This is a genomic window from Bradyrhizobium jicamae (genome assembly GCF_001440395.1).
GTDB classification, from domain to species: Bacteria; Pseudomonadota; Alphaproteobacteria; order Rhizobiales; family Xanthobacteraceae; genus Bradyrhizobium; species Bradyrhizobium jicamae.
In genome coordinates, this window is record NZ_LLXZ01000191.1 from 55792 (window position 1) to 112241 (window position 56450).

A 56450-nucleotide genomic window follows, 5' to 3' on the forward strand; every position below is an offset into this window, starting at 1 on the left:
ACGGCATTCCGTTCGGCATCACGCTGCTGGCGCCCGCGGGGCGCGACGCGCAGCTCGCCAGTATCGGGCGGGTGTTTCATGCCGACACCAAACTGGCGATGGGGGCCAGGAGTGCGATGCAGCCCGCGCTCGCCGCGTTGCCCGTCGGCGCAAGTGGTGACGAAATCATCATCGCCGTGGTCGGAGCACATCTCTCGGGCATGGCGCTCAACGGCGAACTGCAGGCGCTCGGCGCCCGCCTGCTCGAGGCGACCACGACCGCGCCGGATTACAAGCTCTACGCGCTCGACACGGTGCCGCCAAAACCCGGCATGCTGCGCGTGGATGCGGACGCGGGACATTCGATCAAGCTGGAACTCTGGGCATTGTCGGCGGCAGCGTTCGGCAAATTCGTCGCCGCGATCCCGCCGCCGCTCGGGATCGGCACAGTGCGGCTGGCTGATGGCAGAGGCGTGAAGGGATTTGTGGTCGAGCCCATCGCAACCGACGGCGCGCGCGATATTTCAGCATACGGCGGCTGGCGGGCGTTCATGGCGGAGAAAGCGACGGTGTAGCCGTCACTTCGTAGGGTGGGCAAAGCGAAGCGTGCCCACCATCCCATGCAAAGGTGGAAGATGGTGGGCACGGCGCTTGCGCGCCTTTGCCCACCCTACGGTTTTGCGCCTACACCGACACCGCGTAAATCTCGTACTCTCCGCGCACCAGCTCGATATGCGCGCGCATCGCGGCCGCGGCGCCCGCCTTGTCGCCGCGCATGATCGCAACCACGACGCGGTCGTGCTCGGCGTGCGATTTGGCGAGACGCCCGAGGTTGCGGAACTGGGCGCGGCGGAACGGCTGAACCCGCACCCGGGTCGCCAATGCCATCTCGGCGATGTAGCCGTTCTGCGAGCCGGCATAGATCGCGTTGTGGAAGCGCTCATTGACTGCGTGAAAACGCTCGGGATTGCCGGCATGGCTCAGCACGCGCAATTCCTCGTGGATCGCTTCCAGCTTCTGGCGATCTCCCGGCGGCATCCGCTCGGCGGCGAGCCCCGCGCACAGCGCTTCCAGCTCCGCCATCGCCTCGAACATTTCCGTTAAACGGTCCAGCGACGGCTGCGCCACCACGGCGCCGCGATGGGCGCGCGCCTCGACCAGGCCGCTCGCCACCAATTGCCGCAGTGCTTCGCGCACCGGCGTGCGCGATACGGAAAAGCGCCGCGCGATGTCGGTCTCGTCGAGCCCCGATCCCGGCGGCAGCACGCCGCGCACGATCTCGTCGGCGAGTTGCAGCCGCAGTTCTTCCGCGCGCGTGACCTTGTCCCGTAGCGGCGAAGGCCGATCGACGCGGCGGACCGCTGTCTCCGGCTGGGCGACGGCCTGCGATCCACGTGCCGGAAGATCATCAAGGCTCATTGCTATTGCCCTTTCGGCTCGTCGATGACGCTGACATGCGCCGCGACGATCTTCCATCCTTCCGGAAACCGGACCCAGGTCTGCATCTGCCGACCTACTCTGCCCGGCGTGCTTTCGCGGTAGAACAGCGTCGAGGCGACGGCGGTATCGCGGCCATAGGTCGTGATGACAGTCTTGTCGGTTTTGCGCATCAGCCCGACCGGCGAACGCGCGGCGCGGAAGGCCATGATCTGCTCGTAGCCGTAGAGGTTTTCACCGATGCCATAGCGCAGCGTGCGGGGATCGTTGCGGAACAGCTCGTCGAGCACGGCGACGTCGTTAGACACCAGCGCCTTCTCGTAACGCTGGAACTGCGCGGTCACCTCGGCGAGCACGTCCGAAAGATCGATGTCCATCGTTACAATCCTCTCGGGATCGGCGCAGTGGCGACGCCGGCGCGCTCCAGCGCATGCGCAACGCGCAGCGCGATATCTTCCCGCCAGGGAGCGGCGATGATCTGCACGCCAATCGGCATCGGCACCAGCGGAACCGGCACCGCGACCACGGGCAGGCCGATGAACGAAATCGGCTGGGTGTGGATGCCGATATTGGCGCGCACCGGCAGCTCGACGCCGTCGAGCACGAAGTTCACCTGGCCCAGTTTCGGCGCGATGCAGGGCGTGGCGGGCGCGATGATCACATCCACCGACTTGAACAGCTCCAGCACCTTGGCGCGATACCAGCGGCGGAATTTCTGCGCACGATCGACCAGCGGCGCCGGCACCATCGCGCCGGCGATCAGGCGATCGCGCACCGCCGGATCGAAATCGTTCGGCCGCTTGCGCAGCCGGTCGAGATGCAGCGAAGCGCCCTCGGTGGTGGTGATCACGTAGGCCGCGGCGCGGGCGCGCGCGGCTTCGGGGATTTCGACCGTTTGCGTCGCGTTCAGGGCCCTGGCGACGCGCGCCACGGCCTCGACGGCTTCCGGAAAGACGTTCTTCTGAAAATATCCGCCGGCTACTGCGACCCGCAGGCCGTCGATGCCCTGGGCCAGCAGCGGCGTTACCGGCTCGACCGGCCGCGTCGTGCACGCCGCGTCATCGGCGTCCGGTCCCTGCATCGCGTCATAGGCCAGCGCGAGATCGCTGACGCTGCGCGCGAGCGGGCCGAGATGATCCAGGCTTGCGACAAAGGGAAACGAGCGGGCGCGCGACAGCCGGCCGTAGGTCGGCTTCAGACCAAAGGCGCCGCAGAACGACGACGGCACACGGATCGAGCCATTGGTATCCGACCCCAGCGCGATCGGAACAAGGCCGCCGCCGACCGCGCTGCCCGAGCCACCCGACGAGCCGCCGGTCATCCGCGTCGGATCATGCGGATTGCGCGACGGGCCGTCATGCACGTTCTCGCCGGTGAAGTCATAGGCGTATTCGCCCATGTTGAGCGCGCCGACCAGCACCGCGCCCTGCGCCTCCATGCGCTCGATCAGAGTGGCATCGCGCGTCGAGGGGGCGAGGTCGCGGTTGATCTTCGAACCGGCGCGGGTGGCAAGACCTTTCACGTCGAACAGGTTCTTCACCGCGAACGGCACGCCGGCCAGCGGGCCGACCTTTTCGCCGGCCGCGATCGCGACATCGACCGCGCGGGCTTTTGCGCGCGCGCGCTCGGCGGTGACGTCCGTGAACGAGTTCAGCACGGAATCATGTTTGGCGATCCGCGCTAGCGCCGCCTCGGTCGCATCTAGCGCGGAAAGCTTGCCGTCCGTTACGGCCTGCGCGATTTGTTGGGCCGACAGCCCATCGGTGCTTACGGTCATGGTGCTATCAGGCCGTGTAGACACTGGCCGGCTCGGTTTCATCCGGCAGCGGGAATTCATCGACCAGCCGCGCCAGCCTCAGCGACACTTCGAGATTGGCGCGCACCGCCGGCCGCCAGGCCTCTTCGACCGGGAGCGCCAGCGCTTTCGCAACGGCATTGATGTAATCGTCCAGGGGTTCGGCAGCCATTTTGCTCGTACTCAACTTTCTAGTGAACCGGCAACGGCGGATGCGGGATCGCCGTCAGCAACTCCTTGGTGTAGGCATCCTTGGGATCGCCGAGCACGCTTTCGGATGAGCCCTGCTCGACGATTCGCCCCGCACGCATCACGATGACACGATCGCATAGCAAACGCACGACATTCAGGTCATGCGACACGAACAAATAGCTCATGCCCATCGATTGCTTGAGGTCCTGCAGCAGATTGAGCACGACGGCCTGCACGGAGACATCGAGCGCCGCCGTCGGCTCGTCGAGGATCACGAGTTTGGGGTGCAGCGCAATCGCGCGCGCGATGCCGACGCGGGCCTTCTGGCCGCCGGATAGCTGGTGCGGGAAACGATCGAGCAGATCGACGGGAAGACCGACCAGTTCGGCAAGCTTTTCGCAGCGGGCGCGCAGTGCGTCGCGTCCCCTGATATCGCCGAGTTGCATAATGGGATCGGCGATCGCGCGCGCCGCGGTGAAGCGCGGGTTGAGGCTGTCGGTCGGGTCCTGGAACACCATCTGGATGCTTTTGCGCAGCGGCAGCCGCGCAAAGGCTTGCGGCATGATGGCGCCGATCTCCTCGCCGTCGAACGCGATGCGGCCGGAGGTCTGGTCGAGAAGCCGCATCACCATCATCGAGGTGGTCGATTTGCCGCAGCCGGATTCGCCGACGAGGCCAACACTCTCGCCATGGCCGACCGTGAAGCTGATGCCGTCGACGGCACGGAATATTTCGGCTTCCACCGGTGGCCTGCGGGAGAACAGTTTTGTGAGAACGGCGCTGGCGCCCTGGCGGGGATATTCCTTGACGAGCTTTTCGACGAGCAGAAGGGGCGATTTGTTCTCGTCGCCCCTGGGCTTGACCCGGGGGTCCATCGCTTCTGAGGAAGAGCCGTTCGAAGATTGATGGATGGCCGGCTCAAGCCCGGCCATGACGGATGGAGGCGGCGGTGCTTGCGCGCCTTCGTCCTCTGGCAACAGATCCCGCAACGACACACCGACCCTCGGCGTTGCACGCATCAGCTTCCTGGTATAGGCGTGCTGGGGATTGGCAAAAATGTCCGCCGACTTTGCCGTCTCCACCACCCGGCCCTTCTCCATCACCACCACGCGGTCGCAATAGGCGGCGGCGAGGCCGAGATCGTGCGTGATCAGGATGGTCGACATGTGGCGGCGCTTTGTCAGTTCCACGATCAGATCCATCACCGCCTTCTGCGTGGTGACGTCGAGCCCCGTGGTCGGCTCGTCCGCGATCAGGAGCTGCGGATTGCAGGCCAGCGCCAGCGCGATCACGACGCGCTGACACATGCCGCCGGACAGTTCGAACGGATAGGCGTGATAGCGCTCGCGGGGGCGGGCGATCTTGACCTGCTCCAGCGCCTCGATCGCCTTCTCGCCGCGGTCACTTGCCGCGCTCTGCACATGCTGGCGCAGCACGTCTTCGATCTGGTCGCCGACCTTGCGGATCGGATTGAGCGCGGCGCGCGGGTTCTGAAAGATCATCGAGATTTCGCGGCCGCGCAGATCGCGCATCTCGTTCTCGGTCGCGGCCTTGACGTCGATGCCGGAAAACATCACCGAGCCCTCGGCGATCCTGCCGGCACGGTCGAGGATGCGCATCACCGCATACGAGGTCACCGACTTGCCGGAGCCGGACTCGCCGACGATGCCGAGCGTCTCGCCCTTGGCGACGGAAATGTTGACGTGCTGCACGGCCTTGACGATGCCGCGCCGGGTCGAGAACTCGACGGTGAGGTCGTGGACGTCGAGAAGGGGCTGGGCCGTCATGACAGCCTCCGCAAAAATATCGAAAACAACCCCATGCAAAGTAGAACGGTCAGCATTCCTGTCCCGTTTCCTTCCCGTATGCGACCAGGACGGGCAAAGCCTGAATCAGCCATCACGTCCTCCGCTGCGGGTCGACAATGTCGCGCAGACCGTCGCCGAGCAGGTTGAAGCAGAACACCGCGATCATCAGCGCAAGCCCCGGGAACAGCGCGATCCACCATTCGCCCGACACCATGAAGGTCGCGCCTTCCGCAACCATGATGCCCCATTCCGCCGTCGGCGGCCGCACGCCAAGACCGATGAAGGAGAGGCCGGCGGCGTTGAGGATCGCGTAGCCCATGGTCAGCGACATCTGCACGATCATGATCGGCATGATGTTGGGCAGGATGTGCACCAGGAGAATGCGCAGCTCCCCATTGCCCGACAACCGCGCCGCCTGCACGAAACCGGCGTTGCGGCGCACGTTCGCCTCGGCACGCGCCACGCGGGCGTAAAGCGGAAAGTTCACGATCGCGGTGGCGATGATGATGTTCTGCACGGTATTGCCCAGCGCCGCGACGATGCCCATCGCCAGCACGAACAGCGGAAACGCCATGATGGTGTCGGCGATGCGCCCGACGATGCGGTCGGTCCAGCCACCGAAATAGCCGGCGGCGATGCCGGCGAGCCCGCCCATCAGGAACACCAGCGCCACCGAGGCAACCGCGATGAAGGTATCGAGCCGTGTGGCGACGACGACGCGGCTGAAGATGTCACGGCCCAACTGGTCGGTGCCGAACCAGTGCGCCGCCGAGGGCGGTTTCAGCGCCGCTGATGTATCGCTGGCGAGCGGATCGTAGGGCACGATGTAGGGCCCGAAGATCGCGGCGAACAGGATGACGACCAGCAGGCCGAAGGCAAAGGCGGTGACGCGGTTTTCGCCGAGCACATAGCGGGTGTGCTCGAACATCGCAGCCACGCCCGAAGTGCGTGCGGGAGTGACGGGTTCAACGGCAGGCAGAACGGCACTCATCTTCCAACCTCACCCTTCCAGCCGCACGCGCGGATCGATCACGCCGTAGAGAATGTCGATGAAGAGATTGAGCAGCACGTACATGACAGCCATGGTCAGCACGAAACCCTGCACCGGCGCGAAGTCCGACGAGATCAAGGCTTCCACCGCGTAGGAACCGATGCCGGGCCAGGCAAACACCTTCTCGACCAGCACATTGGCGCCGAGCAGAAACGAGAACACCATGCTGAGCGTGGTGATGACCGGCAGCATCGCGTTGCGAAACGCATAGGTGACGATCACGGTCGAGGGCGAAAGCCCGCTGGCGCGCGCGGTGCGGACGAAATCGGAGGCCAGCACCGCCAGCATCGAGGCGCGCGTCATGCGCGCGATCGGCGCCAGCGAGAAGATCGCCAGCGTCGCCGCCGGCAGGATCAACTGGCTCAGTGCGGAACGAAACGCTTCGAGGTCGCGCGCAATCAAGGTGTCGATCAGATAGAAGCCCGTCACATGCGTCGGCGCGCTGTAGAACACGTCGAGCCGGCCGAGCGGCGCCGGTGACCAGCCGAGCCTGAAATAGAAGAGATAGACCAGCACCAGCCCCGTAAAGAACACCGGCAGCGACACGCCCGCCGTCGTGGTGACGCGGCAGAGATGGTCGATCCAGGAGCCGGGGCGGGTCGCAGCCAGCACGCCGAGCGGGATCGCGATCGTGACCGAGACGATGAGGCCGAGCAGCGTCAGTTCGGCGGAGGCCGGCAGGCGGTTGCGGATTTCAGTTGCGACCGGCTGTCCCGTGGTCAGCGACGTCCCGAAATCGCCATGCGCGAGATCATTGGTGTAGCGGAAGAACTGCTCGATCAGCGGCTTGTCGAAGCCGAGTTTCTTGCGGATCTGCTCGATCGCTTCCTTGCTCGCCGCGGGTCCGGCGAAATAGGCGGCGGGATCCCCGGGGAGCGCGCGGGTCAGGAGGAAGGTGACGATCACGACCCCGATCAGCGACGGGATCGCAAACATCAGCCGCTTGCCGATCATGGTCAGCATGGCGCTCGCCTCTTATGCTTTCACGAGCGCGCGGTAATCCAGACGGCGGTGGAACCAGTACTGATAGCCGGAGACGTTCTTCTGCATCGCGACGTTGACGTAGGGCTGATACAGCGGGATGCGCGGGATGTCCTTGAAGGCGAGGTCGACGAAACCCTTCACGTCGGTATCGTACTTCGCGGTATTGCCGATCGCGGCTGCGTCGACAGCGCCGGCGATGTACTCGTCCATCGCCTTTGACTGGTAGCTCATGGTGTTGAAGATCGAGTTCTTGCCGTCGTAGCACCAGATGAAGAAGTATTCGGGATAGTCGAGCCAGCCGGAGAACACGTTGGTATAGAGCGGCAGCACCTTCTTGTTCAGCTCGGTGCGCCAGTTGGCGCCCGGGATCTTGTTGATGGTGGTCTTGATGCCGATCTGCGCCAGAGACTCCTGCACCAGCACGCAGAGCGGCTCGTTGACGCCGGCAAAGCCGAGGTCGAACGACAGCGTGGTCTCGAAACCGTTGGGATGGCCGGCCTCGGCCAGCAATGCCTTGGCCTTGGCGATATCGGTGACGTATTTGGTCGGCTGCGGCCACGCCACCTCGGTCGCCTTGTCGGCGGCTGCGCCGAACATCGGCTTGGCGAGGCCGAACAGCACCGCATCCATGATCTTCTGGTAGGGGATCGCGCAGGCGACGGCCTCGCGTACTTTGGGGTTGTCAAACGGCGCGATCTTGACGTTCATGCCGATATACTGGACGCCGTTGGAGTACGGCACCGAGACGATATTGAGCTTGCCGCTGTCCTTCAGCTCGACGAAATCCTTGTTCGGCAGATCATAGGAGATGTCGGCATCGCCGCGCTCCAGGAGCGCGCGGCGGTTACCCGCCTGCGGCACCATGCGCCAGATCACGCGCTTGACCTTCGGCAAAGGACCGCCGGCCCACTCGTCGTTGCGCTCCATGACGACTTCGGTGCCCGCCGTCCATTTCGTCACCTTGTAGGCGCCGGAGCCCGCGGTCTGCTGCTTGGTGTATTCGAGGCCCCACGGATCCTTCTCGCTGGCGTTCTTCTTCACCAGCTCGGAATTGACGACGCAGGGCACGATGACAGCAAGATCGGGGAGGGTCAGGCGGTCCTTCTTGGCGAAATCGATCCGCACCGTGTTGTCGTCGACGATGACGAACTGCTCGGTCTTGGTCAGCGAGCCCGCGCCCATCTGGAACGTCGGGAAGCCGCCGACGCTGACGGCGCGATCGAGCGACCATTTGACATCCTTGGCCGTAACCGGCGCGCCGTCATGGAATTTGGCGTTCTTCTTCAGCTTGAAGGTCACCGACATGTCGCCGACCTTCATGTCCTCGGCGAGCTCGGGCTTGAACTTGTCGCGGTCGTAATACGGCACGCCGCCGGGACCGCTCTTCATCTCGTGGCTGATCAGGCGGTCGTAGCAATTCCACGACACCTCATAGCCGGGCACGTTGGTGCCGACGCCGTGAATGTCGAGATTGTTGGGGCCGCTCTCCGAGACGATCAGCAGCGTTTCCGACCGCGCCTGCGCCTTGGCGGAAGACCAGATCGCCGGCGCCGGCGTGAGCGCGCTGGCCGCCGCCAGCCCCGACACGGATTTGAGGAAATCGCGACGCTTCATGGGTGATGCTCCAACGCCTGAGGGGAAACGGCCTGAAGCTGGAATCGCAAGGTTTGTGCCAACCCTTAAGGAAAGCTTTCTCCTACCCTAACCGATTGATATGGCTTGGAATTCAGAACCAAATGGACGCCATGCCGGGATGCGACATCCTGTCGAATTGCATACAAAGCGGTAGATTTGCCCACAAAATATGCAGAAAATTTGAGCGCTCTATTGCTGTGCGGCCTCAGATCGGCCAGAGCAGGTCCTGCAATTCATGGAGATCGGTGGCCTTCTGTTGCCAGCCCTCGATGCAGAAGTGCCTGAGCGGATCGCTGGCGCGGTGCAGCAGCATCAGCGCCATCAGCCGCCGCTTCAGGTCGGGCGTGACATCCGCAGCCGAATATCCGAAGCCCTCGAACAGGCTCCGCACCCGCCGCGGCATGCCTGCGGTCATGAAGGCGCTTGGACCCAGCAGGTCGTACTCACCCCTCCCCGTCATCACGTCGCCGAAATCGAACAATCCTGCGAGGTGCCAACCTGCAGTGCCGCGGCTCAGCAGAAAATTCTCCGGGATGTATTCGCCGGTCAGGATCACCGGCGACCCGTCCAGCGCCGTCAACGCGACCGCATCGCGCAGAAGGTCGTCGAAGCCATCCAGAAATTTTTGCGGCAATCCGAGCCGCGCGTGCCGGGCGCGACATCCGTCGATCTGCCGGCGCATGAAGACGTTCCAGCCAGGCTCGATCTGCCCCAGCGGCCCGACAGGGGCGCGCTGTACCTCGGCGATGGTCTCGCCGATCTCGGCCAGCACGCGCTCCTTGTCCGCTTCCGGCAGTGACGGCCAGACATCCGCGCCCAGCTCGCCTGACAGCCGCGTGAAGACAAGGTATGGCCATCCGTCGCGCTCCCCTTCGACGACGATTTCGGGGATCGCCAACCGAATTCGCCCCTGAAGCTGCGCCAGCGCGCCACGTTCCGAGACGAACTGGTCGCGAAGAAGCGGCGGGAAGATCTTCAGGATGAGGTTTTCGTCGAGGGCAAGGACGAGATTGGTGCCGGTGGCGAATACGTGCGGCGCGGTGCACGCGAGGCCGTGACCGCGGGCGATATCGTGCGCGATCGGCAGCCATTGCGCCGCATCGGCGCGCCAGGGGCTGAAGGATTCGTAGTCGGTGAATGCCGGCAGGGATGCGGTCATGGTGATGCTGAACGTATCAGTCGTCATTGCGAGCGGAGCGAAGCAATCCATGCCTCAACGCGGGGATAGATGGATTGCTTCGCTGCGCTCGCAATGACGGGGAGTTCACTGCACCGGATTTGCACGCTCGAACTGGCGCAGCAGGCGGTTGCCGCGCTCGACGGCGAGATCGAGGGCCGCCTGCGCGGACTGCTTGCCGTTGAAAACCTGCTCGAGTTCTTCGTCGATCACGCTGCGGATCAGCACAAAGGAACCGAGCCGGATTCCTTTCGAGTTCTCGGTCGGCGACTTCAGGGTCATCTGCTCGATCCCGATCGCCGCACCGGGATTGCGATCGTAGAAGCCCTGTGCGCGCGTAAGGTCGAAGGCGGCGCGGGTGATCGGCAGATAGCCGGTGTGCTGGTGCCAGGCGGCCTGCACCTCGGGCTTCGAGAGATAGGCGAAGAACCGCGCGACGCCGGCATATTCGGCGCGCGGCCGGTCGCGCAGCACCCATAGCGTGGCGCCGCCGATGATGGAGTTTTGCGGGGCGCCGGCGATTTCAGGCCGGTGCGGAATCATGCCGTAGCCGACCTCGAACCTGGAATTGGCCTTGATGTCCGCGCGCGTTCCGGACGAGCCGATGAAGATGGCGCATTCGCCCTTCTGGAAGCGCGGCTCGGCCGATTGCCCGCGGCCGCTATACTCGAAAGCTTTCGTCGCCTGCCATTCCGCCAGTTGCGCGATGTGCCGCACCACGTTCGGATTGTTGAAGGTCAATTCGGCGTCGAGACCGCCAAAGCCATTGCCCTTGCTGGCCAGCGGCAGATTGTGGAAGGCGGAAAAATTCTCGACATGGACCCAGGAGGGCCAGGACGTGGTGAGCCCGCAAGCCGAGCCCGCCGCGCGCAGGCGCTTCGCCGCCGCGCCGACCTCGGCCCATGTCTTCGGCGCCACCCCCGGATCGAGGCCCGCGGCGCGGAACTGATCCTTGTTGTAGTAAAGGATCGGCGTCGAGACATTGAACGGAAACGAGAGCATGTTGCCCGCGACATCAGAATAATAACCGGTCACGACAGGCAGATACGCTTCCGGCGCGAACGGCTCCGACTGGTCGCGCATCAGTTCGAACACCGGATAGATCGCGCCCTTGGCCGCCATCATGGTGGCGGTGGCGATCTCGTTGACCTGAACGATGGCGGGCTGGCTGCGTGAGCGGAAGGCGAAGATCGCCGCCGTCACCGTCTCGGTGTAGTTGCCCTTGTAGGTCGGCACGATCCGGTAGTCGGACTGCGACGCATTGAAATCGGCTGCCAGCTTTTCGACATGCTTGCCGAGCTCCCCCGACATCGCGTGCCACCACATGATCTCGGTGGCCGCCCGGGCCGGAGACGCCAGCGCCATGACGGCGAGCGCCGCGAATTGCAAGAATCTCAAGGCCAGTTTCACCGGTGATTACCTCGCTCCGCCGCGTCAGCGACGTGCCTGTTCCCTGCCCCCTCATAAATCCCTGCAATCGCGGTTTCAATCCGCCGACAACGCCGCAACGCACAATTCAAGATTGTAACGAATTTCTCAGGATAACCCCAGGCTACCCCGCGCCGGCCGCGTCACCAATAGCCAAGCATCGGCAAATTCTGCTAAAATTGCGTTGAACCTTTTTTCGCCGCTGCAGACTCCTTCTCTAAGGGGATTTGTCGCCTGTGTACCGCCGCCGCGCCAACCTTTCGCGGGTCTTCGTGCTTGTTGTCGCGCTGTTGCTTACGGCGGTCTCAACGGGCGCGCTTGCGCGCGAGTCTGGCACCGCCGATCTCCGGGGCGAGTTACATCGCACCGACGGGTTCCCGTCCCGTCTGTCAGGCGCAGAAAGCGCCCCCCTCGAACGGACCCGCACCGGCGCACCCAATCTCTACCGTACCAACGTTGCATTGATCGGGACGATGGTGCCGCTATTGGTCGGGCCCCTTCGCAAGACGGAGCGAATTTGACCGACGCACCGCAACAGCCACGAACATCGGAACGGCCGGCGAGCTTCGCCGCGCGCGGCCGGTTTCACGTGGTCCAGTGGCTGCGCGCAGTCCCGATCCGCTGGCGCATTCTCTCGATTGCAGCCTTGAACTCGGCCGTCGTCGTGGTGCTCGCGGTCCTGATCTGGAACGGCGCCAACGTGCTGGGTTCGGCCTGGGACGATGTCCGGCAGGTGCGGGAGTCCGACAAGATCCTGGCGCATCTGGAGAGTGAAACCAGCCGGCTGCAGAATCTGATCCATCGCTACATCAACCAGCCGAGCCCCGAGCTGTTCGCCGAGATCCTGCTGCTGCGCGAGGCCGTGCTCGGCACGCTCACCACGCGCGCATCGAACGACCGGATTCTTTCGGGATCGGTCGAGCGGCTCGAACAGGTCACCGACCGCTTCCTCAACGGCTTCGGCGAATTGCGCGCGGTGCAGGCCACCATCACCAAGACCTATGAGCAGCAGGTGCTGGGGCCGGCCAGGGAAATGGCCGGGCTCTATTCGGTCATCGAGGGTGCGACCGGGCATCGCGACGCGCAGATCTGGCCGTCGCTCGGAAGATCGCGTGAAGCGTTTACGGCGCTATTGGTCGCCGCCAACGCCTACTATTTGTCGCCGGGCTCGGCCTCCGCCGAAGACGCCCGCAGGCATACCGAGACGATCGAGAAGACCATCCCCGTGATGATCGACCTCGCCGACAATGATCTGCAGCGCATGGCGTTGTCGCGGCTGCAGGCCCGGACGGTGGCATTGCGCCAGGGCATGGCCAAGCTGACCGAGCAACTCACTGTCAGGACCGAGCTGCTGCGCAATACCATCGACGCCAGCCAGGCCGACGCCATCGCCGTCATCGACGAATTGTCGGTCAAGATGCGCCAGCGCGAGCAGAAGGCGCAGGAGACCTTCGACAAGACGCTGTCCGGCATCTCGCGCCGGGTGCTGTCGATCGCCGTGATGTTCCTCGGCATCATCCTCTCCGCCGGGGTGCTGATCGCGCTCTCGATTCGTTTGCCGCTGCAGCAGATCCTGGCCGCGATGCATGCCATCACGTCGGGCAATTACGATCGCCGCGTGCAGGGCACCACCGCGCGAGACGAAGTCGGCGCGATGGCCCGCGCTGTGGACGTCTTCCGCGAAAACGCCATCGCCAAGCGCGAGACCGAGGACGAGCTGCGCGCCTCGAAGGAGCGAGCCGAGAGCGCGCTGCTCGAGCTCAACACCGCGCAGCAGAACCTGATCGACGCCGAACGGCTGGCCGCGCTCGGCGGGCTGGTCGCCGGCGTCGCCCATGAGGTGAACAACCCGATCGGCATCAGCCTGACGGTGGCGTCGAGCTTTGCGCGGCGGGCTGACATGTTCGAGGCTGAATTGCGCAGCGGGCCGCTCCGGCGCTCCAAGCTCGACGATTTCATCAAGAGTTCGCGCGATGCAGCCCAGCAACTGGTCGCGAACCTGCACCGCGCTGCCGAGCTGATTCAGTCATTCAAGCAGGTGGCGGTGGACCGCTCACATGCCGAGCGTCGGCAGTTCAATCTCAGCGAAGCCACCGACCAGATCGTCGCGAGCCTGCGGCCGGTATTGAAGAAGGCGGCGATCACGCTGTCGGTCGACGTGCCGGAAGGCCTCGTGATCGACGGCTATCCCGGCTCCTACGGCCAGATTTTAACCAATCTTTTCCTTAACGCCGCCAACCATGCCTTTGCAGGCGGCCGCTCCGGCGCAATCTCGATCTCGGCGCGGGCGCGCGGCAGCGACGATGTCGAGATCATCTTTGCCGACAACGGGGCTGGAATGACGCCGGACGTGCAAAGGCAGGCATTCGACCCCTTCTTTACGACGCGCCGCAACGAAGGCGGCACCGGACTGGGCTTGCATATCGTCTATAATCTTGTCACTCAACAGCTCGGCGGCCGGATGATGCTGGAGTCAAGGCTGGGACAAGGCACCACATTCCGCATTATCATGCCGAAAACCGCCAAGGGCGGATCGACAAGTACAGACCAGACAGCAGCCGACGGAACTTCGCAATGGCCGAACAGGACGATGTCCTCCACCTGATCGACGATACCGGGGCCGCTCCGGAGGACTCGTCCGCCCGCAAATGGAAGATCGCCGTCATCGACGACGATGCCGCCGTGCATGAGGGCACCCGCTTTGCGCTGAGCGACTACAGCCTCAACGGCGCGACGCTGGAGATCCTCTCGGCCTATTCCGCGGCCGAAGGCCGCACCTTGATGCGCGACAATCCCGATGTCGCGGCCGTGCTGCTCGATGTCATCATGGAGACCGACGTCGCGGGGTTGGAGCTCGTGGAATACATCCGCAACGAGATCAAGAACGAGACCGTCCGCATCATCCTGCGCACCGGCCAGCCCGGACAGGCGCCCGAGCGCCGCGTCATCGTCCAGTACGATATCAACGACTACAAGGCCAAGACCGAGCTGACGGCCGACAAGCTGTTCACCTCGCTGACCGCGGCGCTGCGCAGCTACCAGCAGCTCGAGCGCATGGTGCAGACCCGGCGCGGGCTTGAAATCATCATCGACGCCGCCTCGACGCTCTACGACTTCAAATCGATGCAGCGGCTGGCGGAAGGCGTGCTGACCCAGCTCGCCTCGCTGCTCAATGTCGACTGCGCTGGCATCCTGGTGCTGCGCGACGACGGCGTCGCGAGCAGCGAATTCTCGGTGCTGGCGGGCTCGGGTTGCTACAGCCGCTTCATCGGCACCACCAGCTCGAAAGCGCTCGATCCGGACTTGCGGGCGATGGTGGAAGCCGCCTTCCAGCGCCGCAAGAACGAATTCGCCGACCACCGCAGCGTGCTTTATCTGCGCACCGGAAGCGGCCGCGAGGTGGTGGTGCTGCTGCAGGCCGAGCGCCAGCTTTCCGACACCGACCGTGCGCTGGTCGAGATTTTCTCCAGCCGGCTGTCGATCGCGTTCGACAACGTGATCCTCTACCGGCAACTGCACGAGGCCAATACCCAGCTCGAGGACCGCGTCGCCCAGCGCACCCGCGCGCTGATGCAGGCCAACCGCAGGCTGTCGGCGCAGTGGCTGCGGCTGCAACGTGCCAACGGCTTCAAGAATGAAATTCTCGGCACCGTCGCGCATGATTTGAAGAACCCGCTCGGCGTGATCCTCGGCCGCACCGAGATGCTGACCGAGCTGATCGGCGCCGGCTCGCCCAAGGAGAACGTCAACGCGCAGGTCGAGCACATCAGGGACGCCACCAAGCGCCTGACCTCGATGGTCGATCATCTGATCTCGGATGCGATGGCTGATGCCTTCGACATCACCATCCGCCGCGAGCCGGTCGATATTGCGGCGCTCGTGACCGAGGTTACCGATTCCAACCTGCCTTCGGCGGTCAACAAGCAGCAGGCCATCACGGTGTCGGCGCCGCCGAATGTCGTGACCATGTGCGACACCGACCGGATCCGCGAGGCGATCGACAACCTGGTCAGCAACGCCATCAAATACTCGCCGATCGGCGGCAGGATCTTGGTGACCGTCACCCATGAGAGCGGCGACACGGTGATCCGGATCGCCGACCAGGGCGCCGGCCTTTCGCCGGAGGATCTCGGCCGGCTGTTCGGGCGTTTTCAGCGTCTATCGGCCAAGCCGACGGCCGGGGAAAGTTCGACCGGCCTTGGACTATCGATCGTCAAACGTATCATCGACATGCATGGCGGCCATGTGACCGCGGAAAGCGCCGGTCCCGGACAGGGATCGACGTTTACGGTTAGACTACCCGCGACAGAGACGACATGACCCAGAGCCCGCACATCTTCATCGTCGACGACGAGGCACCGGCCCGCGAGATGGTCGGCGATTACCTCAAGATGCACGGTTTCGGCGTCACGCTGTGCGACGGCGGCAAGAGCCTGCGCAAGGAGATCGAGACCAACACACCCGATCTCGTCGTGCTCGACCTCAACATGCCCGAGGAAGACGGGCTTTCGATCATTCGCGACCTCAAGAGCAAGATCAACGTTCCCGTCATCATGCTGACGGCGACCGCGAGCCCGATCGACCGCGTCGTCGGTCTCGAGCTCGGCGCCGATGACTACATCGCAAAGCCCTGCGAGCTGCGCGAGCTGATGGCACGCATCCGCTCGGTGCTTCGCCGCAGCACGCCGGCCAAGACGGCCGCCGCCGCCGAGGCTGCTCCGGCGAAGGCGGAGAAAGAGCAATTGGTGCGGTTCGGCACCAAATGGCTCGACCTCGAAGCCCAGGCGCTGCGCGACGACGAAGGCAACGAGCATCCGCTGACGGCCTCCGAATTCGGACTGCTGAAGGTGTTCGCGGCGAATCCGAAGCGCGTGTTGTCGCGCGAGCGGCTTTTGGAGTTGGCCAATGCGCGCGACGCCGAAGCGTTCGATCGGGCCGTCGACCTGCGCATCATGCGCATCCGCCGCAAGATCGAGATCGATCCGACCAAGCCCGCCGTGATCCGCACGATTCGTGGCGGCGGCTATCTGTTCTCGCCGACCGGCGAGAAGGGTTAGCGGCTTCATGCTTCCTTCACCCGCCCCTTGAGGGGGCGGGTCGTCTCGCATGGCGCGAAGCGCGATGCGAGACGGGGTGGGGTGACAGTCTCTCAACACGGGCACTGTCAGACGTGGAGAGACCGCCACCCCACCTCGGTTCGCATTCCATGCGAACCGATCCTCCCCCTCCAGGGGAGGATGGCGCCCGCCCGGAACAAATCCGCATCTGAAATCTTCCAATTTTCCGCATATTGAAATTACTGGCGTTTTTGGCCCGAATGTTTCGTCGCAGGCCCCACGACGAAACAATTCTCCGCTGCACGAAACCATTTTTCCCTTGTGGTGCAGACATCCCGAAACCGAGCCTAATTAACAATTCTCCTAACGAAACGCCGCCCGGCGTCGGAATTGGGAGCCTGTCATGTCGAACGTTATCGCCATCAACGCCGCAGCCAAGAAGTCGATTGCCGCCGCCCGCGCGACATCCGACGAGATGCTGCTGCAGAGTATTGCCAAGGGCGACCGTACGTCGATGCATGTGCTTTACTCCCGCCATAACGTCCGGGTTTACCGCTTCGTGCTGCGCATGGTGCGCGACACCACGATGGCGGAAGACCTGGTCAGCCAGGTGTTCCTCGACGTGTGGCGGACCGCCGCCCAGTTCGAGGGCCGCTCGCAGGTTTCGACGTGGCTGCTGTCGATCGCCCGCTTCAAGGCGCTGACCGCGCTGCGCCAGCGCAAGCATGAGGACATCGAGCAGGAAGACGTGCTCGAGATCGCCGACGAGGCCGACACGCCGGAAGCTTCGCTCGACCGCAGCAACACCAGCGCGATCCTGCGCGCCTGCGTTGCCAAGCTGTCGCCGGCGCATCGCGAGATCATCAATTTGGTCTATTACCACGAGAAGTCGGTGGAAGAGGCCGGCGCGATCATCGGCATTCCCCAGAGCACGGTGAAGACCCGGATGTTCTATGCCCGCAAACAATTGGCCGAGTTGCTTAAGGGCGCCGGCGTCGGCAGCCTCGCGGCGTAAACCAACGTTATTTCAACAGCTTAGGTTGCCGCCGGGGACGAGAAAACGGGTCGGTTTCGACGGACAAAGATTACCTCCGACGAAACAAATGAAACAAATCACGACATTACCCGGAAAAACTCACCCCCTATACCTGACACCAACGCAACGCCAACGCCGAACAGGAGAGCGAACATGCTGAAGCCGTCCTTCCGCTTTTTCATCGTCCCGCTCGGTGCCGTCGCAACGCTCGCCACGCTTTCGGCTCAGAACGTCACGCCCCGCGCCCAGCGCGACAGCGGTTCGACGTTCGTGCGGGAGCAGGTGGTCGATTGCGGCACCAGGAGTCCCAAGGAGATCTGTGTGATCTCCTACGACAGCGAGACCCCTCGCTGAACTTCCGTCACCTTCCAAGTCCGAGACCCCCAAGCTCTGGACCTCCCAAGTGACCTCCAACGACCCGGCCGGGATGCCCCCCAGCCGGGTCGCTCTGTATTTGGGACTCAAGAATTCGCGTTCGCGACACGAAAAAGACGCAACCTGACCGCGAATTTCGATCGTGATTGGCTGGCGCAATCTTGCTTGATCCGCGCGCTTTGCCGCTTGACGTGACCACGCCGGTTATGATGCTTGCCGCCGGCGATGGACGCTGTGTCAAACGAGAATGAAGTCAGACTGCGCAAGGGCACGACGCTCAACGAGCGGCTCGTTCTGGCAGGCATTGCCGTAATTTTGTGTTTGATCGCCCTGCCCGGCCTCGCTCACCTTGCAAACGACCAATGGCTCGGCATCGCCGCCCTCTTTGCGTTGCTGTTCGGGTGTCTTCTGCTGGCTGCCGCGCTGTTTGATCGCAACGTCGTATGGATCATCACGCCAGGCGAAATCCTGATCGGCGAACAACGTCCGTTCGGGAAGCTGCACCGAAGATTGATCAGGGACGATGAAATATCGAGAATGCGCCTGCGAAAGAGCCTCGGCAAATCCGTGGAGTTCACGCTCGTCATCGAAACCCAATCGGAAGATACGCTCACCTCACCCCCGCTGCCCGATATCACCCAGGTACGGAAAACCACCGCGCAGATTGCACGGCTGCTTCAGTTGCCCGCTCCCGAACTGGCAGAAAATCCGTTCGACGCCGCCAATGCCGCGATACGGTTGGGCAGGCCGATCGGTCCGAAACGCCTCCGGGCATACCGGGCTCTCATCGTGCTGCTTGCCTGCTCGCTGAGCCTTCCATTCATCTATGCGCTCTGGAGCGGCAAATTGTCCGCGCTTGGAATCGCCGTCTGGTCGCTCGGCGCGATCCTGGCCTTCGTGCTGATCAGATATCTCTATCGGACCAGTGCATTCTGGATTGTCCGCGACGGCGTCCTCAGGTTTGAACGGCTGTCTTTGAAGGGCACGACAGACACGGATACGGTCAGGGGTGACGAAGTCGCGCGCATCGACATCGAAAGCGGCGGCCGGCGGGGCAGCCACTACATCATCGCGATCCGGCTCCGCACCGGCAAGAAGATCCGCAGTCCGGTGCTGGTCGGCAAGGATCAGACCCGCGCCGTGCGCGCCGAGATCATCCGGCGACTGGAATTGAACTGATCGGCGAGCGGACAGGCTTGCAGCCCTGTTCCGCGCGGCATGCAGGCATACACGCCGGTATAGTGTCATCGTCGCATCGGGCGTGATAGGGTACACGCGTGGTTCGGACGCAATTTCGAAAAACTGCAGTTCCTTTTTCGAAGAAGATCGCTCCGTGCGAAACTGCGACAGGTGGTGCCGATGTTCGAAGGCTGGGATGCGGTCGTATTGGCCCGGGCGCAGTTTGCTTTCACGATGTCGTTCCACATCATCTTTCCCGCCTTCTCGATCGGGCTTGCCAGTTATCTCGCCGTGCTCGAAGCGCTGTGGCTTGCGACCGGGCGCGAGGTCTACATCAACCTGTTCCAGTACTGGCTGAAGATCTTTGCCGTCGCCTTCGCCATGGGCGTGGTGTCGGGCATCGTGATGTCCTACCAGTTCGGCACCAACTGGTCGACCTTCTCCGACAAGGTCGGCCCGGTGATCGGGCCGCTGATGGCCTATGAGGTGCTGACCGCGTTCTTCCTCGAAGCGGGCTTCCTCGGCGTGATGCTGTTCGGGCTGAAACGCGTCGGTCCACGACTGCATTTTCTGGCGACGCTGATGGTGGCGATCGGCACGCTGATTTCGGCGTTCTGGATTCTCTCCGCCAATTCCTGGATGCAGACGCCGACCGGCCACACCGTCAATGCCGACGGACAGTTCATCGCGGCCGACTGGCTCAAGGTGATCTTCAATCCGTCGTTCCCCTACCGCCTCGTGCACATGGTGCTGGCGGCATATCTGACCACCGCGCTGGTGGTCGGCGCAGTCGGCGCCTGGCACCTGCTGCGCGACCGCCACCTCGCCGGCCCGCGGGTGATGTTTTCGATGGCGATGTGGATGGCCACCCTGGTGGCGCCGATCCAGATTTTCGCCGGCGACCAGCACGGCCTCAACACGCTGGAGCATCAGCCGGTGAAGATCATGGCGATGGAAGGCCATTTCGAGAGTCACAAGCATGGTGCGCCGCTGATCCTGTTCGGCCTGCCCAACCAGGCCGCCGGCCGCGTCGATTATGCGATCGAGGTGCCGAAACTGGGCTCGGTGATTCTCAAGCATTCGCCGGATGCGCCGATGGCCGGGCTCGACACCGTGCCGCGCGAGAACTGGCCGCCGGTAGCGATCACGTTCTGGTCGTTCCGGATCATGGTCGGCATGGGACTGCTGATGCTGGCGCTCGGCATGTTCAGCCTGCTGATGCGGCTGCGCGGCACGCTGTACGATAGCCGACTGCTGCACATGTTCGCGGTCGCGATGGCGCCGGCGGGCTTCATCGCCGTGCTCGCGGGCTGGATCACCACCGAGGTCGGACGCCAGCCGTTCACGGTCTACGGATTGTTGCGCACGGTTGACTCGGCCTCGCCGCTGGCAGCACCCGCGGTCGCCTCCTCGCTGATCGCCTTCATCATCGTCTATTTCGTGGTGTTCACGGCCGGCATGATCTATCTGCTGCGGCTGATGGCGGCGCCGCCGCATCCGGGCGAAGAAGGACCGTCGCACGAGGCGCCGATCCGCACCGCCGGCATCACCCCGGCCGCCGGCGCCGCAGTCGAGGGAGCCGCCCAATGATTGCGATCGACCTCGCCATTGTCTGGGCCTTCATCATCGCCTTTGCCGTGTTCGTCTATGTCGTGATGGACGGCTTCGATCTCGGCCTCGGCATCCTGTTTCCGCTCTTCCCCGAGAAACACGATCGCGACGTCATCATGAACACCGTCGCCCCGGTGTGGGACGGCAACGAAACCTGGCTGGTGCTCGGCGGCGGCGGCCTGATGGCGGCGTTTCCGCTCGCCTATGCCGTGCTAATGCCGGCGCTCTATACGCCGATGATCGTGATGCTGCTGGGCCTCGTGTTCCGCGGCGTCGCCTTCGAATTCCGCTGGCGCACGACCAAGGAACGCAACAAGTGGGACGTCGCGTTTTTCGGCGGATCGATTCTGGCGACGCTGGCGCAAGGCATCGCGCTCGGCGCCATCCTGCAGGGCGTGCATGTCGAGGGACGGCAGTACGCCGGCGGCTGGTGGGACTGGCTGACGCCGTTCAGCATTCTGACCGGCGTGGCGCTGGTGATCGGTTATGCGCTGCTCGGCGCAACGTGGCTCGTCATGAAGACCGAAGGCGAATTGCGCGACCGCGCCTACCATCTGAGCTGGGTATTCCTGCTGGCGATGCTGGGCGCCATCGCAGCCGTCAGCCTGGCGACGCCGTTCCTGCACGTACAGTACACGGAGCGCTGGTTCGCGTGGCCGAACGTCCTCCTGACCGCGCAGGTGCCGATCGCGGTGGCCGTCATCACTGCACTCCTGCTGCGCAGCCTCGCCAAAAAATATGACTACCAGCCGTTCTTTCTGACGCTGGCGTTGTTCGCTCTGTCCTATGCCGGCCTTGGCATCAGCATGTTTCCCTACATCGTTCCGCAGAGCATCACGATCTGGCAGGCGGCCGCGCCAACAAACAGCCAGATCTTCATGCTGTTCGGCGTCGCCGGGCTGATCCCGCTGATCCTCGGCTACACCGCCTGGGCCTATTGGGTATTCCGCGGCAAGGTCAAACCCGGGAGCGGCTACCATTGACCCAGATCAAGCCAGGCCAGCGCCCATTGACGCAGCGTTTGCTATGGTTCGTGGCCCTGTGGCTTGGCGGCGTCGGCACCGTGATGCTGATTTCGTATGTGCTGCGGCTGTGGATCGCACCGAAATAGGGCAGCCCGAGATCCCATGAATATGGCGACTTGCGGAAATTCAAGATATTTCAGTGGGATGTCCGCCGCATTCGCCCTAAACTTGCCATCAAGCTAGCCCTGAGTTTTGATGGTTCCTCTTGATTTGGCCAACGCGCCGCTAGGAGAATTCTGCGATGAAAAAATTTCGGCACCTGATCTGGATGCTGGTCGCTAGCAGCGGTCTGATCCTCTCGGCCTCGCAGAGCCAGGCACAATTGCGCCAGCCCGATGTCGGCGACCAGCCTGGACTGATCGCGGACGACTCCGTCGAGCTCGAACCGCAGTTCAGGAAGACGGCGGTGTTCTACCGCACCAACGAAGCGCCGGGCACCATCATCGTCGTCACGGCCGAGCGGCATCTCTATCTGATCCAGGGCAACGGCCGCGCGCTGCGCTATGGCATCGGTGTCGGCCGCGAGGGATTCCAGTGGCAAGGACTCCAGAACATCACGCGCAAGGCGGAGTGGCCGGACTGGACGCCGCCGCCGGAGATGATCGCGCGCCAGCCCTATCTGCCGCGCTTCATGGCGGGCGGCCCCGGCAATCCGCTCGGCGCGCGCGCGATGTATCTCGGCACCACCGTCTACCGCATTCACGGCACCAATCGGCCCGACACGATCGGCACCGCCGTCTCCTCCGGCTGCTTCCGGCTTGTCAACGCCGACGTCGCCGATCTCTATGAGCGCGTTCCCGTCGGCACCAAGGTGATCATCCGACAGAAGCCCGAGCTTTAATTCCTCCGCTGTCTCTCCAGACGATCCATTTCCTCCCTGAAAATTGGCGAGTTGAACAATGCTGAAGACATTTCGAGGCGGCCTCCTGATCGGGCTGGCGGTCGCAATCGCAGTCGCGGCCGCTGCAATCACGTATGAACGTTACGACACCAAGACGCTGAAGCGGACGATCAAGCGCGGCGAAGTGCTGTGCGGCGTCAACAAGGGCCTGCCCGGCTTCTCGATCCCCGACGACAAGGGCGACTGGACCGGCTTCGACGTCGATTTCTGCCGCGCGGTTGCCGCGGCGATCTTCGACGATCCCAAGAAGGCGAAATTCATGCCGCTCGACGCCAACGAGCGCTTCAAGGAATTGCAGAGCCGCAAGGTCGACATCCTCTCGCGCAACACGACCTGGAGCATGTCGCGCGAGAGCAACTATGCGCTCTACTTCCCGGCGGTCGCCTATTATGACGGCCAGGGCTTCATGCTGCCGCGCTCGCGCAACATCGATTCCGCGCTGGACCTCAACAACAGCAAGGTCTGCGTGCAGGAGGGGACGACCAACCTGCTCAACGTCGCCGACCATTTCCGCGCCAACAACATGAAGTACACGGAAGTGAAGCTCCCCAAGCTGGAGGACGTGCTCAAGGCCTATGAAGGTGGCAAGTGCGACACCTTCTCCGCCGACATCTCCCAGCTCTACGCGCTGCGCCTCAATTTGATCCAGCCGAGCGACCACGTCATTTTGCCCGACGTCATCTCCAAGGAGCCGCTCGCGCCCGTGGTGCGCCAGCGCGACGACGACTGGATGATGATCGTGAAGTGGACGCTGTATGCGATGATCAACGCCGAGGAGCTCGGCATCACCTCGAAGAACATCGATGAGGCGCTGAAGTCGAAGAAGCCCGACGTGATGCGGCTGGTCGGCACCGAAGGCGCCTATGGCGAAGACCTCGGACTCCCCAAGGACTGGGCCGCCCGCATCATCCGCCATGTCGGCAATTACGGCGAGGTCTACGAGCGCAATGTCGGCGAAGGATCGAAACTGAAGATCCCGCGCGGCCTGAATTCGCTGTGGAGCAACGGCGGCATCCAGTACGCGCCGCCGATACGGTAGGTTTCTCACCCGCCCCTTGAGGGGGCGGGTCGGCTCGCGTGGCGCGTAGCGCCATGGGAGACGGGGCGGGGTGACAGACTATCCACGCATGCACTGTTAGACGTGGAGAAACCTTCACCCCACCTCGGTTCGCATTACATGCGAACCGATCCACGAGCGAGCTTCGCTCGTCTCGGACCCCTCCAGGGGAGGATAAGATTGCTCCGCGTTGCCTCCATCGTCCTCAATAACTCTTCATCCGCGCCAGCTGGTCGGCGTGGTAGTTGCTGTCGCCGAACAATTCCTGGCACACCCGGGCACGCTTCATGAAGAAGCCGATGTCGAACTGGTCGGTCATGCCCATGCCGCCGTGCATCTGCACGCCTTCCTGCACCGCCAGCGTTGCCGTGGTGCCGGCGCGGGCCTTGGCGACCGCGATCGCAGCGCCCGCATGATCGAAATCGCCATCCAGCGTCTGCAGCGCCTTCAGCACCGCCGAGCGGGTGATCTCGATGTCGATATAGAGCTGGGCGGCGCGGTGCTGCAGCGCCTGGAATTCGCCGATCAGCTTGCCGAACTGCTTGCGCTCTTTCAGGTAGGTCACGGTGCGGCCGAACACCTCTTCGCTCAGGCCCACCATTTCGGAAGCGACCGCACCGCGGCCGATGTTGAGCACGCCGTCCAGCAGTACGCCGCCCTGATCGACCTCGCCGAGCACCTGATCGGCATTGACCTCGACATTGCTGAATTCGATTCTGGCGGCGTTATGCGCATCGACCATCACCGTGCGTTCGACCGCGACGCCCTTGGCTTTGGGATCGACCAGAAACAGCGTCAGCCCGTTGCGGTCGCCGGCCGCGCCGCCGGTTCGTGCTGCAACGATGAGAAGGTCGGCAGTGTGGCCGTCGACCACCAGCGCCTTGGCGCCACTGAGCTTGAAACCGTTGCCGGAGCGCACCGCCTGCAAACCTATCTGCAGCGGACGATGTTTTGTGCCCTCATCGACCGCAAGCGCGGCCAGCAGCGAGCCGTCGGCAATCTTCGGCAGATGCACCGATTTCTGCGCCTCGCTGCCGCCGCGTGACAGTGCCGACGCCGCCAGCACCGCCGTCGACAAAAATGGCGACGGCATCAAGGTGCGGCCGATCTCCTCCATCACCACGCCGGCCTCGACATAGCCGAGCCCGCTGCCGCCGAAATTTTCCGGCACCAGCAATCCCGAAAAGCCCATCTCGGCGAACGCCTTCCAGAGGTCGCGGGAGAAACCCGTTTCATCCTTGCCGTCGCGCAACTGGCGCAGATGCGCCACCGGCGCCTTGTCGCTGATGAGGCCGCGCGCGCTGTCGCGCAGCATGGATTGTTCTTCGGTGAGGACGAGTGGCATTTTAATCCGATCTAACTGTACGAATAACTTTTGGGGTTCGTCATTCCGGGGCGCGTCAAAGACGCGAACTACGATGCGCAATTGCGCATCTGAGAATCTCGAGGTTCCGGGTTCGACGCTTCGCGTCGCCCCGGAACGACGGGAAGAGGCTCACGCCCCCGGCAGATCGAGGATGCGCTTGGCGACGATGCCGAGCATCACCTCCGAGGTGCCGCCTTCGATCGAGTTGGCCTTGGTGCGCAGCCAGGCGCGCGGGCGGGCGCCGCCTCTGGAGCGGTCGCTTTCCCATTCCAGCGCATCGATGCCGCCGGCCGACATCAGGATTTCGTGGCGGCGCTTGTTGAGCTCGGTGCCGTAATATTTCATCGCCGAGGAAAACGCCGGATGCGACTGCCCGGCCTTCGCCAGATCGATCGCCCGCTCGGCCACGGCCGCGAATGCCGCCTCGTCGATGTCGAACGTCGCGATCTGACCGCGCAGCATCGCATCGTCGAGCCGGCCGGAATCATCGCTACCGACGGAATCGGCGGCGACCTGCCCGAGCGGACGGCCAATGCCGCGCTCGCCCGTGCCCGAGATCATCGCGCGCTCATGCTGCAGCAGATATTTCGCGACATCCCAGCCGCGGTTGACGGTGCCGACCACATGCGATTTCGGCACGCGCACATTGTCGAAGAAGGTTTCGCAGAATGGGGAATAGCCGGAGATCAGGAGAATCGGCTTGGTCGATACGCCCTTCGAGGCCATGTCGAACAGGATGAAACTGATGCCGTCATGCTTCTTCACCGCGGGGTCGGTGCGCACCAGGCAGAAGATCCAGTCGGCGTAGTTGGCATACGACGTCCAGATCTTCTGGCCGTTGATGAGGTAGTCGTCGCCGTCGCTCTCGGCGCGGGTCTGCAGCGAGGCGAGGTCCGATCCGGCGTTCGGCTCGGAATAGCCCTGGCACCAGCGGATCAGGCCGGCGGCGATTTTCGGCAGATGCTCCTTCTTCTGCGCCTCGTTGCCGTACTTCAACAGCGCGGGGCCGAGCATCCAGATGCCGAAGCTCGACAGCGGCGCACGCGCGCCCATCGCCGCCATCTCCTCGCGCAGCACCTTGTGCTCGGCGCGGTCGAGCCCGCCGCCGCCATATTCCTTCGGCCAATCCGGCACGGTCCAGCCCTTGTCGCGCATCCGCTCGAACCAGACGCGCTGCGGCTCCGATGTGAATTTTGCGTTGCGCCCGCCCCAATAGGTGTCGCTCTCCGAGGTCATCGGACGGCGCATCTCCGGCGGGCAATTGGCCTCCAGCCAGGCGCGGGTTTCACGGCGGAATGTTTCCAGGTCGGACATATCAGGCGTTTCCATGTGGGAATGTTTGGAGGTGACCTTAGCCGTCACATCGCGGAATTCAATATATGTCTGATGTCAGCCCATGCAGCGCTGACGGTGGTCACAATGCCCGATCAGGTGTATTCGCAGAGCTGTAACGCTTGAAAAACAAGAGGAAACGGGCATGCGGTTGAAGTTGCTTTCGCCTGGCGAAATGAACGCCGACCAGAAAGAAACCTACGATGAGGCGATATCAGGAAAGCGCGGCGCCCCGCCGGCGCCGATGATGGCCTGGCTCAACAGCCCGGACATGGCGCGGCACGCCACGCGGCTCGGCGAGCAGCTGCGTTTCAACACGATATTTCCCGCAAAGCTTTCCGAGATCGCGATCCTCGTTACCGCCCGGCACTGGACCTCGCATTACGAATGGTTTGCGCACAAGCGGCTGGCGCTGAAGGGCGGCATGGATCCGAAGATCATCGAGGACATCCGCGACCGCCGCACGCCAACCTTCGACGATCCCAAGGGCCAGATGATCTACGACCTCGCCAAGTCACTGCATGAGGGCAAGGGCGTGTCGCAGGCGCTGTATGACGAGGCCGTAAAGGTGCTCACCGAGCGCGGGATCGTCGAGGTGATCGGGCTGTGCGGTTACTACACGATGGTGTCGATGACGCTGAATACGTTCGAGTTCGGATTGCCGGAGGGCGAGGTATCCGATCTTGCGTGATCTTTCTTCCCCCTCTCCCCGTTCTTCACGGGGTCGAGAAGAGCGAAGCTCGCTCTTAGAGGGTCGGGGTGAGGGGCTCTCTCCGCGAATTGTGATCCCACGATAGACCTGTACCCCCTCACCCGGACTTTCCGCTTCGCGTAAAGTCCGACCCCTCCCCGCAAGCGGGGCGAGGTTTAGGATCGCGAGCGGAGGCTACATGCACGAAAATCCACCCATCATTGCCGGCACCCGGATCGGGCATGTGCATCTCAAGGTCGCCGATCTAGACCGCGCGCTCGGCTTCTATTGCGACGTACTCGGCTTCGAGGTGATGCAGCGGATGGGTTCGGGGGCCGCGTTCATTTCGGCCGGCGGCTATCACCATCACATCGGCCTCAACACCTGGGAAAGCAAAGGCGGCCATCCGCCAGCGCCCGGCACCACCGGACTGTTTCATACCGCCATTCTCTATCCCAGCCGCCCGGCGCTGGCGGATGCGCTCCATCGCGTGATCCAGGCCGGAATCGAGCTGGATGGCGCCAGCGATCACGGCGTCAGCGAGGCGCTGTACTTGCGCGATCCCGATCAGAACGGCGTCGAGCTCTATCGCGACCGGCCGAAGGAGGAATGGCCGCACGCGCCGGACGGCTCGCTCGCGATGTTCACGAAGCGGCTGGATCTGGAGGATCTGCTGCGGCAGCGGGAGGTCTAGTCCCGTAGCCCGGATGAGCGAAGCGAAATCCGGGAAAACCTTATCCGCTGGGGAGACTGTTCCCGGATGTCGCTTCGCTCATCCGGGCTACGATTTCTTTGCGTGGCCTCTAATCATGATCAAAACGGCCGCGGTCAGCTCGACGCCGATGCAGGCGTAGAACGGCAGCGTGTAACTTCCCGACAGATCGCGCAATAGCCCCACCACACCCGGCCCGAACGCGTAGGTGATCTGGTTGATCGCCGTGATCAGGCTGATCAGCACGCCGAACGAGCGCGGATCGAACTCGCGCTGCACGATCAAGGCCGGCAGCGTGATCAGATTGCCGACAGAAAAGCCGAACAGCGCGCAGGCAGCGATCAACGCATAATCATTGTGCACATTGATGACGATGAGCAGCGCGACCGCCTGGCTCACGAACGAGAGCGAGGACGCCAGCCGCTGGTTCATGCGGTCGATCACGAAGGAAAACAGCACGCGGCCGACCACCGCCATCGCCGTCAACAGCGCCATCGCGACCGTGGCGCGCTGCCGCCCGATCACCGAATCCAGGAAAGCGATCAGGTGCACGATGAAGCCGACCTGCGCGAACAGCACCAGCGCGAACGCGATCGATACCGAGAGGAAGCCGATATCGCGAAACGCCCGCGCGCGAATTTGCGTCGGCGACGGCGCGTCCGCGGCATCGACCGCGCCCGCGTCGAGGTGGAGCGGCGGCCGTCCGACCAGCAGCAGGATCACCGGAACCATCAGCGCGACCATCACCACGGCCGAGACGGTCATCGCGCCGGAAAAACCGAAATAGCCGATCGCAGCCACCAATAGCGGCACGCCGACGATGCCGCCAAAGCTCGCGCCGTTCAGCGCCAGGCTGATCGCCATGCCGCGCTTGTCGTCGAACCACAGGCCGAGCGTATTGGTGATGATGGCAAGGCTGGTGCCCGCCCAGCCGAACGCCAGCACGGCATTGGCAAGGTAAAGCTGCCAGGGCTCGCGCACCTGACCGATCGAGATCGCCGCCGCGGCCATCGCGAGTGTCCCCGCGATCAGGCAGTTGCGCGCACCGAACGCCTTGATGGCCTCGCTGACGAAGGCGACCAGCGCCGCGCCGAACAGATAGAAGAACGTGGTACCGGACGAGATCAGCGACGCCGGCCAGCCGTGCAGCCGCTGTAGCTCGGCGACGTAGACGCTCTGGCCATAGAAGCCGAGTCCCCAGCCGAATGTTGCGAGCAGGAAACAGACGAGGACGATGCGCCAGCCGTCGTAACGGATGGAGGTTTCGTCGATGGAGGTGTAGTTGCGAGCGTCCAAGGGATGTCTCTTCGTTGCGATCGCGTCATTGCCGCGACTGTCCGGCACATGTCGGCAACAGCGAACAAGGCTGCAAGGACCATCAATTCGACGCCGACCGAACTGTCAGCAGGTGGCAACAATAGCGTTTTCGAGCGAAGTGGATTCCGGTTCGCATGAAGAAAACGCGTCAAACAATAGCTCTATCCCGCCGGCTTCGACGGATCGTAGAAGAAGCGCTCGCGCCAGACCTTGTCGCCGCGCCATTCCTGCAGCGCGACCTCGTCGAACCGCCCGGTCTTGCCGGACTGGAACACGAACTCGAACACCCAGTGGATCGCGACACGATCGCCCTCGACGATCGAGGTCACGCAGGTCGAGGTCACGCTCTTGACCCGCTCCAGCACCGCGCGCTCATGCGCCACCAGGACGTCGCGGCCGATTCGCGGCGGCGCCTCGTTCTCCTGCATGCTGGCATCCTCGGTATAGAACCGCTCGATCGCCCCGGCGTGATCACCGGAGACGACGGCTGCAATGAACTCATCAAGACGGGCACGCGTCGGCATGGAAGGCCTCCGGTAATTGAGTGTGAACTAGATGCCCGGACCGGGAATTCCGTCCGCCGGCCGCAATTTAGCCCGCCGTTTTGCAAATGACGCAAGCGCCAGGACAACAAGGCCGAGCAGCACCGGCGGGAACACCACCATGTTGACCATGGACCAGCCGTAATGCGCCAGCAACTGGCCGGACGAGAACGACCCCAGCGCCATCATCCCGAACACCAGAAAATCGTTGAAGGCCTGCACCTTGTTGCGTTCCTGCGACCGATGCGTCTCCAGCACCATCGCCGACGCGCCGATAAACGCAAAGTTCCAGCCCACGCCGAGCACGATCAGTGTCGCCCAGAAATGCATCGCGGTGATGCCGGCAAGGCCGATGCCCGCCGCCGCCGCTTCCAGCAGCAGGCCGACCGCAACGATTTTCGGCGCGCCGAAGCGCGCGATCAGCGAGCCCGTGAAGAAGCTCGGCCCGTACATCGCCACGATGTGCCACTGAATGCCGAAATTGGAATCGCTGACGGTGAGCCCGCACATCTTCATGGCGAGCGGCGCCGAGGTCATCACGAGGTTCATCATGGGATAAGCGATCACCCCGCACAGGGCGGCGGCGATGAAGCGCGGCTGCCGCGCGATCTCGAATAGCGGCCGACCACCGTGCATATCCGATGGCGCCGGCTTCGGTGCATCGACGCCTGCGAGCACCGCCATCGCCACCAGCGCGACAAACGCTTGCACCACGAAACTGAACGCAAACAGATAGGGCGGCCAGATATCCATGGTCCACTGCACGAGTTGCGGACCGAGCACGCCGGCGAATACGCCGCCCGCCATCACCCAGGACAGGGCTTTGGGACGGAACGCAACGCTGGCGCCGTCGGCGGCGGCAAAGCGATAGGACTGCGACACCGCCCCATAGAGCCCGCCGAGAAAGGTCGCGCAGCAAAACAGCCAGAATGACGCGTGCAAGATCGCGAACGCGCCGAGGGCGCCGGTCAACACGCCGCAGAAGGTACCGATGATGAAGGCGACACGGCGGCCATAGGCGCGCGAGATCGCACCCGTCGGCAGCGTGCCGGCGGCGAGCCCGAGCACATACATCGAGAGCGGCACGGTGGCGAGCGAGATATCAGGCGCCAGCGTCGCGCCGACGATCGAGCCGGTGGCGAAGATGACGGCCGAATTGGCGCCGGTCAGCGCCTGCGCCGCGGCGAGCCGCAGCACATTGGCGCGTGCGCGTGCGTCATTGGTTATCTCTTCGGTGACAGTCGTATCCAGCATCGGCCTTCCCGCCCGGCACCCCCGGGCAGGGAGCCTCATTGATTTGCGCGGCACTATGAAGACGTGAGGGGACGCAATCAACCGCCGCAAACGGGCGCGCGCTATGCGGAGTGCGCGCATTGGCACCTCACGGAGAACTGATTACACCAAGGTCGCCTCGATCGTGCCTATTGCGATACACGCAGCCGGCATTTCTGGAGTTCAAGCCATGAAGATCGACGACAGGCCGACCGTCGCCGCGCCCGACGATGATCCCTATCTCTGGCTCGAGGACATCGAAGGCGAGCGCGCGCTCGATTTCGTCGACCGGCAAAGCCGGCTGACGCTGGACACTTTCGGCAGCCGGCAATTCGCGGCAGATCGCGATGCGCTTGCGGCGATCTATGACCGCTCGGACAATATTCCCTACATCACGCGCCGCGGCGGGTTCGTTTACAATCTCTGGAAGGATGCCAAAAATCCGCGCGGCCTCTGGCGGCGCACGACGCTTGCGGACTTCCGCAACGCGGAGCCGGACTGGGAAACGCTGCTGGACATCGACCGCCTCGCCACTGAAGAGGACAAGGATTGGCTGCTCAACTGGACTGAGCCGCGGCCAGGCAACGACCCGCGCGTGATCGTCGGTCTTTCCCGAGGCGGCAGCGACGCGGTGGTGCTGCGGGAATTCGATCTGGATGCGAAGGCCTTCGTCGCAGACGGATTCGCCTTGCCGGAAGCCAAGACCGGCGTCCAATGGGCCGATGCCGACACGCTCCTGCTTTCGAGCTCGCTCGGCGAGGGCATGGCAACGACCTCAGGTTATGCGAGAACAGTCCGGCTGTGGCGCCGAGGCGAACCCGTGGAACAAGCGCCGGTGCTGTTCGACGTGCCGGCCGATCGGATGGGCGCGTATTGCGGCGTTGACGACACCGCGCCGACGCCGCGGGTGTGGTTCATCGATCGGATCGATTTCTTCAACCAGAAGCTCTGGCTCGGCACCGAGGCCGGTCCACAGACGAAACTAGACCTGCCGACCGACGTCTGGCTGGAAACGCATCGGGACTGGCTGGCCGTGAAGCTGCGTAGCGCCTGGACGGTCGCGGGCAAGACCTATGCGCCGGACAGCGTGCTTGGCATCCCGCTGTCGGCCTTTCTGGCCGGCGATCGCAGCTTCACCATCGTGTTCGAGCCAGGGACGCGGCGGGCGCTGCAGGGATTTTTCTGGACGGCCGGCAAGCTCGTATTGTCCGTTCTCGACGAACTGCAGCCGGTGTTCGAAATCTGCACGCCATCGGCAGACGGCTGGACGCGCGAGAAACTGCGGGGCCTTCCGGAGATCGGCGTGGTCGATGTCTGGCGCCTCGACCGTCACGAGGCCGAAAGCAACGGCGAGCTGCTCGCCAATGTGCAGGACCCGCTGACGCCGCCTTCGCTGATGCTGATCGAGGGCGTCGCCGCGCCAGCGCTGTTGAAGCAGGCGCCGAAGACGTTTTCCGCCGACGGGTTCGTGACCACCCGCCACGAGGCGATCTCGGTGGACGGCGAGCGCATTCCCTATGTGCAGACCGGTCCCGCCACAGCGACCGGCGATGCGCCGGTCTATATGAGCGCCTATGGCGGCTTCGGCCTCGCGGTGAGACCCTATTACAGCTCCGCGCTCGGCAAGCTCTGGCTGGAGCGCGGCGGCACCACGGTGCAGGCCAATATCCGCGGCGGCGGCGAGTTCGGCACGCGCTGGCACGATGCCGGCCGTTACGCCGGAAAGCGGCTGGCGCATGATGATTTCGCAGCCGTTGCCGCGGACCTCGTCAAACGCGGCGTGACGCGCGCCAACCGCATTGCCGCCGAAGGCGGATCGAACGGCGGCATCCTGATCACCAACATGCTGGTGCGATACCCTGAAAGGTTCGGCGCGCTGTTCTGCACGATCCCCCTGGTCGACATGCGCCGCTACACCAAACTACTCGCGGGCGCGAGTTGGATCGCGGAATATGGCGATCCCGACAAGCCCGCGGAGTGGGAGTGGCTGAAGACCTATTCCGCCTATCACACCGCAACAGCGGGCCAGAACTATCCGCCGATCCTGATCGCCACCACGCGTCGCGACGACCGCGTGCATCCCGGCCACGCCCGCAAGATGGCGGCCAAGCTGCAGGCCATGGGATATGAAGCGTATTTCTACGAGCCGGCAGCCGGCGGTCACGGCTACGGCAAGGACAATCGCGAACGCGCCGGCTTCATCGCGCTCGGATACGCGTTTCTGAGAAACAAGATCGGCTGGGGCGATGGCGCCGTGTAGCTCATAGGCGCCGGTCTGCAGGATGGGCAAAGGCGCGCTTGCGCCGTGCCCACCATCAGCACTCCGCTCGGAATGGTGGGCACGCTTACGCTTTGCCCGCCCTACAACGATGCCATGCGTATTACGCTCCGCCAATCCGCCACACGAATGGAGGGAAAAATGGACGCGCAAGCCGAACTCCGCATCATACGTGCGGCCTACGCCAAACAGATCCTTGCCGCGGCAGGCGTTGTCGATGTGCGCCTGGCACGGGCGTTTGCGGCCATTCCGCGTGAGGACTTTCTCGGTCCCGGTCCGTGGCTGGTGCTACGGTGGCTCCGCAACTATGTGCCGACACCCGACGCCGATCCCGTCTATCTCTATACCGACGATCTGGTCGCGCTGGTGCCCGAGCGGAACGTCAACAACGGGCAGCCGTCGCTGCACGCCCATCTCATTCACCAGGCCGCCCCCGCCGCAGGCGAGCATGTGGTGCATGTTGGAACGGGTACGGGCTATTACACCGCCATCCTCGCGCATCTCGTCGGACCATCCGGGCGCGTGACAGCAATCGAGTATGACGGGGCTCTTGCCGCGCGCACGAGAGCCAGCCTGGCGCCCTTTGCGAATGTCACCGTGATCGAGGGCGACGGCACGCAGGTGCCATTCGATGCCGCCGATGTCATCTATGTCAATGCCGGCTGCACGCAGCCAGCGAAACGCTGGCTCGATGGCCTTGCCGATGGCGGCCGCCTGATCATGCCGATGACGTCGGATCAGGGATTTGGCGGCATTGCGCCGGAGCGCATCGCGAGCGCCGGCGCCGTGTTCCGAATTGAGCGAAGAGCTGCGGATTATCTTGCGCAGTGGATTTCGCCTGTTGCGATCTTTCCCTGCGCCGGCGGCCGAGACGAGGAATCCGAACGGGCGCTCGCGGAAGCCTTTGCTCGTGGCGATGTTCAGAAGATCACGCGGCTGTACCGCGACCAGGACATTCCCGACGAGCGCTGCTGGCTTCGCGGATCGGGATGGTGCCTCGCCTATCACTGAGGCGCAGCAGGGTGGGCAAAGGCGCGCTTCGCTTTGCCCACCGTCAGCGCTCCGCTCGGAATGGTGGGCACGCTTGCGCTTTGCCCACCCTGCACTGCGGCGGCACTACTTCCGCCTAAACGCCAGGATCATGTTGTTGGCCGGCATCTGCACGGCTTCGATCAATGCGAGGCCCGTGCCCGCGGCGAGCTTCTCGATATCGACGATATCGCGCACGCCCCATTCCGCGTCCTGCTCGCGCAGGCTGGTGTCGAACACGGCGTTGCTCATCGCGGTATGCTTGCCGTCGCGCTTGAACGGGCCATAGAGAAACAATCGCCCATCACTCCGCAGATAGCGGCCTGCGCCGGCGAACAACCCCTCGGCCACGCGCCAGGGCGCGATGTGGATGACGTTGGCGCAGAACGCGGCGAGCAATTCGCCCGGCCCGCTGCCGTCTTGCATCTGCGGACACCAGGCGGGATCGGAGAGATCGACCCGCAGCGGCGGGCGGATGTTCGGCAACGCGGTATACGCGCGCCATGCTTCGATGCTCGCGATATGCCGCTCGTTGAGATCGCTCGGCCACCAGATGATGTCGGGCGTGTGGGTTGCGAAATGCACCACGTGCTGGCCGGTGCCGCTGCCGGCCTCCAGCACGTCGCCGGATTTTCCGGCGAGGAATTTCTGCAGCACCGCCCAGATCGGCGCATGGTTACGGTGGAATGCCGCCGCATCCAGCCTGCCGTCGGGTTCGACCGGCCGGCCATCCTTGCCGAACTCAACCACAAACTCAGCCATCAATTCGGTCCTGCAAAAAAGTGGCGCGGCGTCACTTCAGATCGCCGCAGAAAATTTCCTTTAACGTCCCAAGCAGACGCAATGTGCGCGGGTCGGCGACGCGATAATGCAGCGTCTGCGAGGTGCGGCGGAATTCCACCAGGCCATCGGCGCGCAGTTTCGCCAGATGCTGCGACAGCGCCGACTGGCTCAGCTTCACGACGCCGACCAGTTCGCCCACCGTCATCTCGCCGCGCACGGCAAGAAAGCAAAGGATCAGCAGGCGTTTTTCATTGGCCAGCATTTTGAGGAGCTGCGCCGCCTCGCCAGCCTGCTTCGCCAGCGTCTTCAGCGCCGCCTCATCGTCGGCACCGGCCGCGAAGGCGGTCTCTTGCTCGGTCGTTTGCTCAGTCGCCTGCTCAGTCTCTTGGGCGGCCGTGGCGGCTGCTCTCATCACTGCAAATCCGGTATCGTTTCCGTGTCCGCGAAGCACAGATATCACAATAGCGCGCCATCAGTTCTTTAGCATTGACTAAATTAGTAAATGCCGATACCCGTTCCAAAAAGCAAAAAATGATGCGGCGATGCGGCCGCAAGGGGAAGAAAACGTGCGGCCAGACCCGTTGCGCAGTAAAGCTGTTCTCTCTGATCCCGCCGCCCCGGATGCAACGATGGGCCGCCGCAGCTTCCTCGGCCTCGGTGCAGCCCTGACCGGCAGCCTCGCCCTCGGCGGCAAACCGGCCATCGCCAACCCCGCCCAGGAATCTCCCCCCGCCGACGCCCCATGGTCTCAATCGATCGGCGCGGGCGTGGTCGATCGGCCCTACGGCCGTCCTGCGGATTCCGAAGCCTCCGTCATCCGGCGCAACGTGCCCTGGCTCACCGCCGGCACGGAATCGTCGGTGAGCTTTTCGCCGCTGCAGGAGTTGCACGGCATCATCACGCCCAATGGATTATTCTTCGAGCGCCACCATGCGGGTTGGCCCAGCATCGATCCGGCGCAGCACAAGCTCATGATCCACGGTCTCGTCGAGCGGCCGCTGCTTCTCACGATGAAGGACATCCTGCGCTTTCCGCAGACGACGCGCGTCCATTTCATCGAGTGCCCGGCCAATGGCGGCATGAACTGGCGCGCCGCGCAGATGAACTCGCTGCAGTTCAGCCACGGCATGGTCAGTTGCGCGGAGTGGACCGGCGTCAGGTTGTCGACGCTATTGGAAGAGGTCGGCGTCAAGAAGGAAGCGAAGTGGGCGATGGTCGAAGGCGCCGACGGCGCGCATATGAACCGCAGCCTGCCGCTCGATAAATGTCTCGACGATTGCCTCGTGGTCTATGCGCAGAACGGCGAGGCGCTGCGGCCCGAACAGGGCTATCCGCTGCGGCTGGTGGTGCCGGGCTGGGAAGGCAACGTCAACATCAAGTGGCTGCGGCGGATCAAGCTCGGCGAAAAGCCGTGGCACAGCCGCGAAGAGACCTCGAAATACACCGATCTGATGCCTGATGGCATGTCGCGCGGCTTCACCTGGCTGATGGACGCGAAATCGGTGGTCACCTTTCCGTGCCCGGAAAAACCGCTCGATGGGCCCGGCCTCTATGAGATCAGGGGATTGGCCTGGACCGGCAACGGCAAGGTGAAACGTGTCGACGTCTCCACGGATGGCGGCGTCAACTGGCAGGCCGCGCGGCTGCACGAGCCGATACTATCGAAGGCGCTGACGAAATTCACGCTACCTTGGCGCTGGGACGGCCGTCCCGCGCTGGTCGCATCCCGCGTCGTCGACGAGACCGGTTACGTGCAGCCCACGATTGCACAACTGCGCGCGCAACGCGGTTCGAACTCGATCTACCACAATAATTCGATCCAGACCTGGCAGGTCAAACCGGACGGAAGCGTGTTCAATGTACAGCTCGCGTAAGATTGGCCTGCTGCTCGTCGCTGTCGTGCTTGCGGCCGCCTGCGCGCGCGCAAGCGCTGCGGAGCCCGGCCATTTCGGCTACGGCAGCGTGGCGACGCCGGCGCAGATCGCCGGATGGGACATCGACGCGCGCGGCGAGGACGGAACAGGCCTGCCGCCCGGCAAGGGCACGGTCGACAGGGGCGCCGACGTCTATGCCGAGCAATGCGCCGCCTGTCATGGAACCTTTGGCGAAGGCGAAGGCCGCTTTCCGAAGCTGGTCGGCGGCGTTGGATCGCTCCGGGACGAGCGCCCGGAGCCGACGGTGGGCAGCTACTGGCCGTTCGCGCCGACCCTATGGGACTATATTAACCGCGCCATGCCGATGCCCGCGCCGCACACATTGTCATCGGATGACGTTTATGCTTTGACCGCCTATATTCTGAGCCTCAACGACCTCGTTCCCGCTGAATTCGTTGCCGATCGCAACAGCTTGCCGAAAGTCAAAATGCGCAATCGCGACAATTTCATCTGGACCGACCCGCGCCCGGATACAACGGCCAAGCCTTGCATGAACGCCTGCGTGAACGCCGCCGATGTCAGGATCGCGTCGACGGCCGAAGGCAGGAATCTGACGCCGCGCACGACCGGGCCGCTCGACACGATGCAACCGAAATAGAATACGGAAACGCCTGTGACCGATCATTTCCCGATGAAATCCGCAAGGCTTCCTGCGTTAAGGCTTCCTGCGTTAAAGCTTCCTGCATTCGCGCTGGCACTGACAATCGGCGCGTTCGCATCCGCAGGCTCCGCGCAGGCGCAGTCCGCGGTCGACGAAGGCCGCAAGCTCGCCTTCGACCGCAGCAAGGGCAATTGCCTGACCTGTCATGTCATCAAGGGCGGCGACCTCCCCGGCACCATCGGGCCCGAGCTGGTCGACATCAAGAGCAAGTATCCCAAGCGCGAGGAACTCGTCGCCATTCTCCATGACGAAACCGAGCGTAATCCGCTGACGGTGATGCCGCCGTTCGGACGGAATCGAATTCTGACCGAAAAGGAAATCAACGCGGTGGTGGATTTCCTGCAGACGCTGTGACGCAAGACCGAGAAATCAGGGCTGTGACGTGCGCACGCACGCATGAGGAGACGAGATATGAGTGACGTCGAATTTTCGGCCACGCGCCGGCTGATCCTGCAGGGTGCAGGCGCAGTCGCGCTGATCGGCCTCGGCAATCTTCCCTTCCTGACATCCGCGCTTGCCGCGGCCAACGACAAATATCCGGAAGAGGCGTTCAAGCAGAAAAGCGACGCCGACGTCATCAAGACGCTCTACGGCAAGACCGCTGAGCCCTCGGACAAGGTGAAGATGGACGCGCCTGAAATCGCCGAGAACGGCGCCGTGGTGCCGATATCGGTCTCTACGACGCTGACGGACGTCACCTCGGTCGCGTTCCTCGTCAGCGAGAATCCGAACGTGCTGATCGCAAAATATAACATTCCGGCCGGCACGCTGCCGAACGTCGCCAACCGCATCAAGATGGCCAAGACCAGCAACGTGACCGTACTGGTGGAAGCCGGCGGCAAACTCTACAGCGCCTCCAAGGAAGTCAAAGTCACCGTTGGCGGCTGCGGCGGTTAAGGCATCGAGGGAGAACTCACATGGCATCCACCATTCGCGTGCGCGCCACTTCGAGCGGCGAGACCACCGAGGTGCAGGCGCTGATCCAGCATCCAATGGATTCCGGCTTCGTGAAGAACGCCAAGGGCGAGACCATTCCGCCGCACTTCATCCAGCAGCTTACCTTCGAGCATGACGGCAAGAACGTCTTCACCGCCGACTGGGGCGGCGGCATTTCCAAGGACCCCTACGTCAAGTTCACCTTCAAGGGCGGCAAGAAGGGCGATGAGCTGAAGATAGGCTGGGTCGACAACAAGGGCGCGACCGACACTACCACGGCGAAGATCCAATGAAGCTGCGATCCGCGATCTATCTGGCTTCCGCCGCGCTTTCGCTTGCGCTGTTGACGCTTGCAAGCACGCTGCCCTCTGATGCCGCCGATAAGGTCGATCCCGTCGCCGACGCCAAGGCGTTCAAGAAGTTCTTCACCGACAAATTCCCGAAGGTGAAGCTGGAAGACTTCGTCAACGGTCCCTATTCGATGAATGAGGACCTGTACAAGCAATGGCAGGACAAGGAGCAGTTTCCGCCTTACGAGTTCTCGCTCGAAATGGGCAAGGAAATGTTCTCCAAGCCGTTCAAGAACGGCAAGACCTATGCCGATTGCTTCGAGAATGGCGGCATCGGCGTCCGCCAGAACTATCCTTACTTCGACGCGAAGGAAGGCAAGGTCATCACGCTTGAGCTGGCGCTGAACCGCTGCCGCGAAGCCAATGGCGAAGCGCCCTATTCCTATGTCAGGGACGAAATGGCGGCGCTGACCGCCTACATGGCCTTCACCTCGCGCGGCAAGCCGATGGATATCAAGATCCCGGACGATCCGCGCGCGCTCGCGGCCTACGAAAACGGTAAGGAATATTTCTACACGCGGCGCGGCCAGCTCAACTTCTCCTGCGCCACCTGCCATGTGCAGAGCCCGGGCGAGCGCATCCGCGCCGAAATCCTGGCGCCCGCGCTCGGCATCGTCAACGCGATGCCGATCTATCGTTCGGAATGGAGCGGCATGGGCACCACCAGCCGGCGCTTCACCACCTGCAACAGCCAGATCCGCGGCGTGCCGCTGAGCCCGCAGGACGACGAATACCGCAACGTCGAATACTACCTGTCCTATGTCAGCAACGGACTACCGATATCGGGTCCGGGAGCGCGGCCATGAGGAACTTGATGCCAAAATCCGCATTGGTCCTGATACTGGTCGCGGCCGGCGCGATATCCGCGTCCGCCGCAGGTTCCGAGGACGATTTCAAGACGGCCTATGCTGCAGCCGAAGCCGCCAACAAGGAAGCCGGCAAGCTCCGCAATCAATGGACCACCACGGCGAATACGCTGGCGGCGGCGAAGAAGGCGGCCGATGCCGGCGATTTCGACAAGGCTACCGCGTCGGCCAAGGAAGCCGAGGCCCTGGCCAAGGCTTCGATCTTCCAGGCCACCAGCGAGAAGACCCGCTGGCGAGAGATGGAAATTCGCTAGAGCATGATCCGGACCCGGAGGGCCACGTTAGTGCAAAGTGGAAGCCGGCTTTCCGCCAAGATCATGCTCCACACATAGACGCCGTTACGACGCGCGGAGACCTGCATGACCATCCGCCGCCGCGATTTCCTGACGCTCGCGGGCGCCGCTACTCTTTCCAGCAGCCTGCCGCGGCTGGCGCGCGGTGCCGACAATGCCGGCGTCTATGATCTCGAGCGCTTCGGTAACGCCCGCATCCTGCACATCACCGACGTGCACGCACAGCTCCGGCCGGTGTTTTTCCGCGAGCCGAGCGTCAATCTCGGCGTCGGCCCGATGCACGGCAACCCGCCGCATCTGGTTGCACGCGCCTTTCTCGATCGCTTCGGCATCCGGCCCGACAGCGCCGACGCCTATGCCTTCACCTGCGTCGAGTTCGAAAAGGCCGCCGGCAGATTTGGCAAGCTCGGCGGTTTTGCGCATCTGAAGACGTTGATCGACCGGCTGCGCGGCGAGGTCTCGTCCGGGCGCTCCCTGCTGCTCGATGGCGGCGACCTCTGGCAGGGCACCGGTCTTGCCAACACGCTGCAGGGCGCCGACATGGTGGATGCCGCCAACCTGCTCGGCATCGAGGCGATGACCGGCCATTGGGAATTCACCTATGGCGAGAAGGTGCTGCGCGCCAATCTCGAACGCTTCAAGGGCGAATTCCTGGCACAGAACGTCTTCCTCACCGAAGAAGCCGCCTTCAACGATGCCAAGGCGTTCGATCCAGCTTCGGGCCGCGTGTTCAAGCCATCCGTGATCAAGGAGATCGGCTCATATCGCGTCGCCGTGATCGGACAGGCATTCCCCTACGTGCCGATCGCCCATCCCAAGCGCTTTACGCCGGACTGGAAATTCGGCATCCGCGACGAAGAGCTGCAGAAGCTCGTCGATGGCCATCGCAATAACGACAAGGTCGACGCCGTCATTCTGCTCTCGCATAACGGCATGGATGTCGACCTCAAGCTCGCCAGCCGTGTCACCGGGATCGACGTCATCCTCGGCGGCCACACCCATGACGCCGTGCCGCAGCCGATTGCCGTGACCAACGCGGGCGGCACCACGCTTGTCACCAATGCCGGCTCGAACGGCAAGTTTCTGGCCGTACTCGATCTCGAACTCGGCAAGGGCAAGGTCAAGGATGTGCGCTACCGGCTGCTGCCGGTGTTTTCGGAATTGTTGAAGCCCGACCCGGCGATGCAGGCGTTGATCGACAAGATCCGCGAGCCGCATGCGGCTGCGCTGAGCGAGAAGCTCGCATCCGCCGACCGCCTGCTCTACCGCCGCGGCAATTTCAGCGGCAGCATGGATCAACTGATCTGCGATGCGCTGCTCGGCGAATTGAATGCCGAGATCGCGCTGTCGCCAGGCTTTCGCTGGGGTACCACCGCGCTGGCGGGACAGCCGCTGACGATGGAAGACGTGATGGCGCAGACCGCCGTCACCTACCCCGAGACCTACGTCCAGACCATGACCGGCGGCCAGATCAAGGACGTGCTGGAAGACATCTGCGACAATCTCTTCAACACCGATCCCTATTACCAGCAGGGCGGCGACATGGTCCGCGTCGGTGGCCTGCATTACACCTGCAACCCGAACGAGACGGTCGGCAAGCGGATTTCCGACGTGAAGCTCGACAATGGCCGCACGCTGGAGGCCGGCAAGCGCTACAAGGTCGCGGGCTGGGCTTCCGTCAACGAGCAGACCGGCGCGCCGATCTGGGATGTGGTCGCCAGGCATCTGAGGTCAGGCAAGCCGCCGAACCGGGCCGCCCCCGGCGTCACGCTGAAAGGCGTGGATGGCAATCCCGGCATTGCGGGACAGGCATGACGATTTCGAGCACGCTTCGCGTCGTGATCGCGGCGCTGTCAATCGCGGCTCCCGCGCCTGACGCCCGCGCCCAGCAGGCGCCGCTGCAGGACAAGCCGTTTGCCGAGCACAAGATCGTGCTGCAGCTTTCCGACAACGACGCGCGCAAGCAGGGCCTCGTGCTCAGCGTCGCCAGCAACCTGATGAAGCATTACGATCCCGACAAGGTCGCGATCGAGATCGTCGCGTTCGGCCCCGGCATCGACCTGCTGCGCCCGGAGAATCCCAACCGCAAGATGGTCGAGAGCCTGGTGGCGCACGGCGCGCGCTTCGACATCTGCCTCAACACCATCGATACGCTGGAGCGCGAGAACGGCAAGCGGCCGGAGTTCATCGCCGCGGCAACGCCGGTGCAGGTCGGCGTGGCGCAGATTCTGTTCCTGACGGAGAATGGGTACACGCTGGTAAGGCCGTGACATGCGCCGCTGGTATGAAAGAAGACGTGCCGCGATGCTCCTTCAGCGTCATTGCGAGCGGAGCGAAGCAATCCATCTATTGCTTCGCTCCGCTCGCAACGACGGGCCAGACCGGGCCCGGCTCTGGGAAGTAAGATTCCTTCGTCAAGACCACTTGATATAGATGAAAGCCATTTGAGAAGACCCTCAAACTAGAATAATATACTGCACCAGACTCATGTTGAGCGCGGCAGCAGCCATGATCTTTCGCCAACTCTTCGACAGCGTTTCCGGCACCTACAGCTACCTGCTGGCGAGCCGCGCCGGCGGCGAGGCGTTGATCCTCGATCCCGTGCTGGAAAAGGCCGACCGCTATTGCCAGCTCCTCCGCGAACTCGATCTGCGGCTGGTGAAGGCGGTCGACACCCACCTGCACGCCGACCACGTCACGGGCTTGGGCGAACTGCGCGATCGCACCCAGTGCATCACCATCATGGGCGAGCAGAGCAAGGCCGATGTGGTGTCGATGCGGGTGTCCGACGGCGACAAGGTGACAATCGAGGGGTTGTGTCTCGATGTCATGTACACGCCCGGCCACACCGACGATTCCTATTCTTACCTGATGGGCGATCGCGTCTTCACCGGCGACACGCTGTTGATCCGCGGCACCGGCCGCACCGATTTTCAGAACGGCTCCTCGCGCGCCCAGTACGAGTCAATCTTCAACCGCCTTTTGAAGCTGCCTGAGGAAACGCTGGTGTTCCCCGCCCATGACTACAAGGGCGACACGGTCTCCACCATCGGCGAGGAGAAGCGCTACAATCCGCGGCTGCAGGTGCGCAACGTCGATGAATATATCGAGCTGATGGCCAATCTGAAGCTGCCGAACCCGAAGATGATGGACGTCGCCGTGCCCGCCAACATGCATGTCGGCCTGCATCAGGAGGAACTCGCCAAGCAGGGGCTCGCGCTCTCCGCGCGCGATGCCATCAACAGTCTCGGCCGGCCTGATATCCTCCTGGTCGATCTGCGCGAGACGGGCGAGCGCACCAAGCACGGCACGATCGCGGGCGCGCTGCATGCGCCTTACCCCGGCATCTCCGAGAGCCTCAAGCCCGGCGGCATGCTGCGCGAAGTCGCCGCCGCCACCGGCCGCCGCGTGGTGTTCTTCTGCGCTTTCGGCGAGCGCTCGGCGATGGCAGTGGCCGCGGCGAAGAACGCGGGGCTGACCAACACCGCGCATATCGAAGGCGGTATCGACGCGTGGAAGAAGGTCGGCGGGCCGGTGGTGATGGGGTAGCCATTATGGGTGCCGTCGTCCCTGCGAACGCAGGGACCCATACGCCGCGGCGTCAATGATTGAGCGCAGTGGCTGACGCCTTGCTTGAATTACAGCGCCCTGTGGTTATGGGTCCCTGCGTTCGCAGGGACGACGCAGCATCTGCGGCCTACTTCCCCACCCGCTTTAACTCCGCCGTCAGCGCATCCAGCGCGTCCGCCAGCAACACACCGCCGCACTCGGTCATGCGTTCCGGGATCACGATCCGCTTCGCCGGCGGATAGAAACGCTCCAGCGCCGGATGCAGCAGGAACGCCTGGCCGTCATCGCGCGCGGTATCACCTGCCTGTGAAACCACCAGGAAATCCGGCCGCAATTTCACGATCGCCTCCAGCGACGCAAAGCCGCCGAAGGCAAAACCGAGATCGCCGGCCGCGCTGCGCAGGCCGGTTTCAGCCAGTAGCGAACCGACAAAGCTGTCGCTGCCCGCCACCCAGCCGCGCCGCGACAGCGGCAGCACGCGGTAATGCCGCTCCGAAACCGCCTGCCGGGCACGCGCCAGCGCCGCATCGAGCCGCGCGATTTCCGCCGCCGCGCGATCGGGATGACCGGTGATGTCGCCGGCTTCGCGGATCTGCTGCCGCGCTTCATCGAGCGTTCGCGGCACCGCGAGTTCAGCCAGACGAAGCCCTTTCGCCTTCAACAACTCCCGCGTCGCGCGCTTGTCGAACGCGCTGGCGACGACGATGTCGGGCTTTATCAGCAGCACATCCTCGGCTCCGCCCGACAGCACCGGATAGCGGCTGAGGTCGCCCGCTTGCGATTGCCAGCCGTCGCGCGAGTACCGGCTCAAGCCGAGAATCTGCTCGGGGTCGGCAAGCCTCAGCACCAATTGATCGGTGCAGACATTCATCGACACCAGACGCGGCAGATTGGCGGCGGGCGCGGGACCGCCCGGCATCGCCAGCACCGCGGCCGCAATTGCGAGCCGCCATCGCATCAGACATCCGCCCACGGCACGATCACCGCCTCGCGCTGGTACTCCGCGCGATAGGCCGAGATCCGGAACACATCGGCCATCACCTGTTCGGACAGCGCCTCGGCCGGCGCGCCCTGCGACACCAGCCGTCCCTCGCGCAGCACCAGCACGTGGTCGGCAAATCGCGCGGCCAATCCCAGATCATGCGTCACCACAATCACCAGCACGCCATTGTCGGCGGTCGCGCGCAAATTCTGCATCACGTCGATCTGGTGCCGCGGATCGAGCGAGGCGGTCGGCTCGTCGGCCAGGATGACCGGCGCCTCCACGGCCAGCGCACGGGCCAGCGCGACGCGGCTGCGCTCGCCGCCGGAGAGTTCGGTGACGCGGCGATCGCCGAACTCGATCACGTCGACCGCCTGCATCGCACGCAGCACGGCTTCCGCATCCTTCGGCGACAGCCGTGCCGGATCGGTCGCGCCATGCGGATAGCGGCCGAGTGCTACGATATCGCGCGCCGGCAGCGGCCAGTGCACGACATGCCCCTGCGGCAGATAGCCGAAACGCTTGGCGCGCTCGCGCAATGGCAGCGACGCCAGCGTTTGGCCGCCGATCTCGATCTCGCCTTCGGACGGGATCAGTCCCGCCAGCGACCGCAGCAGCGTGGTCTTGCCGGCGCCGTTCGGCCCGACCAAGGCAACCAGATGTCCCGCTTCAAGCGCGAGCGAAACGTCTTCCAGCACGACGCGGCCGGCGAGCCGCACGCGAAGTCCCCTTGCTGTCAGCAGTGCCTGCTCGCTCATGCGACGCCTCCACCAAGTGCGCGGCGCTCGCGCATGATCAGATAAAGGAAGAACGGCACGCCGATAATCGAGGTCAGCACGCCGACCTTGATGTCCGAGGTCGAGGGGATGATTCGAACCGCGATATCGGCCGCGAGCAGCAGCGCAGAGCCGGCGAGCGCGCTCGGCACCAAGAGCCGCCCCGGATCATGGCCGACCAGGGGCCGCATCAGATGCGGCGCGACCAGGCCGATGAAACCGATGGTGCCGGTGACCGCGACCGCGCCGCCGACACCTAGCGCGACGCCCGAAATCACGAACAGCCGGAGACGGCCGACATCGACACCGAGGCTTTGCGCGGTTTCCTCGCCGAGACTGAGCGCGCGAAAGGCATGACGCTGGCTGAACAGCATGAGCCCGCCGGCAATGATGAAGGGAAACGCCAGCATCACATGCTGGAAGCTGCGGTCCTCCAGCGAGCCCAATAGCCAGAACGCGATCTCCAGTACCACGAAGGGATTGCTGGAAAGGTTCATCACCAGCGCGGTGGCGGCGCCCGCAAAGCTCGAGATCGCCAGGCCAGAGAGAATGAGGATCAGCAGCCCGGCATTGCGGCCGGCGATCGACAGCAGCACGAACACGGACGCGAACGCTGCGATGATCGCCGCGACCGGCAGCGCGTAGGAGCGCACATCGGCGAGCCCCAGCGCGATCACCAGCACGGCGCCGAAAGCGGCCGATTGCGGCGCGCCGAACAACGAAGGCGAGGCCAGCGGATTGCGCAGCAGGCCCTGCAGCGCCGCGCCCGACAGGCCGAGAATGGCGCCGATCGCGAGCGCCAGCAGCGTGCGCGGCAGGCGGATCTCCCGCACGATCACCTGCGATACGTCGCTGCCCGCGCCTAACAGCGCTTGCGCCACTGAAAGCGGCGACAGCCGCACCGGGCCGATGCCGAGCGAGATCAGCATCAGAAACACAACGAGGACGGAAAGCGCCGCCACCGCGCCGATCCGCCGGCGCGCGGCAATCTCGTTGGTCAGGGTTACGGCCTCAACACTCATCGATCGTCCTAAAGCAGGTTTACGCGCTCTGGTACAGGAGACAGGCACAAGTGCTCATGCGGCAAAAATAGCGCACTCGTCCAGCAGGGATCGCTGGGCGCGCCGGGCGGATTGACTCGGACTTTGGCAAACTTCTACCATAATTCCCGACGGTTCCCGTTCGGGGATCAAATGGGAATGCGGTGCGGGGAAAATCCCCAATTCCGCGGCTGCCCCCGCAACTGTAAGCGGCGAATCCTTCGTCACACGCCACTGGGCATCTCGGTCCTGGGAAGGCGACGATGGGGTAACGACCCGCGAGCCAGGAGACCTGCCGTCAGCCGTGGTCACACGCGAAGATGTCGGTCGGGGAGTACAGGCATTGGCTTCACCTAAGCTGCGTTAGCACACGGTGAGACTTGGTTCGCTGTGACGTGCCACTGACGTCATACCGGGGTCTTAAGTCCATGTCTTCCACCAGCAGGGCCGCCACGCGCCGCCGCGTCTGGCTTGCTTCCAGCTTCCTCATACCGATCGCATCGCTCGGCATTTCCGGCGCAGAGGCACAGACGCCGCCGCCCGAACCATTGCCGCCGATCGAAATCACCTCGCCCACCGACCCGAACCGGACCCGCGCCAAGCCGACCTACGATGAAGGATCGACCTCGCGCCGTGTCGTGCCGGCGGCCGCGCCGTCGCGCGGCACCACCCCCGCAGCGGGGACCGGCTCGAACACCGCACCCCAGGGCGTCTCGCAAGGCGCAGGCGGCAGCGGCGAGCGGCAGTTTTCAGGCATCGTCGGCACCGCGTCGACCGTTATTACCGCCCAAGAGATCGCGCATTCGCCCGCACAGACGTTACAGGAAATCATCGCGCAAACGCCCGGCGTGCAGTTGACCAGCCTGTTTGGCGGCGTCAACGGCGCCAAGACCAGTGTCGACCTCCGCGGATTCGGCGCGTTCGCGACCTCAAATACCCTGGTGCTCATCAACGGCCGACGGCTCAACGACATCGACATGGCCGGCGTCGATTTTTCGACCATTCCGCGCGATTCGATCGAGCGCATTGAAATCACGCGCGGCAACAGCGGCGCGGTGCTCTATGGCGACAATGCGATCGGCGGCGTCATCAACATCGTCCTGAAGAACGGCGTTGGCGGCCCGCCTGTCGCCATGCGCGCCGAGGCCGGTGTCGGCTCCTTCAACCAACGGCTTGCGAATATCTCGGCTGCGACCAACTATGGACCCTGGTCGACGTCCTTCTATGGCAACGCCATCAAGTCCGACGGCTATCGCGAAAACAACGCGCTGGACCAGCGCAACGGGGTCGGCAATCTCAACTACACCACGCCTGACCTCAAGGCCTTCCTGACGGTGACCGGCGACGACCAGAAGCTCGGATTCCCCGGCGGCCGCATCGTCGATCCCTCGATCGGCGTCAACGAACTGGTCACGAACCGCCGGGGCGCCGCCACGCCATTCGATTACGGCAACCAGCAGGGCGCCAGCGCCACCACCGGCTTTACCAAGACAATCATGAACGGCGTCGACCTGATCGTCGACGGCGGCGTTCGGAAGAAGGATACGCAAAGCGGTTTCTTCGGCGCGATACCGTTCGCCTCGCCACTTCCGAGCTTCTCCTCCACCTATAACGACGCATCATTGCTGACCTGGTCGATCACGCCGCGATTGAGCGTCAAGAACACAATCTTCGGAATCCCTTCGCAAATCCTGACCGGCATCGATTATTACGACGCGACGTTCAATCAGGACCGCGGCGCGTTCAGAGGCGTTGCGCCGACCCACATCTACGACCTGTCGCAACAGACGCTGGCCGGCTACTGGCAGCACACCGTTGGCCTGTTGCCGACGACCGACTTCTCGTATGGCGCCAGGGTTCAAAACACCAGCCTGAGTGCCCGGGACCGGTTCGATCCCAATGCGCCCGGTTGCGCCCTGTTCTTCAATTGCAGCCCCGCGGCCTCTCCGTTGGACAGTAACGAAACGCAATATGCGCTACATATTGGCCTCGAGCATCGCTTCAACAGCGTGTTCTCGGTATTCGGCCGCGCCGCGCGCGCATTCCGAACCCCGACCGTCGACGAGCGCGTCTCCAACGGTCCCTTCTTCGTTCCCGGGACTTTCCAGTTGAAGACCCAGACCTCGCACGACATCGAGGGCGGATTCCGCATCAAGAGCGGTGGCTTCCAGATGCAATCGAGCATCTACAACATGGACATCGAGAACGAGATCCATTTTATCCCGGCGCTGTTTTTCAACGTCAACCTCGATCCGACCCGTCGCTACGGCTCGGAGACCAGCGCCTCGCTGCGCGTCAGCGACACGGTGACGCTCCGCGGCGGCGTGGCCTACACCCGCGCCGTGTTTCGCGAAGGCGAGTTCGCCGGTAACGACGTGCCGCTGGTCTCGCGCTACACAGCCAGCGGCGGCGTGACCTGGAACATCTGGCAGAACTATCTGGTGCTGGATGCCACCGTCCGGGCCTGGAGCGAACGCTTCATGGACAATGACCAGGCCAACACCCAGCGGCGTATTCCGGCGGATGCCACCGTCGATTTGAAACTGAGTGGCGCCTACGATCGCTTCTTCTGGTCGGTGGGCGTGAACAATCTGTTCAACGCGCTCTACTATGACTACGCGATCGCAAGCTCGTTTACGCCCGGCCGCTTCTCCGCCTATCCGCTCCCCGGCCGCACCTTCATGGTGAAGGCCGGCGCGACGTTCTGACCTGAGCCGCCGGTTCGGCGCAACGCCGGACCGGCTTGTCCTGACCTGACGAGAAGGTATTCTTCTTGGCACCTTGCCAGGGGAATATTTGTTCATGCCTGAACCGCGCCCGTTCCGCTGCCAGCAATGAGCGCCGCAGCGATCGACCTCTTGCGGCGGGAAATAGCCAATCCCGATACGCAATGGAGCCTCGGCACTTTCGGCGCCATCGCCGAGTTTTCGCGCGATCAGGGTGAGCCGGTGCGCCTCTTCCAGTCGCACGAAGCTGTTTCTGCAGTGACCTCGCGCGGCGGCATCGCGCTCAAACCTCTTGCCGGCACCCGCGCCTTTGCCTCGGAGGGCATCACCAAGACGGGCTGGAATCAGCGGATCGCGCTGGTGCTGCCCGCGGACCATTGCGCGATGAACCGGCGCACCGTGCTGACCGAGATCGGCGCCGATCGCGAGGCGCTGCGCGCCGAGGATCGCCAATCGATCCTGTTCGACCTGGGTCTCGGCGCGTTACAGGCGGACTTCTGCGTCCGCATTGCCGACCACGATCTCACCGCGCGGCTGCGCGAACTCACCGGCCGCGCCGTGTTTGCAGCCGATAATCCGGCGATGGCGCTGATCCTCGCGGACAATCCGCATCGCGTCTTCATCAGCCGGATCGGCCGCATCGAGGTCTATCAGCCGATCCCGCCGCCATCAGGCAAGAGCCCGGAGGGGCCGCACACGCATGTGTTGCCAAAATTACTCAACAGCGGCCGCACCCATCCGGCGACCGAGCCGGTTCCCGAAGATTTCGTTCCCTGCGCCCATCTCTACCCCGCCCATCCGGCGCGCGATGCGCTGGGCGAGCCACGACTGTTCGACGCCGCGCGTTACCGTGCATTTCAGCGGATGATGGCCGTGTATGGCGATCCCGAAGCCCTTTCGGTCAAGCGGCGCGTGACCGAAGCGGTGATCGCGGGCGATCCGCCCTCGGTGGTTGCGGATGGCCGCCATGGCAGAACCAACATCCGGATCGCCTTGCGGCAATTGAAGGCCCAGGGACAGGCCTCAGCGGCGCTCAATGCTTGGCTCACCGATTTCGATTCCGGTAACGCCGATGCAGGCGACGACGAAGCGGAGCTTCCCGGCCATGATTGATTCGAAAAGAAAGTAACTTGTTTTCGACCGAAAATAATGCTCTCCGAAATCGGATCCCGTGCTAAACCGCGCGCCAAACCGCTCGACGACGTCTGTCGCGATTTCCGGGATGCGACTGGGACGATGTGTCGAAGAGCGCCGCGGATCTGCAGCCAGTACGGCCGGATCAGCGGCCAAGGGCAAGACAGCAAACAGAGGCTGACGTGAAATGACGAATGAAGATCAAGACCGCGCCACCAAGGCGGCACAAGCCGCCGAGAACGCGAGGTCCGCAATGGCCGAGCGGGAAGCCGCGGCGAAAGCCACGCTGGATAACATGGCGCGGCTGAAGGCGTTGCGGCTCGCGCGCGAAGCGGCTGAACCGCAACGCGCCCCCGCGGCCAAAAAGGCACGCGCCAAACCGAGAAAGCTGGACGAGAAGGCTCCGGCCCTTTCCGACTGGCTGGCGAACCAGCAAAGCGGCGGACGGCGTATCTGAGCGAGCCGCGCAGAAACCCGGTGCGTTACGCCGGCCCCGGCCAATCGATCAGCGATCGTGTCTTGTTCTCGGCGTCGTAGACCTGCACCTGCAACATCTGGAAGCGGTTCTTCAACGCCATGCCCGCTTCCTCCGCCGACTCGACCGTGGCGTGATGCGACTTGAAGTGGCCATCGACCACCAGCGAGTAACCGGTGGTTGGCGCCTTGTCGGCACGGATGGTCTTGCGCGGCTGCGGTTCATCCAGCGCAATGCGGGGCTTCTTCATACTGGCTCCATGTAAGGCCCTTCGGGCTGCAGCCGCAAAAAGGGCGGGAAGAATCGTCTGACTGGCGTTAGGATGCCGGCCAAAGGCGGCAGATTGAGGTCATGCCGTTACCCTGAGTCGGCACGCAGCGCAAACGCCGATTGATCCGGCGAGAGGCAGCACATGGGCGGAACGGGCAGGAAGAACGAACCTCCAAAAAAGGCGGACGACAAGCCGAAAAAGCCGGAGCGCATTCCGGCCGAGGATGAGGATTACGAGGACGGCGATATCGCGACGCCGAAGCGTGACCGGTCGGACAATGATGATGAGCCGTTGTGAGGTTAGCACTCGTGATCAACAGGTAAGACCGTAGGGTGGGCAAAGCGAAGCGTGCCCACCGTTCAGGATCACGGTCGCGAGATGGATGGTGCTGCGCTTTGCCCACCCTGCAAGAATCCCTTCCCCTCAATTTTCCGGATACTTCGGAGATCCAGCAGATGCGCGCCGAACCCGCCGCGCGCGAGTTTGATCGCGAGCTTCGGCGAGGCCAGCAGCAACGCCGCCGTCATCGCCAGCGGCACGGCACTGATCCAGTCTGATTGCACCGGCGTGAGTTCTTCGGTGCCGGTATAGGGCCCACTGGCCGCAACGAGATACCGGCATTCCCTGACAATGTCGCGCCGCGTGCCGCCGCGCGCTCCGCATCCGAGCAGCGCCTGCATCGCCAGATGCGTAAGCACGCCTTCGCTGCTTTGGATGACGCCGCCGGCGTCTCGCCGAGCGAGATCCGAAGCAGGAGTCCGACCAGATCGACGCCGGAGCGAAAGGCATTCATCGGCTCGACCAGCCGCGGATTGCAATCGATCAGCAATGGCGGATCGCCGTCGCCGCGCATGAGATAGTCGATGGATAGCGCGCCGTGCCAGTCGAGCGCGCGTCCGATCTTTTCGAGTGCGCCCGCACCGCCGGCCGGTTCACGCCCTGCTTGATCGCTTCACCGCCGCCGACGCCCGCGGCAACCTGCCGATAGGCATGAAAGCCGATCAGCTGGCCGCGGCAGAACACCGACTGCGCCTTCTCGGTGGTGCCTGCGATGAAGTCCTGCACCAGCACCTCGCCGGCGAATGCATCGCCGCCGCTGAGATCGCGCAACACACTTTGGAGATCGTTCGCGCTGCGCACGAACCAGATGCCGCGGCTCGCGGTGCCCACGGAGGTCTTCACGACGGCCGGAAGGCGGATCGCCTCACGCACCGCCTGTGCTGACGTCACGATGCGTGTCTCCGGCTGCGGCAGCGTCAGGCGATCGAGCAGTCGGCTGAAGCCGGCCTTGCTATGCGCCTGCCGATAGTTTTCGAAACCCGGCAGCGCAATCCCGGCACGATCCGCGATGCGCTGGCCGACCCGCGCAAACAAAAATCCCTGCTCATGCGTCGGCAGCAGAACATCGAATTTTCCATCGGCGAGACGCCGTTCGATGAAGGCCAGATAGCCGGCCGGGTCATCCCGCAGCCCTGGACAGCGGTGAAATTTCCGAACGAAACGCGAGAACCGCGATAGACACCAGGGCGAGGGATCGCAGACCTCGACGTGATGGCCCGAAAGCCCCAGAATCGTCACCGCCTCCCGGGCCGAGGTGCTGGAACCTTCGGAAACGAGCACCCGGAGCGGTCTTGCGGGATCAGGCATACCGGATCATTGCCGCGCCAGGCCGCGTTTGTCTTCCGATTTCAGGAGGCCATTTGCGCGCCCTGCCCTCCGCCGGGGCAGCTATGCAGCGGCATTCATGGACAAATAACGGCCTGCCTATATTTTCAGCCGGCCCCATCGGGCCACAAGTCACACGGGATCTTGAGCTGACATGGTCGATATTCTGGCCGCACCGCACCAGGCCAAGGTGGATAGTTCGCTGCGCACGCTCGCGGCGATTTCGGTCGCCCATTGGGTCAGTCACTTCCATCTCTTCGTGCTGCCGATGCTGTTTCCGTTCCTCAAAGCGCAGCTCGGCGTCGGCTATATCGAGCTCGGTTTCGCGCTGACCGTGTTCGGCGTCGTCTCCGGCCTGACGCAGGCCCCGATCGGTTATCTCGCCGACCATATCGGCGCACGAAAGGTTTTGCTGATCGGCCTCACCGTCGGCGGTCTGGCGCTGATCATGCTCGGCCTGCATCTGAGCTACGCCTCGCTGATCGTCTGCGCTGCCCTGCTCGGCCTCGCCAACAGCGTCTATCACCCCTGTGACTATGCGATCCTGTCGACGCACATGGACACGCGGCGGATGGGCCGCGCGTTCTCGATCCATACTTTTGCAGGCTTCCTTGGCGGCGCGGTGGCGCCCGCGATCATGGCCGCGCTGGTGGCGGCTGTCGGCGGGCTCGGCGCGCTGATCGTCGCCGGCGCAGTCGGCCCTGCGGTGGCGCTGCTGTTGATCGCCGTCAAAATTCCCGATGCGAGCTCGGCTGATCGCAAGGCCGACGGCGCGTCGGCGCCGCAGCAGAGCATCATAACGCCGGCCCTCATCGTGCTGACGATCTTCTTCATGCTGCTCGGCCTGTCCAATGCCGGCATCAGCAATTTCGGCGTGGTCGCGCTGATGAGCGGCTATGGCGTGACATTCCAGGCCGCCAATATCGCGCTCACCGCGTTTCTCGGCGCCAGCGCGGCCGGCGTGCTGGCCGGCGGCTATCTCGCCGACCGCACCAGGCGTCACGGCAATGTCGCTGCCGCCTGCTTTGCGATCAATGCCGTTATGATCACGATCATTGCGGTGACCAACCTGCCGCCGGTCGCGCTGACCGCGGCGATGGGTCTGGCCGGATTCCTCGGCGGCGTCATCGCGCCCTCGCGCGACATGCTGGTCCGCAATGCCGCCCCTGCGGGGGCCGCGGGCCGCGCCTTCGGCATCGTGTCCACCGGCTTCAATTTCAGCGGCATTCTCTCGCCGCTGCTGTTCGGCTGGATCATGGACCAGCATCTGCCGCATTGGGTATTCGGCGCGTCTGTCGCCTTCATGGTGCTGACGGTCCTGCTGGCGCTGGTCACCGATCGCAAGCCTGCGGAACCCGTCAAGGCATAACGCGGTCTCTATTTTACGCGTTTTCGTCACGCGAACCGGTACCCACCCCCGGATCAAGTCCGAGGGCATGCTTCGCTCGAAAACGCTTTCTGATGCATTCCTGAGCCCCATCCCCGGCGGTTGACTGTGTCCGGGGACGCCGGATGATGCACCAACAAAAACCAGAACCGGGATGGAAGCCATGACCTCGACCCCCGACCTCGTGATCCGTGGCGGCACCATTGCCGATGGCAAGGGTGGCGATTTGTTCGAAGCCGATGTCGCCATCTCGGGTGGCCGCATCGCCGAAGTCGGCAAGGTCGCCGCCAAGGGCAAGGAAGAGATCGACGCCAAAGGCAAACTGGTCGCGCCCGGCTTCGTCGATGTCCACACCCATTATGACGGCCAGGTCACCTGGAGCCAGGATATCACGCCCTCCTCGCAGAACGGCGTCACTACGGCGATCATGGGTAATTGCGGCGTCGGCTTCGCGCCGTGCCGTCCGGCCGACCATGTCCGGCTGATCCAACTGATGGAGGGTGTCGAGGATATTCCCGAGCCGGTGCTGAGCGCCGGCATTCCCTGGGCCTGGGAGAGCTTCCCGGACTACATGGAGTGGCTGTCCAAACGAAATTTCGACATGGATATCGGCGCGCAACTGCCGCACGCGGCACTGCGCGTGTACGTGATGGGTGAGCGCGGCGCACGGCGCGATCCTGCAACGCCCGAGGACAACAAGGCGATGGCGGCACTGGCCGGGGACGCCGTGCGATCAGGCGCACTGGGTTTCTCGACCTCGCGCACGCTCAACCACCGCACCTCGACCGGCGACTACACGCCGACGCTGAAAGCGGGCGAAGATGAATTGACCGCAATCGCCGGCGCGATGCACGGCGTCGGCCGCAGCGTGCTTCAATTCGTGCTCGACCAGAGCACCGTGCACGAAGATCTGCCGATGATGCTGCGGGTCGCCGAAAATACCAGGTGCCCGATCTCGTTTTCCGTCGCCCAGGCCGACAAGGCGCCGCGGCGCTGGCGGCAAACGATGGACACCATCAATGAAGCCGCCGCCCGCGGTCTCTCGATCACCACCCAGATCGCCGCGCGGCCCGTAGGTTTGCTGCTCGGACTGGAATTGTCACGCAACCCGTTCCAGACCCATCCGAGCTATCGCGCCATCGCGCACCTGCCGTTGGCGGAGCGGCTCACGCATTTGCGCCGGGCGGAAGTGCGCGCCGCTATCCTGAGCGAGACAGCGACGGCAACCGACGATCCACTGTTCTTCCGCCCGAACTACGACAAGATGTATCTGCTGGGTAATCCTCCTGATTACGAGCAGCCGCCGGAAAATGCGCTCGGCCCGCAAGCCCGCCGGCAAGGCCGGCAGCCGGAAGAACTTGCCTATGAGGCGATGCTGACGGACGAAGGCCGCGGCATGCTCTATGTGCCGTTCCTCAATTATGCCGACGGCAATCTCGATGCCGTGCATGAGATGCTGCGCGAGCCCAGCGCCGTGCCGGGCCTTTCCGACGGCGGCGCCCATTGCGGCATCATCTGCGACGCCAGCTTCCCGACCTATCTTTTGACGCACTGGACGCGCGACCGCAGCCGTGGCGAAAAACTCTCGATCCCGTTCGTCATCGCCGCGCAGTCGCGCAAGACCGCGCTCTCGGTCGGCCTCTACGACCGCGGCGTGATCGCGCCCGGCTTCAAGGCCGACGTCAACGTGATCGACTATGATCGCCTGCACCTGCATCCGCCGAAGGTGCATTACGATCTGCCGGTCGGCGGCCGCCGCCTGATGCAGCAGGTGGACGGCTATGATGCCACCATCGTCTCCGGCGTGGTGACGCAGCGCGGCGGCAAGGCCACCGGCGCCCGCCCGGGCAAACTGGTGCGCGGCGCGCAGGGGTCAAAGCCGCAGATGGATGCGGCGGCGAGTTAGGTCACCGCAAGCTCAACTTGCTTGGCGTCGTCCCTGCGAAAGCAGGGACCCATACGCCGCGGCCCCTAATAACGGGCACGTCAGGAGACGACTGCGCTTCGATAAGGTAGGCTGGTGGCTATGGGCTCCTGCGTTGGCAGGGCGACAGTAACGGTCCTTCGCGCATGTACTACGTCTACATCCTCGCGAGCCGCCGTCATGGGACCCTTTATATCGGGGTGACCAATTCCCTCGCGAGGCGGATGGAGCAGCATCGCAGCGGCGATGGCTCATCGTTCGTCAAAAACTATGGCGTTTACCGGCTCGTGTATGTCGAGGCGTTCGAGCGAGCGGAAGAAGCGATCGCACGAGAGAAGCAGCTGAAACGCTGGAAGCGGGATTGGAAGATCGAGCTGATCGAGCGCGAGAATCTGGAATGGCGCGATCTCA

General features: G+C 63.8%; 57 protein-coding genes and 1 riboswitch (2 of these 58 only partly in view). Of the genes, 33 read left to right on the forward strand and 24 right to left on the reverse strand.

The features are described 5' to 3' along the window. Positions 1-554, forward strand: the end of a protein-coding gene (atzF, locus tag CQ12_RS32425) for an allophanate hydrolase (protein ID WP_057839346.1). 1255 nt of this gene lie to the left of the window's left edge; the window shows 554 of its 1809 coding nt (coding positions 1256-1809); its start codon lies beyond the left edge, outside the window; the stop codon is at positions 552-554. Positions 555-663: 109 nt separating this feature from the next. Here the strand turns inward: atzF and CQ12_RS32430 are convergent, their stop codons facing one another. From CQ12_RS32430 to ugpB, 10 genes are all read right to left on the reverse strand, one after another. Then, entirely contained in the window at positions 664-1398 is a 735-nt protein-coding gene (locus tag CQ12_RS32430) for a GntR family transcriptional regulator (RefSeq protein WP_057839347.1), read from the reverse strand. A gap of 2 nt (positions 1399-1400) precedes the next feature. Beyond that, positions 1401-1793 (reverse strand): oxalurate catabolism protein HpxZ, encoded by a 393-nt coding sequence (gene hpxZ / locus CQ12_RS32435; protein ID WP_057839348.1) that lies wholly within the window; start codon positions 1791-1793, stop codon positions 1401-1403. A gap of 2 nt (positions 1794-1795) precedes the next feature. After that, on the reverse strand, positions 1796-3193 hold the full coding sequence (locus tag CQ12_RS32440; RefSeq protein ID WP_057839349.1) for an AtzE family amidohydrolase: 1398 nt from the start codon (positions 3191-3193) through the stop codon (positions 1796-1798). A gap of 7 nt (positions 3194-3200) precedes the next feature. Then, on the reverse strand, positions 3201-3383 hold the full coding sequence (locus CQ12_RS32445) for a DUF4089 domain-containing protein (RefSeq protein ID WP_057839350.1): 183 nt from the start codon (positions 3381-3383) through the stop codon (positions 3201-3203). A gap of 19 nt (positions 3384-3402) precedes the next feature. Next, positions 3403-5190 (reverse strand): dipeptide ABC transporter ATP-binding protein, encoded by a 1788-nt coding sequence (locus CQ12_RS32450; RefSeq protein ID WP_057839351.1) that lies wholly within the window; start codon positions 5188-5190, stop codon positions 3403-3405. Positions 5191-5302: 112 nt separating this feature from the next. Continuing rightward, positions 5303-6202 (reverse strand): ABC transporter permease, encoded by a 900-nt coding sequence (locus CQ12_RS32455; RefSeq protein ID WP_057839352.1) that lies wholly within the window; start codon positions 6200-6202, stop codon positions 5303-5305. Between the two features lie 9 nt (positions 6203-6211). Next, positions 6212-7225 carry an ABC transporter permease gene (locus CQ12_RS32460; RefSeq protein WP_057839353.1) on the reverse strand — a complete coding sequence of 338 codons (1014 nt, stop codon included), beginning with the start codon at positions 7223-7225 and terminating at the stop codon, positions 6212-6214. 12 nt (positions 7226-7237) lie between these two features. Continuing rightward, positions 7238-8860, reverse strand: coding sequence for an ABC transporter substrate-binding protein (locus CQ12_RS32465; RefSeq protein ID WP_057839354.1), 1623 nt, complete (start codon positions 8858-8860; stop codon positions 7238-7240). Between the two features lie 226 nt (positions 8861-9086). Beyond that, positions 9087-10067, reverse strand: coding sequence for an aminoglycoside phosphotransferase family protein (locus CQ12_RS32470; protein WP_245310255.1), 981 nt, complete (start codon positions 10065-10067; stop codon positions 9087-9089). A 78-nt stretch (positions 10068-10145) separates the two neighbouring features. After that, a complete protein-coding gene (ugpB, locus tag CQ12_RS32475; RefSeq protein ID WP_283807429.1) occupies positions 10146-11456 on the reverse strand; it encodes a sn-glycerol-3-phosphate ABC transporter substrate-binding protein UgpB in 1311 nt (436 codons plus the stop codon). A gap of 619 nt (positions 11457-12075) precedes the next feature. Here ugpB and CQ12_RS32485 point away from each other — a divergent pair. The 5 genes from CQ12_RS32485 (at position 12076) to CQ12_RS32505 (ending at position 17933) form a co-directional block, all read left to right on the forward strand. Next, the gene (locus CQ12_RS32485; RefSeq protein WP_245310268.1) at positions 12076-14091 is read left to right on the forward strand and encodes a sensor histidine kinase; all 2016 of its coding nucleotides are present in this window, start codon (positions 12076-12078) and stop codon (positions 14089-14091) included. Beyond that, complete coding sequence (locus CQ12_RS32490; protein ID WP_057839357.1) at positions 14061-15806, forward strand: ATP-binding response regulator; 1746 nt, start codon at positions 14061-14063, stop codon at positions 15804-15806. The genes CQ12_RS32485 and CQ12_RS32490 overlap by 31 nt, the downstream gene beginning before the upstream one ends. After that, positions 15803-16543, forward strand: a complete 741-nt coding sequence (locus CQ12_RS32495) for a response regulator (RefSeq protein ID WP_057839358.1) — start codon at positions 15803-15805, stop codon at positions 16541-16543. Before CQ12_RS32490 ends, CQ12_RS32495 begins: the two co-directional genes overlap by 4 nt. 403 nt (positions 16544-16946) lie before the next feature. Then, a complete protein-coding gene (locus CQ12_RS32500) occupies positions 16947-17558 on the forward strand; it encodes a sigma-70 family RNA polymerase sigma factor (RefSeq protein ID WP_057839359.1) in 612 nt (203 codons plus the stop codon). A 174-nt stretch (positions 17559-17732) separates the two neighbouring features. Then, positions 17733-17933, forward strand: coding sequence for a hypothetical protein (locus CQ12_RS32505; RefSeq protein WP_057839360.1), 201 nt, complete (start codon positions 17733-17735; stop codon positions 17931-17933). A 258-nt stretch (positions 17934-18191) separates the two neighbouring features. Here the strand turns inward: CQ12_RS32505 and CQ12_RS44420 are convergent, their stop codons facing one another. Further along, entirely contained in the window at positions 18192-18458 is a 267-nt protein-coding gene (locus CQ12_RS44420) for a hypothetical protein (RefSeq protein WP_157088623.1), read from the reverse strand. Positions 18459-18491: 33 nt separating this feature from the next. Between CQ12_RS44420 and CQ12_RS32510 the strand changes: the two genes are divergently transcribed. The 6 genes from CQ12_RS32510 (at position 18492) to CQ12_RS32530 (ending at position 23709) form a co-directional block, all read left to right on the forward strand. Then, on the forward strand, positions 18492-19133 hold the full coding sequence (locus tag CQ12_RS32510) for a hypothetical protein (RefSeq protein ID WP_157088624.1): 642 nt from the start codon (positions 18492-18494) through the stop codon (positions 19131-19133). A 180-nt stretch (positions 19134-19313) separates the two neighbouring features. After that, positions 19314-20723: a cytochrome ubiquinol oxidase subunit I gene (locus tag CQ12_RS32515; RefSeq protein ID WP_057839362.1), complete on the forward strand. Its 1410-nt coding sequence runs from the start codon at positions 19314-19316 to the stop codon at positions 20721-20723. Continuing rightward, positions 20720-21727, forward strand: coding sequence for a cytochrome d ubiquinol oxidase subunit II (gene cydB / locus CQ12_RS32520; protein ID WP_057839363.1), 1008 nt, complete (start codon positions 20720-20722; stop codon positions 21725-21727). Before CQ12_RS32515 ends, cydB begins: the two co-directional genes overlap by 4 nt. Further along, complete coding sequence (locus CQ12_RS44425) at positions 21724-21855, forward strand: DUF2474 domain-containing protein (RefSeq protein ID WP_157088625.1); 132 nt, start codon at positions 21724-21726, stop codon at positions 21853-21855. Before cydB ends, CQ12_RS44425 begins: the two co-directional genes overlap by 4 nt. 155 nt (positions 21856-22010) lie before the next feature. Further along, positions 22011-22610 carry a L,D-transpeptidase gene (locus CQ12_RS32525; protein WP_057839364.1) on the forward strand — a complete coding sequence of 200 codons (600 nt, stop codon included), beginning with the start codon at positions 22011-22013 and terminating at the stop codon, positions 22608-22610. A 58-nt stretch (positions 22611-22668) separates the two neighbouring features. After that, positions 22669-23709: an amino acid ABC transporter substrate-binding protein gene (locus tag CQ12_RS32530; protein WP_057839365.1), complete on the forward strand. Its 1041-nt coding sequence runs from the start codon at positions 22669-22671 to the stop codon at positions 23707-23709. Between the two features lie 223 nt (positions 23710-23932). Here CQ12_RS32530 and CQ12_RS32535 read toward each other — a convergent pair whose 3' ends face one another. Next, entirely contained in the window at positions 23933-25072 is a 1140-nt protein-coding gene (locus CQ12_RS32535; RefSeq protein ID WP_057839366.1) for an acyl-CoA dehydrogenase family protein, read from the reverse strand. 150 nt (positions 25073-25222) lie between these two features. Continuing rightward, on the reverse strand, positions 25223-26407 hold the full coding sequence (locus CQ12_RS32540) for an acyl-CoA dehydrogenase family protein (protein ID WP_057839462.1): 1185 nt from the start codon (positions 26405-26407) through the stop codon (positions 25223-25225). 163 nt (positions 26408-26570) lie between these two features. On the opposite strand from CQ12_RS32540, the gene CQ12_RS32545 reads away from it, so the two are divergent. Continuing rightward, positions 26571-27116, forward strand: coding sequence for a carboxymuconolactone decarboxylase family protein (locus tag CQ12_RS32545; protein ID WP_057839367.1), 546 nt, complete (start codon positions 26571-26573; stop codon positions 27114-27116). A 199-nt stretch (positions 27117-27315) separates the two neighbouring features. After that, complete coding sequence (locus CQ12_RS32550) at positions 27316-27810, forward strand: VOC family protein (protein ID WP_057839368.1); 495 nt, start codon at positions 27316-27318, stop codon at positions 27808-27810. Positions 27811-27897: 87 nt separating this feature from the next. On the opposite strand, the gene CQ12_RS32555 is transcribed toward CQ12_RS32550, so the two are convergent. From CQ12_RS32555 to CQ12_RS32565, 3 genes are all read right to left on the reverse strand, one after another. Then, entirely contained in the window at positions 27898-29124 is a 1227-nt protein-coding gene (locus CQ12_RS32555; RefSeq protein WP_057839463.1) for an MFS transporter, read from the reverse strand. A gap of 182 nt (positions 29125-29306) precedes the next feature. Further along, entirely contained in the window at positions 29307-29669 is a 363-nt protein-coding gene (locus CQ12_RS32560; RefSeq protein ID WP_057839369.1) for a nuclear transport factor 2 family protein, read from the reverse strand. A gap of 27 nt (positions 29670-29696) precedes the next feature. Beyond that, positions 29697-30941, reverse strand: coding sequence for an MFS transporter (locus CQ12_RS32565; protein WP_057839370.1), 1245 nt, complete (start codon positions 30939-30941; stop codon positions 29697-29699). Positions 30942-31149: 208 nt separating this feature from the next. Between CQ12_RS32565 and CQ12_RS32570 the strand changes: the two genes are divergently transcribed. Continuing rightward, positions 31150-33219: a prolyl oligopeptidase family serine peptidase gene (locus CQ12_RS32570; RefSeq protein ID WP_057839371.1), complete on the forward strand. Its 2070-nt coding sequence runs from the start codon at positions 31150-31152 to the stop codon at positions 33217-33219. A 159-nt stretch (positions 33220-33378) separates the two neighbouring features. Next, positions 33379-34248, forward strand: coding sequence for a protein-L-isoaspartate O-methyltransferase family protein (locus CQ12_RS32575; protein WP_245310256.1), 870 nt, complete (start codon positions 33379-33381; stop codon positions 34246-34248). A 105-nt stretch (positions 34249-34353) separates the two neighbouring features. Here CQ12_RS32575 and CQ12_RS32580 read toward each other — a convergent pair whose 3' ends face one another. Beyond that, a complete protein-coding gene (locus CQ12_RS32580; RefSeq protein ID WP_057839373.1) occupies positions 34354-35028 on the reverse strand; it encodes a DUF938 domain-containing protein in 675 nt (224 codons plus the stop codon). A gap of 31 nt (positions 35029-35059) precedes the next feature. Beyond that, the gene (locus CQ12_RS32585; protein ID WP_083519563.1) at positions 35060-35461 is read right to left on the reverse strand and encodes an ArsR/SmtB family transcription factor; all 402 of its coding nucleotides are present in this window, start codon (positions 35459-35461) and stop codon (positions 35060-35062) included. 217 nt (positions 35462-35678) lie between these two features. On the opposite strand from CQ12_RS32585, the gene soxC reads away from it, so the two are divergent. The 10 genes from soxC (at position 35679) to CQ12_RS32635 (ending at position 43638) form a co-directional block, all read left to right on the forward strand. Further along, a complete protein-coding gene (gene soxC / locus CQ12_RS32590) occupies positions 35679-36923 on the forward strand; it encodes a sulfite dehydrogenase (RefSeq protein WP_057839374.1) in 1245 nt (414 codons plus the stop codon). After that, the gene (locus CQ12_RS32595; RefSeq protein ID WP_057839375.1) at positions 36907-37581 is read left to right on the forward strand and encodes a c-type cytochrome; all 675 of its coding nucleotides are present in this window, start codon (positions 36907-36909) and stop codon (positions 37579-37581) included. The genes soxC and CQ12_RS32595 overlap by 17 nt, the downstream gene beginning before the upstream one ends. Before the next feature lie 33 nt (positions 37582-37614). Further along, entirely contained in the window at positions 37615-37998 is a 384-nt protein-coding gene (gene soxX, locus CQ12_RS32600; RefSeq protein WP_083519564.1) for a sulfur oxidation c-type cytochrome SoxX, read from the forward strand. Between the two features lie 57 nt (positions 37999-38055). After that, a complete protein-coding gene (gene soxY, locus CQ12_RS32605) occupies positions 38056-38541 on the forward strand; it encodes a thiosulfate oxidation carrier protein SoxY (protein ID WP_057839376.1) in 486 nt (161 codons plus the stop codon). Positions 38542-38561: 20 nt separating this feature from the next. Beyond that, the gene (gene soxZ, locus CQ12_RS32610; protein ID WP_057839377.1) at positions 38562-38873 is read left to right on the forward strand and encodes a thiosulfate oxidation carrier complex protein SoxZ; all 312 of its coding nucleotides are present in this window, start codon (positions 38562-38564) and stop codon (positions 38871-38873) included. Further along, a complete protein-coding gene (soxA, locus tag CQ12_RS32615) occupies positions 38870-39736 on the forward strand; it encodes a sulfur oxidation c-type cytochrome SoxA (protein ID WP_057839378.1) in 867 nt (288 codons plus the stop codon). The genes soxZ and soxA overlap by 4 nt, the downstream gene beginning before the upstream one ends. Continuing rightward, positions 39733-40050, forward strand: a complete 318-nt coding sequence (locus CQ12_RS32620; RefSeq protein ID WP_430642288.1) for a hypothetical protein — start codon at positions 39733-39735, stop codon at positions 40048-40050. The genes soxA and CQ12_RS32620 overlap by 4 nt, the downstream gene beginning before the upstream one ends. Positions 40051-40155: 105 nt before the next feature. Then, positions 40156-41904 carry a thiosulfohydrolase SoxB gene (gene soxB / locus CQ12_RS32625; protein ID WP_057839380.1) on the forward strand — a complete coding sequence of 583 codons (1749 nt, stop codon included), beginning with the start codon at positions 40156-40158 and terminating at the stop codon, positions 41902-41904. After that, positions 41901-42359, forward strand: a complete 459-nt coding sequence (locus CQ12_RS32630; RefSeq protein ID WP_057839381.1) for a DsrE family protein — start codon at positions 41901-41903, stop codon at positions 42357-42359. The genes soxB and CQ12_RS32630 overlap by 4 nt, the downstream gene beginning before the upstream one ends. Positions 42360-42597: 238 nt before the next feature. Further along, positions 42598-43638, forward strand: a complete 1041-nt coding sequence (locus CQ12_RS32635) for an MBL fold metallo-hydrolase (protein WP_057839466.1) — start codon at positions 42598-42600, stop codon at positions 43636-43638. Between the two features lie 148 nt (positions 43639-43786). Here the strand turns inward: CQ12_RS32635 and CQ12_RS32640 are convergent, their stop codons facing one another. From CQ12_RS32640 to CQ12_RS32650, 3 genes are read right to left on the reverse strand one after another with little or no spacing between them, the layout of a single operon-like run. After that, positions 43787-44617: an ABC transporter substrate-binding protein gene (locus tag CQ12_RS32640; protein ID WP_057839382.1), complete on the reverse strand. Its 831-nt coding sequence runs from the start codon at positions 44615-44617 to the stop codon at positions 43787-43789. Beyond that, a complete protein-coding gene (locus tag CQ12_RS32645) occupies positions 44617-45399 on the reverse strand; it encodes an ABC transporter ATP-binding protein (RefSeq protein ID WP_057839383.1) in 783 nt (260 codons plus the stop codon). The genes CQ12_RS32640 and CQ12_RS32645 overlap by 1 nt, the downstream gene beginning before the upstream one ends. Further along, positions 45396-46439: a FecCD family ABC transporter permease gene (locus CQ12_RS32650; RefSeq protein ID WP_057839384.1), complete on the reverse strand. Its 1044-nt coding sequence runs from the start codon at positions 46437-46439 to the stop codon at positions 45396-45398. Before CQ12_RS32650 ends, CQ12_RS32645 begins: the two co-directional genes overlap by 4 nt. Before the next feature lie 133 nt (positions 46440-46572). Beyond that, positions 46573-46771: riboswitch (cobalamin riboswitch) on the forward strand. A gap of 114 nt (positions 46772-46885) precedes the next feature. Between CQ12_RS32650 and CQ12_RS32655 the strand changes: the two genes are divergently transcribed. From CQ12_RS32655 to CQ12_RS32665, 3 genes are all read left to right on the forward strand, one after another. Further along, entirely contained in the window at positions 46886-49165 is a 2280-nt protein-coding gene (locus tag CQ12_RS32655) for a TonB-dependent receptor (RefSeq protein ID WP_057839385.1), read from the forward strand. Positions 49166-49291: 126 nt separating this feature from the next. Further along, entirely contained in the window at positions 49292-50296 is a 1005-nt protein-coding gene (locus CQ12_RS32660) for a DUF6925 family protein (RefSeq protein WP_057839386.1), read from the forward strand. A gap of 274 nt (positions 50297-50570) precedes the next feature. Next, the gene (locus CQ12_RS32665) at positions 50571-50774 is read left to right on the forward strand and encodes a hypothetical protein (RefSeq protein ID WP_245310257.1); all 204 of its coding nucleotides are present in this window, start codon (positions 50571-50573) and stop codon (positions 50772-50774) included. Positions 50775-50799: 25 nt separating this feature from the next. On the opposite strand, the gene CQ12_RS32670 is transcribed toward CQ12_RS32665, so the two are convergent. Then, positions 50800-51042, reverse strand: a complete 243-nt coding sequence (locus tag CQ12_RS32670) for a hypothetical protein (protein WP_057839388.1) — start codon at positions 51040-51042, stop codon at positions 50800-50802. A 162-nt stretch (positions 51043-51204) separates the two neighbouring features. Between CQ12_RS32670 and CQ12_RS45315 the strand changes: the two genes are divergently transcribed. Then, the gene (locus CQ12_RS45315; RefSeq protein ID WP_198164308.1) at positions 51205-51360 is read left to right on the forward strand and encodes a hypothetical protein; all 156 of its coding nucleotides are present in this window, start codon (positions 51205-51207) and stop codon (positions 51358-51360) included. Positions 51361-51428: 68 nt separating this feature from the next. Here the strand turns inward: CQ12_RS45315 and CQ12_RS46910 are convergent, their stop codons facing one another. Together CQ12_RS46910 and CQ12_RS46915 are read right to left on the reverse strand one after the other, a co-directional pair. Continuing rightward, positions 51429-51761: a hypothetical protein gene (locus CQ12_RS46910; RefSeq protein ID WP_245310258.1), complete on the reverse strand. Its 333-nt coding sequence runs from the start codon at positions 51759-51761 to the stop codon at positions 51429-51431. A gap of 124 nt (positions 51762-51885) precedes the next feature. After that, on the reverse strand, positions 51886-52683 hold the full coding sequence (locus CQ12_RS46915; RefSeq protein WP_245310259.1) for an ATP-grasp domain-containing protein: 798 nt from the start codon (positions 52681-52683) through the stop codon (positions 51886-51888). A 199-nt stretch (positions 52684-52882) separates the two neighbouring features. Here CQ12_RS46915 and CQ12_RS32680 point away from each other — a divergent pair, with 199 nt between their 5' ends. The 3 genes from CQ12_RS32680 to CQ12_RS32690 all read left to right on the forward strand — a co-directional run. Next, positions 52883-54097 (forward strand): MFS transporter, encoded by a 1215-nt coding sequence (locus tag CQ12_RS32680; RefSeq protein ID WP_057839389.1) that lies wholly within the window; start codon positions 52883-52885, stop codon positions 54095-54097. A 181-nt stretch (positions 54098-54278) separates the two neighbouring features. Beyond that, positions 54279-56021 carry an N-acyl-D-amino-acid deacylase family protein gene (locus tag CQ12_RS32685; protein ID WP_057839467.1) on the forward strand — a complete coding sequence of 581 codons (1743 nt, stop codon included), beginning with the start codon at positions 54279-54281 and terminating at the stop codon, positions 56019-56021. Positions 56022-56185: 164 nt separating this feature from the next. Next, on the forward strand, positions 56186-56450 hold the 5' portion of the coding sequence (locus tag CQ12_RS32690) for a GIY-YIG nuclease family protein (RefSeq protein ID WP_057839390.1). It continues 17 nt past the right edge of the window; the window shows 265 of its 282 coding nt (coding positions 1-265); the start codon lies at positions 56186-56188; the stop codon falls past the right edge of the window.

What these genes read in the sequence shown, in the direction of transcription:
- CQ12_RS32430 (WP_057839347.1), bottom strand. Translation starts at nt 1,398, where the DNA reads ATGAGCCTTGATGATCTTCCGGCACGTGGATCGCAGGCCGTCGCCCAG.
- hpxZ (WP_057839348.1), bottom strand. Translation starts at nt 1,793, where the DNA reads ATGGACATCGATCTTTCGGACGTGCTCGCCGAGGTGACCGCGCAGTTC.
- CQ12_RS32440 (WP_057839349.1), bottom strand. Translation starts at nt 3,193, where the DNA reads ATGACCGTAAGCACCGATGGGCTGTCGGCCCAACAAATCGCGCAGGCC.
- CQ12_RS32445 (WP_057839350.1), bottom strand. Translation starts at nt 3,383, where the DNA reads ATGGCTGCCGAACCCCTGGACGATTACATCAATGCCGTTGCGAAAGCG.
- CQ12_RS32450 (WP_057839351.1), bottom strand. Translation starts at nt 5,190, where the DNA reads ATGACGGCCCAGCCCCTTCTCGACGTCCACGACCTCACCGTCGAGTTC.
- CQ12_RS32455 (WP_057839352.1), bottom strand. Translation starts at nt 6,202, where the DNA reads ATGAGTGCCGTTCTGCCTGCCGTTGAACCCGTCACTCCCGCACGCACT.
- CQ12_RS32460 (WP_057839353.1), bottom strand. Translation starts at nt 7,225, where the DNA reads ATGCTGACCATGATCGGCAAGCGGCTGATGTTTGCGATCCCGTCGCTG.
- CQ12_RS32465 (WP_057839354.1), bottom strand. Translation starts at nt 8,860, where the DNA reads ATGAAGCGTCGCGATTTCCTCAAATCCGTGTCGGGGCTGGCGGCGGCC.
- CQ12_RS32470 (WP_245310255.1), bottom strand. Translation starts at nt 10,067, where the DNA reads ATGACGACTGATACGTTCAGCATCACCATGACCGCATCCCTGCCGGCA.
- CQ12_RS32490 (WP_057839357.1), top strand. Translation starts at nt 14,061, where the DNA reads ATGGCCGAACAGGACGATGTCCTCCACCTGATCGACGATACCGGGGCC.
- CQ12_RS32495 (WP_057839358.1), top strand. Translation starts at nt 15,803, where the DNA reads ATGACCCAGAGCCCGCACATCTTCATCGTCGACGACGAGGCACCGGCC.
- CQ12_RS32500 (WP_057839359.1), top strand. Translation starts at nt 16,947, where the DNA reads ATGTCGAACGTTATCGCCATCAACGCCGCAGCCAAGAAGTCGATTGCC.
- CQ12_RS32505 (WP_057839360.1), top strand. Translation starts at nt 17,733, where the DNA reads ATGCTGAAGCCGTCCTTCCGCTTTTTCATCGTCCCGCTCGGTGCCGTC.
- CQ12_RS32510 (WP_157088624.1), top strand. Translation starts at nt 18,492, where the DNA reads ATGCGCCTGCGAAAGAGCCTCGGCAAATCCGTGGAGTTCACGCTCGTC.
- CQ12_RS32515 (WP_057839362.1), top strand. Translation starts at nt 19,314, where the DNA reads ATGTTCGAAGGCTGGGATGCGGTCGTATTGGCCCGGGCGCAGTTTGCT.
- cydB (WP_057839363.1), top strand. Translation starts at nt 20,720, where the DNA reads ATGATTGCGATCGACCTCGCCATTGTCTGGGCCTTCATCATCGCCTTT.
- CQ12_RS32525 (WP_057839364.1), top strand. Translation starts at nt 22,011, where the DNA reads ATGAAAAAATTTCGGCACCTGATCTGGATGCTGGTCGCTAGCAGCGGT.
- CQ12_RS32530 (WP_057839365.1), top strand. Translation starts at nt 22,669, where the DNA reads ATGCTGAAGACATTTCGAGGCGGCCTCCTGATCGGGCTGGCGGTCGCA.
- CQ12_RS32535 (WP_057839366.1), bottom strand. Translation starts at nt 25,072, where the DNA reads ATGCCACTCGTCCTCACCGAAGAACAATCCATGCTGCGCGACAGCGCG.
- CQ12_RS32540 (WP_057839462.1), bottom strand. Translation starts at nt 26,407, where the DNA reads ATGTCCGACCTGGAAACATTCCGCCGTGAAACCCGCGCCTGGCTGGAG.
- CQ12_RS32545 (WP_057839367.1), top strand. Translation starts at nt 26,571, where the DNA reads ATGCGGTTGAAGTTGCTTTCGCCTGGCGAAATGAACGCCGACCAGAAA.
- CQ12_RS32550 (WP_057839368.1), top strand. Translation starts at nt 27,316, where the DNA reads ATGCACGAAAATCCACCCATCATTGCCGGCACCCGGATCGGGCATGTG.
- CQ12_RS32560 (WP_057839369.1), bottom strand. Translation starts at nt 29,669, where the DNA reads ATGCCGACGCGTGCCCGTCTTGATGAGTTCATTGCAGCCGTCGTCTCC.
- CQ12_RS32565 (WP_057839370.1), bottom strand. Translation starts at nt 30,941, where the DNA reads ATGCTGGATACGACTGTCACCGAAGAGATAACCAATGACGCACGCGCA.
- CQ12_RS32570 (WP_057839371.1), top strand. Translation starts at nt 31,150, where the DNA reads ATGAAGATCGACGACAGGCCGACCGTCGCCGCGCCCGACGATGATCCC.
- CQ12_RS32575 (WP_245310256.1), top strand. Translation starts at nt 33,379, where the DNA reads ATGGACGCGCAAGCCGAACTCCGCATCATACGTGCGGCCTACGCCAAA.
- CQ12_RS32580 (WP_057839373.1), bottom strand. Translation starts at nt 35,028, where the DNA reads ATGGCTGAGTTTGTGGTTGAGTTCGGCAAGGATGGCCGGCCGGTCGAA.
- CQ12_RS32585 (WP_083519563.1), bottom strand. Translation starts at nt 35,461, where the DNA reads ATGAGAGCAGCCGCCACGGCCGCCCAAGAGACTGAGCAGGCGACTGAG.
- soxC (WP_057839374.1), top strand. Translation starts at nt 35,679, where the DNA reads ATGGGCCGCCGCAGCTTCCTCGGCCTCGGTGCAGCCCTGACCGGCAGC.
- CQ12_RS32595 (WP_057839375.1), top strand. Translation starts at nt 36,907, where the DNA reads ATGTACAGCTCGCGTAAGATTGGCCTGCTGCTCGTCGCTGTCGTGCTT.
- soxX (WP_083519564.1), top strand. Translation starts at nt 37,615, where the DNA reads ATGAAATCCGCAAGGCTTCCTGCGTTAAGGCTTCCTGCGTTAAAGCTT.
- soxY (WP_057839376.1), top strand. Translation starts at nt 38,056, where the DNA reads ATGAGTGACGTCGAATTTTCGGCCACGCGCCGGCTGATCCTGCAGGGT.
- soxZ (WP_057839377.1), top strand. Translation starts at nt 38,562, where the DNA reads ATGGCATCCACCATTCGCGTGCGCGCCACTTCGAGCGGCGAGACCACC.
- soxA (WP_057839378.1), top strand. Translation starts at nt 38,870, where the DNA reads ATGAAGCTGCGATCCGCGATCTATCTGGCTTCCGCCGCGCTTTCGCTT.
- CQ12_RS32620 (WP_430642288.1), top strand. Translation starts at nt 39,733, where the DNA reads ATGAGGAACTTGATGCCAAAATCCGCATTGGTCCTGATACTGGTCGCG.
- soxB (WP_057839380.1), top strand. Translation starts at nt 40,156, where the DNA reads ATGACCATCCGCCGCCGCGATTTCCTGACGCTCGCGGGCGCCGCTACT.
- CQ12_RS32630 (WP_057839381.1), top strand. Translation starts at nt 41,901, where the DNA reads ATGACGATTTCGAGCACGCTTCGCGTCGTGATCGCGGCGCTGTCAATC.
- CQ12_RS32635 (WP_057839466.1), top strand. Translation starts at nt 42,598, where the DNA reads ATGATCTTTCGCCAACTCTTCGACAGCGTTTCCGGCACCTACAGCTAC.
- CQ12_RS32640 (WP_057839382.1), bottom strand. Translation starts at nt 44,617, where the DNA reads ATGCGATGGCGGCTCGCAATTGCGGCCGCGGTGCTGGCGATGCCGGGC.
- CQ12_RS32645 (WP_057839383.1), bottom strand. Translation starts at nt 45,399, where the DNA reads ATGAGCGAGCAGGCACTGCTGACAGCAAGGGGACTTCGCGTGCGGCTC.
- CQ12_RS32650 (WP_057839384.1), bottom strand. Translation starts at nt 46,439, where the DNA reads ATGAGTGTTGAGGCCGTAACCCTGACCAACGAGATTGCCGCGCGCCGG.
- CQ12_RS32655 (WP_057839385.1), top strand. Translation starts at nt 46,886, where the DNA reads ATGTCTTCCACCAGCAGGGCCGCCACGCGCCGCCGCGTCTGGCTTGCT.
- CQ12_RS32660 (WP_057839386.1), top strand. Translation starts at nt 49,292, where the DNA reads ATGAGCGCCGCAGCGATCGACCTCTTGCGGCGGGAAATAGCCAATCCC.
- CQ12_RS32665 (WP_245310257.1), top strand. Translation starts at nt 50,571, where the DNA reads ATGGCCGAGCGGGAAGCCGCGGCGAAAGCCACGCTGGATAACATGGCG.
- CQ12_RS32670 (WP_057839388.1), bottom strand. Translation starts at nt 51,042, where the DNA reads ATGAAGAAGCCCCGCATTGCGCTGGATGAACCGCAGCCGCGCAAGACC.
- CQ12_RS45315 (WP_198164308.1), top strand. Translation starts at nt 51,205, where the DNA reads ATGGGCGGAACGGGCAGGAAGAACGAACCTCCAAAAAAGGCGGACGAC.
- CQ12_RS32680 (WP_057839389.1), top strand. Translation starts at nt 52,883, where the DNA reads ATGGTCGATATTCTGGCCGCACCGCACCAGGCCAAGGTGGATAGTTCG.
- CQ12_RS32685 (WP_057839467.1), top strand. Translation starts at nt 54,279, where the DNA reads ATGACCTCGACCCCCGACCTCGTGATCCGTGGCGGCACCATTGCCGAT.